The sequence below is a fragment of the Stenotrophomonas sp. YJH_SMC_64 genome (genome assembly GCF_059371375.1).
Genome location: NZ_JCAFUN010000003.1, coordinates 110,492 through 166,357 on the forward strand (window position 1 = coordinate 110,492; position 55,866 = coordinate 166,357).

The window sequence follows — 55,866 nt, forward strand, 5'->3', positions numbered from 1 at the left end:
AGCATCCGCAGATCGAGATCAACCTGCAGTCGAGTGAGCGCCTGATTGATTTCGAGCGGCAGCGCCAGTTCGACGCCGCGCTGCGGCTGGGCAGCGGGCAATGGCCGGGCCTGGTGGTGGAACCGCTGTTCGACGAGTGGCTGGTGCCGATGGCGAGCCCCGCGCTGATCGAGCGCATGGGGGGCATCGACCGTGTACCGCTGACCCAGTGGCCGCTGCTCGGTGATCCCGACGGCGCGTGGGGCGCCTGGTTCGCGTTGAGCGGGCAGAGCCCGCCATCGCGCTTCGTGGCGGTGCTGGATGATTCGGAGGCGCACCATCGCGCCGCACTGGATGGCGTAGGCGTGGCCCTTGGCCGGGTGACCCGGGCACGCCTGCTGCTGGAATCCGGCCAGCTGGTCGCGCTGTCCAGCCAGCGCCTGAAGACGGCGTGGCCGCATTGGCTGGTGTACCCGCAGCGCTCGGCCAGCCATCGCGGCTTCCTCGCGTTCCGCGACTGGCTGCATGCGCAGGCCGCCGAGCATGTGCAGCACATGGCGGACGCGCATCTGTAACGCCGCGCGGTGCTCGATCTCGACTCTACAGTCACTGCACCAGGGTGACCGCCTGCCCGGCACGCGCGAACGCTTCCTCCAGCAACGGGCCCGCCTTGATCGCTTCCACTTCCTCAAACAGCGCCCGCAGCGCATTGGCCGGGCGTGAGGCCGGTGCCGCCACTGCCTGCTGGATCGCGGTGAAGCGATCGGCCAGCACCCGATGGCCGGGATGTGCCTTCGCCCAGGCCGCCAGCGGCTGGCGTACACCGGCGGCGGCATCCAGGCGGTGCTGGTCGAACAGGGCGATGGCCGCTGCCGAGGTGTCCGCCCGCTCGATCGTGGCATGGCGCAGTTCCCGGCTCAGGAACAGGTCATAGGCCGCGCCACGCCCCACCGCGATGCGCAGTCCGTCGCGGTCGAGGTCGGCCACTTGCTGCGCCGGGCTGTCTTCGCGCACCAGGTAAGTGCCTTCGATCTCCACATACGGAGCGCTGAAGGCGATGCGGTCGGCACGCGCCGGATCGATCGCCAGGAAGGCCAGATCCCAGCCGTCTTCGCCCGCTGCGGCGACCACCGAGGCTGCGGCATCGTGGCAGGTGAAGCGTGCCTGCACCCCCATCCGTTGCGCCAACGCGGTAGCCAGTTCCAGCGAGGGGCCGCGCGGTGAGCGCGCATCGCCCTGTGCCAGCACCGGGTTGCCCAGGTTGATCGCCACGCGCAGGAAACCGTGCGGTGCCAGCGTACGTCGGTGGTCGGCCAGGGACATGCAGGACTCCACGGGGCAGGGGAGACCCAGCATGCCAACAACGGTGTCCGCGTGGCGTGGACTCAGCCGCGCGCGGCGAAGGTGCCGTGGAAGCCCAGTGGCACCGCATACGGCAGCCACGCCTGGGCCAGCGGACCGTCATCCACATGGCGCGCATCCAGCACGGCCAGGCCGCTGCGCTGGTTCACCGGATCGAGCAGGGTGCCGATCAGCCAGCCGTCATCGGCGTTGCGGCTGCCCGGGCGCGGTACGAACACATGCTCTTCGGCCATGATGTCCGCCCCGTAGTTCCAGAGCTGGCGGCGCCCGTGCTCGATCTCGAACGCGGCCGCCGCGTTGAAGTACGGCGCAGTGGCCGTGCCGTCGATGGTCGGCGCATACAGCCGTGCGCCACGTGTGTTCGCCGAGCGCGGGTCGAACAACGGGAACTCCACCGCGCTGATGCCCAACGTCTGCCAGCGGGCCTGTCCACGACGCAGGTCCAGATGCAGCTCGACCAGGCTGGCGCCACTGTTGGCCGCGTGTGCGCCATCACCGGCCATCGCTTCCTTCATCGGCGAGCGCGCCTCGTTGATGTCGTCGTGGCGCACTGCGCGCAGCACGATGCCGCCATCGCGGGTGAACGCGTCGCCGAAGTGGTAGATCGCCGCGAACGGGGCCTCGAACCATTGCGCCTTGTCCGGCGCATCCTTGGCGACCACCGCGATGCGCACCGGACGCTGCGGTGCGAACTGCATGCGCTCGAAGAAGCTGCCACCTGCGCCGGTGAAATCGAACGGCATCATCACGAACACCAGGTGCTGGTCGGTCATCGCGAAGGCATGCAGGTAGCCATGCTCGGGTGTTTCGATCACATTTGCGCTGCGCAGCTGGCCGTCCGCACCGATGTGCCAGACCAGCAGGCCATGGCCCCCCATCAGGCTGATCGAGCCGAAGTTCCAGAGGCTCCCGTCGTGGTCGGTCAGCGGGTGCGCCGAGAACGGCAGCGCCGCCAGGTCCGGACGCCAGGTGACAGGGCCAAGCGTCTGCAGCGAATCCGGGTCCACTTCGAACGCCGAACCGGATTCGCACAGGGCGAACAGGCGGCCATTGATCATCGTCACCGAGGTGTTGGCCACGTTGGCATCATCGTTGTTGCGTACCGCCAGCGCACCGGGAATGCTGGTGCCGGCGGCCGGATACTGGAAGCGGCCGGCCTTCTGTTCACGGGTGAATTTCGGCGTGGCAACCATGCGCCCGTGATGGGTCAGGCTGCCATCACCATTGAAGCGCCAGCCATGCACCATGCCGTCGCCGTCGAACCAGTGGTCGTAGCGGAAGCCATCGCGCTCGGTCCACGCCGGACCGTTGCGGTACAGCGTGCCAGCCAGGCCTGACGGCAGCTTTCCCTGCAACTGCACGGTGGCCGGGCCGAGGCTTTCGCTGCCGACGCTGCGCCAGCCGAGCAGCCAAGGGTGTTCCTGCATGCCCTGCGCGAACCGCGCCGGGTCGCCGGCGAAGGCGGGAGCGCTGCGCAGCGCGGTGGTGCCCAGGGCCAGACAGGCACTGCTGCTGAGCAGGGTACGAAGGAAGCGGCGACGGTCCATGGTGGCCTCGGGTCTGGATGCAGGAATCAGCGCAGGGTGATGTCGATGGCGGTGCCGGCGGCCGGTACGTCGACGCGCGCCTCGTCGAAGGTCGGCTTGCGCATCACCTGCGGGTTGTTGCTGAAGCCGTAGCCCTCCACCGGCATCCCGACCAGGTTGGTGTCGAGCTTGCCGTTGTCGTTCTCGTCGTGGGTGAGCAGCACGGCATAGTTGCCGGCCGGAACGCCCTTGAACGTGAAGTGGGCGCTGTCGCCGCTGGGCGCCGCCTGCTGGGCCTGCACGGGCCTGGCCTTGCCGTCCCAGGCAGCGGCGCTGTCGACCAGCGCAACGCGCAGGGTGCCGGTCTGCACACGGACGTCGTGCACGGTCACGGCCAGGTCGGCGGCGTGGGCACTGCCGGCGAGGGCCAGGGCAGTCAGGGCGGTGCTGAGCAGGGCGGTGCGGATCATGGCAGTGGCTCCGGAAGTGTGTGTGGCGGTGTGGCGCCAGTCTGCGTGCGGCGCTGCACCGGGTTCAGGGCCAGTGGTCATCGATTCGACGTGCCAGAAGTCACTTTCTGCGCCGGACCCATTGCCGCCGGCGTGTGCGGCGGTCAGCATCTGGCCATGCCCAGCCTGTTCCGCCATCTGTTGCGTCCCCTCAGCCTCGCCGGCCTGGCCACCGTGCTGGTGGTGGGCCTGTCATTCGCGGTGCAGCGCAACGGTGCCGGGCTGAGCCTGCTGCTGCTTGCCGTGTTCCTGCTGCTGTTCGTGGTGCACGGCTGGGCGTCGGTGCCATCCCGCGTGCGCGCTGTCGCGGCGGTGTTGCAGGCGTTGCTGGCGGTCGTGCTGGTTGCGCTGCAGCCGCGTACCGGCACCGCACCGGTACTGCTGGTGGTGCTGGTGGCGCAGCTGGCCGAGCATTGGCCACCGCGCTTCGTGCTGGCTGTTGCACTGCTGGCCAACCTCGCCATGTATCTCGTGCTGCGCCACAGCGGCTTCAGCCAGCCGCTGCTGGTGGTGCTGCTCTATGGCGGCTTCCAGGCCTTTGCCGCACTGACCGCACACTATGCCCGCAGCACGGCGCTGGCCCGCGATGACCTGGCCCGCGTCAATGCCGACCTGCTGGCGACACGCGCGCTGCTGGCCGACAGTGCACGCGACGCCGAGCGCCTGCGCCTGGCCCGCGAACTGCACGATGTGGCCGGGCACAAGCTCACCGCGATGCGCTTGAACCTGCGTGCCCTTGCGGCCGACCCTGTGCTGGCCGGGCGCGAAGGATTGGTGCTGGCCGAGCAGCTGTCCGGCGAGTTGCTGGCCGACATCCGCCAGGTGGTGCAATCGATGCGCGATGATCGCGGCCTCGATCTGGCCACCGCATTGCACGCGCTGGCCGCGCCGTTCCCGCGCCCGAAGCTGCAGCTGCAGATCGGCGAGTGCGTGCGCGTGGTTGACCCGCTGATGGCCGAGACCGTGCTGCGCCTGGTACAGGAAGCGCTGACCAATGCCGCCCGGCATGGCAACGCAGACACCGTATGGCTGACGATCAACGAGGAGGATTCCCGGTTGCGTATCGACATCCGTGACGACGGCCAGCGCGCCGAACGTATCCGCGAGGGCAACGGCATCGCCGGCATGCGTGAGCGCCTGGCCGCAGTGCGTGGCCAGTTGGAACTGGCCCGCACCGCACAGGGCGGCATGCACCTGACCGCCTGGGTGCCGGCATGAACGGCAGCGCGATCCGTGTTGCCCTGGCTGACGACCAGGCGCTGGTCCGCGCCGGGCTGCGTGCGTTGTTGCAGGGGTTGGGCGTGGACGTGGCGCTGGAGGCCGAGGAGGGCCAGGCGTTGCTGGACGCGCTGTCCACCCAGCGCGTGGATGTTGTGCTCAGTGACATCCGCATGCCCGGGATGGACGGCATCGAGGCAGTGCGCCAGCTGCGCGCGCGCGGCGATGCCACGCCGTGGCTGCTGCTGACGACCTTTGATGAAAGTGACCTGCTGCTGCGTGCCAGCGAGGCCGGCGCACAGGGCTTCCTGCTCAAGGACGCCGCACCCGCAGACCTGCGCGAGGCGATCGAGCGCGTCGCCGCAGGTGAAACCCTGCTGCTGCCGGTCAGCACCGAGCCGGTACGCGCCCGCTACCGCTTCCACGATGAAGCACCGCCCACCGATACCTTCGGGGAACGCGAGGTGGCGATCCTGCGCTTGCTGGCCGGTGGCTACAGCAACAAGGAGATCGCGCGCAGCCTGTTCCTGGCCGAGGGCACGGTGAAGAACTACGTGTCCGCCATACTCGACAAGCTGGGCACCCGCGATCGCACCCGTGCGGTGCTGAAGGCGATTACCCTGCGCATCATCTGAGTGGACCGAGCAAGGAGTGCCAGTGAACCCGATCCTGCATGTGGAAATCCCGGCCAGTGACCTGGACCGTGCCATCACGTTCTACCAGCGGTGGCTGCAGGTCGCGGTGGACGAACCTGTCGTGCTGCACGACTGCCGGATGGCCTACCTGCCGTTCTCCGATGAGGCCGCCGGTGCCAGCATTGCGCTGGTGCTCGGCGCGGACTACCGGCCTTCCGAACAGGGGGCGCGCGTCTACATCGGCGTCGATGACCTGGATGCGAGCCTGGAGCGAGCACTGCAAGCGGGCGCCGAGCTGTGCTTCGGACCCGCCGATGCGGGCGACTGGCGCGTGGCCGAGATCCGCGACAGCGAAGGCAATCGCATTGCGCTGCAGGCGCGCGCTGCTCTGTAGAGCCGAGACCACGCTCGGCTGCTGTTGGCCCAGCCGCTCCAGCTCAGCCGAGCATGGGCTCGGCCCTACAAGGTCGCGGCGCGCGAGCGCTGCAGCCAGTCATTGATGGCCGGGTCCAGTCGCGGGTCGTCCGGTAGCTGCATGCCGAAGCGCTGTTGCAGCACGGCACGCACATCACCCACATCATGCAGCGGGCGCTTGTCCGGTGCCTGCCCGGGGCGATACTCGGTGTAGTTGCCGCTGCCGATGGTGCGGCGCCAGTCCGGCCCGGTCAGCGACGCGCGCAGCTGCCCGGGGAAACTGGAATCGGGATGGGTGCACACGTACCAGTTGCCCACCACGTTGTCGATCGGTGCCGGCGCCTGCAGGTCGAACCGATACATCGCCCGCCAACCATCGTTGGACTCGGCCGACAGCACGAAATCACCCTCGTCGGGCAGGCGCTGCAGCAGATAGCGTTCGTGCGGCGTGGCCTGCGGCTGCGGATCATGCAGGCGCAGCGGCACGGTCGGGGTCAGGCTGCCGAAACCGGCATCCACCAGCCAGTCGCCGCTGTCTACGTTCACGCGCAGCAGCAGGTGGGTACGCGCGGTCAGTTCGCCGTCCTGGGCGGCCAGCAGTACCCGCGCGCTCAATGGCTGCGCATCGAAGCCCAATGCCTGCAGCAGCGCCAGCAACCCGCCATTGAGTTCGAAGCAGTAACCACCGCGGCGCTCGTCGAGCAGCTTGCGCTGCACGCTGTCCAGGTCGATCGGCACCGCATCGCGCAGCAGGCAGCTGAGGGTCTCGAAGGGCAGCAGTGCGTTGTGGCGCTGCTGCAGCAGGGTCAGGCCGGCCAGGGTCCGCGGTGGCGGTGCATCCAGCTGCAGGCGCTGCAGGTAGCGGGGGACATCGAGCGTCGTCATGGAGACACCGGGCGGGGGAGGGATGTCCACTGTGCTCCCCCAACCGGGGTTGAGGTCAAGCGCGGCGGCCGTGTCATGCCTCCGTCGCCTGCACCCGGTACAAAGGCCGCGTCCACCAGCGATGGGGGGACGCAGACGAAGAAAGCGCTAAAGTTGTCCTGAGTCAGGCCGATACAGGTGCGTCTTTCCGCCTGGAGTCTGTCATGTCGGCCGTTGTCCCCCACCTCCGGTCCCTGCGCACGCGCCTTGCTGCGTTGCACTCGGCGTCCCCCGGGCTGCTGCGCTGGCTGCAGCCACATCGGCTCAGCGTGGCCAACAAGCTCAAGGCCACACTGTGGATCTGCGGCCTGGGCCTGGTGGCGATCGCTGCTGTCTACGCCTGGACTGGCCATGCCAACGCACTGGCTGCGCGCAGCCAGGCCAGCTACCAGCGCGGCAGCGATCTGGCTGCCAGCCTGTCCACGCGGGTGGCCGAAGCGCGTCGCCTGCAGACCCAGTATGCACGCAGTTTCGATGATGCCGACCGCGCGCAGCTGTTGGCCACGCAGAAGGCGTTGCAGACCGATCTGCAGGCGCTGCGCGCGATGCCGATGGATGCGGGCCGGCGCAAGGCCCTGCAGGCGCTGACCGAAGCCGCCGACGCGTTCTCGCAGGGTGTGGCCGCCCTGTTCGAACGGGTCGACGAGATGGGCCGTGGTGATGCCGGCCTCGCTGCGCAGCTGCAGCAGGCCGCCGACACCCTGCAGGCGCAGGTGGATGTGCAGCAGCGGCCCGCGCTGGCGCTGTCCCTGCAGAAGATGCGAAGGCAGGAGGCACTGCTGCTGCTCGACGGTGATTCCACCCACGCCGACCGCGCCAGCGAGGAGAAGCTGCCGTTCGACCTCGCGCTGGCGGGCCTGCCTGCGGATGTGCAGGACACCCTGCGCACCGGGATGGAGGCGTATCAGGCCGCACTGCTGGGGTATACCGCTGCCCGCGTCGGCCTGGATGTGGAAGCGCAGTCGCTGCTGGATACCGCCACGGGCGTAGCGCCGGCGTTGGCCGCATTCCAGCAGGCACAGGTGGCGGCGCTGGGCAGGGCGCAGGCACGCCAGCAGGCCGGCGCGCGCACCATGAGCGTGGTGTTCGCACTGACCCTGCTGCTGGTGGCCGGCGTGCTGATCACCAGCCTGGTGCTGGTGCTGCGTGCGGTGCGCCAGCCGATCCAGGACACCCTGCGTTTCGCCAGCGACATCGCCGACGACCGTCTCGAAACCACCCTGCGCGTCTACAACGCCAACGATGAAATCGGCCAGCTGGCCCAGCGCCTGGTCGACATGCAGCAGCGCCTGCGCGCGCGCATCGAGACCGAGCGTGCGGTGGCCCGCGTCAACACCCGCGTGCGCCAGGCATTGGACAGCGCACAGGCCGGCTTGATGGTGATCGATGCCGAAGGCCTGGTGGCGTACGCCAATCCGGCGCTGCTGCAGCAGCTTGCACTCCGGCTTGAAGATCTGGTGGGGAGCGATGCGGTACGCCTGCATCCGGCACTGGCCAGTCTGGCTTGCGTGCGCCAGCGCGAGGAGCGCGAGATCGGTCATGCCGGCGTCCGCTACCAGTTGATCGCCAATGCCATCACCGACGAAGGGCATTTCCTCGGCGTGGCAGTGGAGTGGCGCAGCCGCGCGCTGGAAACGCTGCTGGAAACCGAAGTGGCAGCACTGGTCGACGCCGCCGCACATGGCGACCTGCACGGCCGCATCGCGCTGGAGGGAAAACAGGGCTTCGTGCGCACGTTGTCGACCAGCATCAACCGCCTGCTGGCGACCTTCGAGACCAACCTCGGCGATCTGCAGGCGCTTCTGGCGGCGCTGGCCCGTGGTGACCTCAGCGTGCGCATGGAAGGTGAGCTGCAGGGCGTGTTCGCACGCATGCGCGACGATGCCAACGCCACGGTCGCGCAACTGGGCCGCATCGTCACCCGCATCCAGCAGGCGACGTCCAGCCTCGACACCGGTGTGGGTGAGATCGTTGCCGGTCACCATGATCTGTCGCAGCGTACCGAACAGCAGGCGGCCAACCTTGAAGAGACGACAGCGTCGATGCACGAGTTGACCGACACCGTTGGCCGCAACGCCGATGCCGCGGGCCGCGCCGATGCCCTGGTGCAGGGGGCGGCCGCGGTGGCCCAGCGCGGTGGCGAGGCCGTCGGCCAGGTGGTCGCGACCATGCATGGCATCAGCGAGGCCTCGCGGCGGATCGGCGACATCACCCAGCTGATCGATGGCATCGCTTTCCAGACCAACATCCTCGCGCTGAATGCCGCGGTGGAAGCAGCGCGCGCAGGTGAGCAGGGCCGCAGCTTCGCCGTGGTGGCTGCGGAAGTGCGCCTGCTGGCCCAGCGCAGTGCCGAAGCGGCCAAGCAGATCAAAGGACTGATCGAGGATTCGGTGGCGCGTGTTGGCCAGGGCAACCAGCAGGTCGAGCAGGCGGGCATCACGATGGGCGAGATCGTTGGCAGCGTGCAGCAGCTGGCCGAGCTGCTGGCCGGTATCCGCAGTGCATCGCAGGACCAGCATGCCGGCATCGCGCAGGTGAAGCAGACCATCGTGCAGATGGAAGCCAGCACCCAGCGCAACGCCAGCCTGGTGGAAGAGGCTGGTGCCTCCACCGCGCAGATGCAGGCGCAGGTACACGCGCTGGCCGAAGCGGTGGGCGCGTTCCAGTTGCAGTCGATGCCACAGGCGCGCGCTGCGGCCTGATCGTGCTCCGGTAGTGCCGGCCGCTGGCCGGCACTACCCTTGTGGCTCAATACACGTCGCGACGGTAGCGCCCGGTCTCCAGCAGCGTTTCCACTTCTTCATCACCCAGTGCTTCGCGCAGCACCTGGTCCACGCCTTCGGCCATGCCCAGCAGCGAACCGCAGACGTGGATGACCGCACCACGCTGCATCCAGTCGCGCAGGGCATCGGCTGCTGCACGCAGGCGATCCTGCACATAGCCGCCCTCACCATCGCGCGAGAACGCCAGGTCCACCCGCGCGAGATGGCCATCGGCCTGCCACGCTTCGATCTCATCGGCGAACAGGAAGTCGTGCGCGCGCTGGCGTTCGCCGAACAGCAGCCAGTGCCCGTGTTCACCTGCATGCGCGGCTTCGCGCAGCAGGCTGCGCAGGCCCGCGATGCCGGTGCCATTGCCGATCAGCACCATCGGCGCACCGCCAACGCGATGGAAACCGGGGTTGCGGTGCACGCGGGCCACGATGCTGGCACCGACCGGCGCATGCAGCGACAGCCAGCCCGAACCCAGGCCGGTGCGTCCGGTTTCGTCATGGACCAGCCGCACCACCAGTTCGACCGCACTGTTATCCGTACAGGATGCGATGGAGTACTCGCGCCCCGGCAGCAGTGGCAGCCCTGCCAGCCAGAGGCACGCATCCTGCACCGCCAGCGCAGCATCGGCATCGGGCAGCTCGCGCTCGCTGGCCAGCGCCAACAGCGTGCGCGGCTGGCCGTCAATCAGCAGCGGCTGCTGGGGATCCAGCCCATGTGCCTTCAGCACCGCAGCGGCGTGCCGCGCGTTGTGGCGGGGCGCGATGTGCAGGATGTCGCCCGCCTGCCACTGCACATCGGCCGGTGGCGCAAGACGGATGCGCCAGATGGCGCCGCCCATGCTGCCTGGATTGAGGCGGTCACGGCCGAGCAGGCGCCACTCGTGCATCTGCGTCGCGGCCGGCAACACGCTGTCATCGGTGGCGATGCCGGTCAGCGCGCCGAGATGTTGCTGCCACTGGCGCAGCGCCGGTATCGCGGCGGCATCGACATCGATGCGCTCGAACAGCGCACGTGCGCCGTTGCCCAGCAGCCAGCCATCGAATTGGCGGCCAAAGCCGCAGTAATGCGGGTACTGGCGGTCACCCAGGGCGAGCAGGCCGAACTGCAGGCCCGACAGATCGGGCGCTTGTGCCAGCAGCCGCCGCGCAGCGCCCCGTGCCGCATCCGGCGGTTCGCCATCGCCGAAGGTGCTCAGCACGAACAATGCCTGCGCAGTGCGCGCGAGCTGCGTGGCATCGACCCGGGCCAATGGCAGTACCTGCACGCCATGGCCAGCGGCCTGCAGCTGCGCGGCGGCACGCCAGGCCAGCTGCTCGCCCAGCCCGCTCTGGCTGGCATGCACGACCAGCCAAGGTGCGCGGCCATCATCGGTGGCAACCGGCAGCGACCGGCGCAGCCCGCGCGCGGCACGCTGGCTGCGGCGGCGGTCCAGGTACAGCATCCAGCCGGTGATGAAGAACAGGCTCATGGCCAGACTGCTGAGCATCACCACGACACGCCCGGGCATGCCGAAGTAGCTGCCCGAGTGCAATGCGAACACGCTGGTGGCCAGCTGCGCGCCGGCGCCCTGGCGCGCGTAGGGGCGCGAATCGAGGATTGCCCCGCTGGCCGGATCCAGCTGCAGCAGATCATGTGCACGGTCATGGTGGCCACCGCGCTGTGACGGATCGCCAGCCATCACCCGCACGTTGACCGCCTGGCCAGGCTTTTCCGGCAGGCGCAGGTCGATGTAGCCGGTGTGCACGCCGGGCAGGGCATACAGCGTGGCTTCGATGCGCTCCAGGTTCAGGGCGGCGCCGGTGGCGACCTTGTGCTTGGCGGCCGGTGCGACGCCCAGCAGCGTATTGGCGGCACTGCGATACCAGTCGAAGGACCACCACAGGCCGGTCAGCGCACTCATCAGGTAGATCAGCAGCACCCAGGTGCCGACCACCGAGTGCAGGCTCCACAGGAAGCCACGGCCGCTGCGTTTCCATTCCACCGCCAGCCAGCTGCGCCAGTGCCACCAGCGGCGCGGCCAGCGCAGGTAAAGACCGGACAGGGTGAAGAACAGCAGCGCGATCGCACAGCTGCCGGTGATCCACTTGCCGCGCTCGCCGGCGGCGAGGTGGCGGTGCAGGTCCTCGACGAAATCGAAGAACGCCTGCCCACGCAAGGCACTGAAGCGCTCGCCGCTGTACGGGTCGAAGTAGACCCAGTGTTCCTTGCCACCAGCGAAGCGTGCCACCGAAGGCCGCTGCCCGGTGGCGTCCACGCGCAGGCGCTGCAGGGGGCGATCACCGCCGGTCTGCAGCAGCGGCACCAGTTCGCTGAGTTGAAGCGGAAGCTGGCCGTCGGCATGGTGCTCGGCGATTTCGGCGAAGCCGGGGTTGGCCGCGCGCAGCAGTTCGTCCTCGAAGGACAGCACGGCGCCGCTGAGGCCCATCACGGCCAATACGGCACCGGCGGTGATGCCCAGCAGCCAGTGCAGTTGGAACAGGACGTTCTTGAACATGGAAGGAGGAGGGCCTGGAAGGCTGCCGCCCGCATCCTGCGCAACAGCAAATGAGAATTAGTCGCGGAATTCTCCGTGGCGGACGGGCTACGGTCAAGGAGGGTTTTGTTGCAGGGCTTTGCAGCCCTGCACCCGCTGCAAGCCGGAGCAACGTCAACGTCAAAAGCTGGCTTTCCGTGGGTTGGCGGGGTGGGTCCGGTTGAGGGGGACGCTGCAAGTCCCCCTCCGGGGCCCGGCCCAGCCGCTGGCGGCTGTGCGTTCGGGCGCTTGCGAAGCAGTGCTTCGCAAGCAAAGCGCCCTCACCCATGTAAGCTCGGTCGCCGCATCCATGCGGCTCACGCCCCCTCAACCGGACCCACCCCGCCTTCGACAGTTTCCTGCGATCTGTCGGAACGGCGTTCTGCTTTGGTAGGTGCCGACCGTTGGTCGGCACGGGGTCTGATTCCGTTCTGAATATCGATATCTGACAGATGTGTCGACCAAGGTCGACACCTACCAACAGCCGCGAAGATCTGTCAGAGGCGGGGCGGTGTCGGAGTGCGGGGTGTCAGCCGCATGGATGCGGCTGCCAAGCTTACAGGGACGTACTTGCAGCGTCCCCGCACTCCGACACTGCCCCGCCATCCCACGGAATGCCCGCTTTGGCTTTGGCTGTTGCCGTTGCATCGAGCAGGGTGCAGGGCTGCAAGCCCTGCAAAAAACACCCTCACTTCACCCAGCTGTCGATCTCGCCGTGGGCGAACGGTCCCAGCTTTGCCTTCACCAGCCGCCCCTGCGCATCGAACAGCACGCTGTAGGGCAGCAGGCCCTGTGTATTGCCCAGCTGCACGCTGGCATCGCGCGGCCCCGGGGTCTCGATCACGATCGGATAATCCACCGGTACCCGCTGCAGGAAACCGCGCACGTCCTCCGGCGTATCCAGCGCCAGTCCCAGCACCTGCACACCGTGCTCGCCCTGGATATGTGCGAAACGCGCCAGTTCGGGCATTTCTTCCACGCAGGGCGCGCACCAGCTGGCCCAGACATTGATCAACAGCGGGCGACCGCCAGCGTGCTGGCGCAGGTCCAGCGGCCGGCCTTCAAGATCGGGCAGCGACAGCGCGGGCAGGCTGTCGCCGACCTGCAGGGCCGGTGCCGCAGCCGCCACAGCAGGCGCCGCTGGCATGGCCTCAGGCCCAACCGGCGCAGGAGCCAATCGATGCCCGGCCCACAGGCCAAGGCCGGCGGCCAGCACCGCTGTCCACAGCAGCGCTGGCCGTTGCCACTTCATCGTGCGGTGCGCAGCAGCGCTTCCTCCACCACCGCCTGGGTCAGCAGGGTCGGCAGCACGGTCGGCGGTGCGCCGGGGCCGTACACCACGTACAGCGGCACGCCGACGGCTTTGTGCTCTTCCAGGAACGTGGTGATCTGCGGATCGACGTTGGTGTAGTCACCGCGCATGTACACCGCGTTGGTGCGCTTGAGCAGGTCCTTGAACTCCGGCCGCGACAGCACGGCACGCTCGTTGGCCTTGCAGCTCACGCACCAGTCGGCGGTCATGTTGACGAACACCACGCGGTTGTCGGCGCGCAGGCGGTCCAGCAACTGCGGCGAATACTCCACCACGTTGTCGCTGGCGGCCTGTGCGGCGCGTGCCGGCGCTGCCAGCTGGGTCACGCCCCAGGCCGGTACCAATGCGCCGATCGCCAGCAGTACGCCGAGCAGCGTCACTGCACGCGAGCCGGTCCAGCGGTTGCGCTCGAACAGCCACAGGCCGAAGGCGAACAGCAACAGGCCACCCAGCACCAGCGCCATGCCGTCCACGCCGCGCTGCTTGCCCAGCACCCACAGCAGCCACAGCGCGGTGGCGTACATCGGGAAGGCCAGCACGTGCTTGAGCGTTTCCATCCACGGGCCGGGCTTGGGCAGGCGGCGCGCCAGCGCCGGCACGAAGCCGATCAGCAGGAACGGCAGCGCCAGGCCCAGGCCGAGGAACAGGAACACGGTCATCGCCTTCAGCGGCGGGGCAATGAACGCGTAGGCAATCGCGCCACCCATGAACGGGCCGACGCAGGCACTGCCGACCACGCAGGCCAGCGCACCGGTGAAGAAGTCACCGGCCGGGCCGCTGCGGCTGGCCAGCGACTGGCCCAGGTTGCCGATGCCGCCGCCCAGGGTGAACACGCCGGACAGGCTCAGGCCTACCGCGAACATGATGTAGGCCAGCGCCGCCACCACGCCCGGGTGCTGCAGCTGGAAGCCGATGCCGACGGCGTTGCCGATTGCGCGCAGGCCCACCATCAACGCACCGATCACCGCGAATGCGACCAGCACGCCCAAGGTGTACCAGAGCGCGTGGCTGCGTGCGCGCTGCGGGCTTTCGCCACTCTGCGCCAGGCTCAGGACCTTCAGCGACAGGATCGGCAGCACGCAGGGCATCAGGTTCAACACCAGGCCGCCGGCCAGCGCCAGCAGCAGCACCCAGACGAACGAACGGTCCGGGTTCGGTGTGGTCGCCGGCGGGCGCGTACGCAGCGCGTTGTCACCGCGCGCATCGGCGGCGAATTCATTGCCGTCCACGGTGCCTGCGACGGCCGGGGGGGCGGCATCCGTATTGGGCACCGTCGGCAGCAGGCGCAGGGGGGCGCCGTTGGCGCCTTCGCGTGGCGCCACAGCCAACGGGCTGATTACCTCGTTGCGCGGCGGTGCCTGGTCGGCGCTGGCGCTGACCTTGCCGGCCGGGATCGACAGCTTCACCCGGCGGGTCATTGGCGGGTAGCAGATGCCATCGGTCTGGCAGCCCTGGAAGGTCACCACGAGGGTGCCGTCAACCGCGTCGGCAACCGTGCGCCGCAACGGCAGCGGCACTTCCACCTGGTTGAAGTACACCGAGACATCGCCGAAGTGCTCGTCGCGATGCGACTGCGCGGCTGGCCAGCGCGGCGTGCCGGCCTGCACGCCGGTGCTGCCTTCCAGCTTCAGCGAGGTGCGGTCGCGATACAGGTAGTAGCCCGGTGCCGGGCTGAAGCGCAGCAGCAGGGTGTTGCCGTCGCTGGCGATGGCATCGAAGCCGAACGCCTGCTCCGACGGCAGCGGCAGCGCCTGGCTGTTGCTGGCCGCACCTGGCAGGCGCAGGCCGCCGCTGTTGCCGGCACCGGCCAGCGGGTTGTTGAACGGACTGGCCGCACCGGCGCGCGCGGCAGGGGCCGCGGCCTGTGCACCGCTGCCGGGCAGGGTGACCTGCACCACGCGCTTCTGCGGCGGGTAACAGACACCGGCATCTGCGCAGCCCTGGTAACGCACTTCCAGGCTGATGGTGCTGGCGGCCTCGGTCGGCGTGCCGGGCAGGGTGGCCTGCAGGCGCTCGCGATAGGTTTCGACCTCGCCGAAGAAATCGTCGTGGTGCTTGTCGCCCTTGGGCATCTGCAGCGCGCCGGCATTGAAGGCCGGGTCGGCCTTGACGCTGGTGCGGTGGCGATACAGGTAATAGCCGGGCGCGATCTTGAACTGCAGTTGCACCTGGCCACGTTCGGGGGCGGTGGCGGTCAGCGCGAATGCCTGGTCCACCGGCAGCAGGTCTTTCTCATCCAGGGCGAACGCCGGCAGCGAGAGCCACATCAGGGCGCACAGGGCGGCGCCACGCGCAAACAGAGTCTTCAATCAGTGTCCTCCCGGGTCTGTGCCCGGATCCAGTCCAGATACGCCGGCAGGCCGGCCCGGGTTTCGACCGCGATGCACTCCGGGAGTTCATACGGATGCAGTTCGACGATCCGGGCGATTGCGTCATTGACGCGACTCGCGGTGGTCTTCACCAGCAGCTGCAGCTCGGCGTCGGTGGTCACCTCGCCCTGCCAGCGGTAGGTCGACTGCGCGCCATCGAGGCGGGTCACGCACGCGGCCAGGCGCTCGCCAACCAGCGCGTGCGCGATGCGCTCGGCACTGGCCCGGTCCGGGCAGGTGGTCAACAGCAGCAGGACGGGATCGACGGTCGACATGACCGTCGAGTATAGGGCCGCCGCCGGGTCAGGACCCGGCGGCGGCCGTGGACCGCTGCGTTGCGCGGTCAGTTGGCCAGCTGGCAGGTGGTCGGCTTGGCCGAGGTGAACAGGCCAGGGGTCGCCCACTCGGGGTGGTCGATGAACGGGTTGCGGTTGCCCTGGAAGCTGTAGATCACGTCATTGCGCGCACGCTCGGCATCATCCGGCGGGTCGGACAGGTGCCAGTCGATCAGCGTCGACAGCAGGCCCATGTAGGCCGGCGAGCTGCTGGTCTTGACGATCCTGCTGCGGTCGTCGGTCAGCTCCAGGTCCGGCTCGGACTGGCCAGTGGCTGCATCCTTGCCGCCCTCGTAGCGGATCGCCATGTACATCACCGCACGCGCCATGTCGCCCTTGCGCTTGCCCCACACCTCGAACGTGCCGGTGTTGCCGTCCGGCGTGCGCACCCAGTTGGAGTTGCCCGGATAGCCACCACTGCCGCCACCCTGGCCGTTGTTGGCCTCGGTGGCGCGCTCGCCGCAGCTGGCGTCGCACTTGCCGAACGGCTTGTTGCCACGGTCGGCGTTCCACTGTGCATCGGTCAGGTACAGCATGTGGGTGTCGGTATACGGCGCGTACGGCAGGCCCTTGTCACCCGTGGTGGTGGCAAAACCCAGCGAGTTCGGCCAGGTGTGCTCGCGGTTGTACTTCAGGCCACTGCCGCTGCCGGCGCGATCGGTCACCTTGGCGTAGCTGCGGTTGCGATACGCGTCGAGGATGCGGTTCGGGTTGTTCGGGTCCTCGTCTGCGATCTCCAGGATGGTCCAGGTACTGGTGCCCGAGCCGCTGTACGGGTAGGCGGTGTGGCCCTTGATTGTCGCGTGCAGCGAGCAGCGCAGCTGGCTCGGGCTGCTGGTGTTGACCTTGGAGTAGTAGCCGGCCGGCACGCCAGGGTTGCCCGGGTCCGGATTGCCGCCGGTGCTGGCCACGGTGAAGGCGATGCGGCTGTCGGCCGCCGGGTGTGCGCCCTGCAGGTCGGTGATGCGCGCGGCGCGGATGTCGAAGCGGCAGGCTTCACCGGCCACCAGCGCGGTGTTGGTGGACAGCTTCACGCTGCGCCCGCTGGCCGGGAAGGTCAGCGGCACGCTGCCGGAGGTACCGCAGCTCAGCGCGAACGCGCCGCTGGCCAGGTTCACCGTCTCGCTGAACACCACTTCCAGATCGGCGGCGGCCGGGAAGGTGCTGCTGCCCTGCGCCGGGGTGGTGGTGGACACCGACGGCGGCGTGTTCGGGCCCGGGGTGCCGCCGCCACTGAAGGTCTGGCCGTTGTTGCAGCTGCCGAAGGTCTGCCTGGCCGACTCGGCCCAGGTGAAGTGGGCGTACTGGCTGCCGCTGCCGGTCAGCTGCAACGAGGTGCCGGGGGCCGTGCTGTTGGTCTCGGCCACCGGAATGTTCTGGCTGGTCATGCCGGCGGCAGGGCCACCGGAGGCGGTGATGGCGCCCTCGTAGCTGAGGAACTGGACCACCTTGCCGCTGGCGTCGACCAGGGCGATGCCGTCGTTCGGGCCGTTCTGGATGCCGTTGGTCGGGTAGTTGACCACGGCGATGCTGGCGCTGCCGCAACCGGCGGCGGTGCCGGCCGGGACCGGGTTGTTGGCGTAGACCGTGGCGGCCGAAGGATTGCTGCCGTTGTAGAGGTAGAGGCGGTAGCCGGACAGGTCTTCACCTGCGGTAGCGACCACTTCGATGGCTTCGCCGACGTCACCGGCGGCGGTGCTGTCGTCGTAGTGCAGTTCGTTGATGAAGACCTCGGCCTGGGCCGGCGCCGCGGCCAGTGCCAGCAGGCAGGCGGCGGCAAGCGGGGACAGCAATCGCATCGACTACTCCTTGTGATTGGGAATGCCTGACCGAGCCTAAGGCCGATCCAGTGACACTTTGTCGTAAATGAACGTCAGATATCTGACAGTGCGACGCTTGTCACCGAAATTGTCCAGGACCGACCCCTTGGCCGAGGCGCGCGGGTGGAAAAATTTTTTTCATTCCGCCCTTGAAAGGGGGCGGCGGGGCTCCATCTCTGCCCTGCTCCCGACGTTGTCGGGTTTCTTCACGTGCGGTTCTGGCACTCGCCTGGGGTGAGTGCTAACATCGCCGGACTTTTTTAGACCAATCAATCACTTAAGAGGTCTCCTATGAGCATCAAGCCGCTGCACGACCGCGTTGTGGTCAAGCCGATCGAAGCCGACGAAATCTCCGCCGGTGGCATCGTCATCCCCGACTCGGCCAAGGAAAAGTCCACCAAGGGTGAGGTCGTGGCCGTCGGCCCGGGCAAGCCGCTGGACAACGGCAACGTGCGCGCGCCGTCGCTGAAGGTCGGCGACAAGGTCATCTATGGCCAGTACGCCGGCAGCTCGTACAAGAGCGAAGGCGTCGAATACAAGGTCCTGCGCGAAGACGACGTGCTCGCCGTCATCGGCTGAGCCTCGGCGCGACCTGTTTCAACCTGATCCCAAACTCCCAGCCGCCGGGCATCGTCCGGCGCTACCAATGAGGTAAATGCAATGGCTGCCAAGGATATTCGTTTCGGTGAAGACGCCCGTTCGCGCATGGTGCGCGGCGTCAACGTTCTCGCCAATGCCGTCAAGGCCACCCTGGGCCCGAAGGGCCGCAACGTCGTGCTGGAAAAGAGCTTCGGCGCCCCGACCATCACCAAGGACGGCGTCTCCGTCGCCAAGGAAATCGAACTGGCTGACAAGTTCGAGAACATGGGCGCGCAGATGGTGAAGGAAGTTGCTTCGCGCACCAACGACGATGCCGGCGACGGCACCACCACCGCCACCGTGCTGGCCCAGGCCCTGATCCGCGAAGGCGCCAAGGCCGTTGCCGCCGGCATGAACCCGATGGACCTCAAGCGCGGTATCGACAAGGCCGTTTCGGCCGCCGTCGCCGAGCTGAAGAACATCTCCAAGCCGACCGCCGACGACAAGGCGATCGCCCAGGTCGGTACCATCTCGGCCAACTCGGACGAGTCGATCGGCCAGATCATCGCTGACGCGATGAAGGAAGTCGGCAAGGAAGGCGTCATCACCGTTGAAGAAGGCTCGGGCCTGGACAACGAGCTGGACGTGGTCAAGGGCATGCAGTTCGACCGCGGCTACCTGTCGCCGTACTTCATCAACAACCAGCAGTCGCAGACCGCTGACCTGGATGACCCGTTCATCCTGCTGCACGACAAGAAGATCTCCAACGTCCGTGACCTGCTGCCGGTGCTGGAAGGCGTCGCCAAGGCCGGCAAGCCGCTGCTGATCGTGGCCGAGGAAGTTGAAGGCGAAGCGCTGGCCACCCTGGTCGTCAACACCATCCGTGGCATCGTCAAGGTCGTGGCCGTCAAGGCTCCGGGCTTCGGCGACCGTCGCAAGGCGATGCTGGAAGACATGGCCGTGCTGACCGGCGGCACCGTGATCTCCGAAGAAGTCGGCCTGTCGCTGGAGAAGGCCACCATCAAGGACCTGGGCCGCGCCAAGAAGGTGCAGGTCTCCAAGGAGAACACCACCATCATCGACGGCGTCGGCGACAAGGCCAACGTTGATGCACGCGTGGCGCAGATCAAGACCCAGATCCAGGACACCTCCTCGGATTACGACCGCGAGAAGCTGCAGGAACGCGTGGCCAAGCTGGCCGGCGGTGTTGCCGTGATCAAGGTCGGCGCCTCGACCGAAATCGAAATGAAGGAAAAGAAGGATCGCGTCGACGACGCCCTGCACGCCACCCGTGCGGCCGTTGAAGAAGGCGTGGTTCCGGGCGGCGGCGTTGCCCTGGTCCGCGCGATCACCGCGCTGGCCGGCCTGAAGGGCGCCAACGAAGACCAGAACCACGGCATCCAGATCGCCCTGCGTGCGATGGAAGCCCCGCTGCGCGAGATCGTTGCCAACGCCGGTGACGAGCCGTCGGTCATCATCAACAAGGTCAAGGAAGGCACCGGCAGCTTCGGCTACAACGCCGCCACCGGCGAGTTCGGCGACATGCTGCAGTTCGGCATCCTGGACCCGACCAAGGTGACCCGTTCGGCGCTGCAGAACGCGGCCTCGATCGCTGGCCTGATGATCACCACCGAAGCCATGGTTGCCGAAGCTCCGAAGAAGGACGAGCCGGCCATGGGCGGCGCCGGTGGCATGGGCGGCATGGGTGGCATGGGCGGCATGGACTTCTAAGGTCCACGCCCGCGTCGGACGTTGCCGGCCCTGGTCGGCGCGTCTCCCCGATGCACGGAAAAACCCCGCCGCGAGGCGGGGTTTTTTTGTTGCCCGGTTGCCGCCATGGCGCCGCGTCGCTACGCTCGCAGACCATGCCTACCTCGTTCATCGTCGTCGACGACTTCCTCTCTCCAGCCGATGCACACGGCCTGCGCCAGGCCGGGCTGGGCCTGACCTACCCGGCGCAGGAGGGGGCATTCCCCGGGCGTAATTCGCTCGAACGGCTGGAGCTGGACGGCCTGTCCGAGGCCGCGTCGCGGTTGGTCAACGAGCCGCTGCGGCCGGTCAATCCGTTGCAGTCGCACGGCAAGTTCCGGCTGACCCTGGCCAGCGATGTGGGTCGCGCCAAGGTGCACACCGACCATTCGCACTGGTCCGGCATCCTCTACCTCAGCGCCCCGGAGCACTGCGAAGGGGGTACCGAGTTCTTCCGCCATCGCCGCACCAACACCGAGCGCATGGCGCTGAACGCCCACGAGCTGGCTGCGCTGGGCTACGCCAACGGCGGCGACATGCATCGGGACATCATCGAGCGCGACAGCGTCGACGACAGCCAGTGGGAAATGACCATGCGCATCCCGATGCGCTTCAACCGCCTGGTGCTGCTGCGCCCGTGGTTCTGGCATACCGCCGGCCCGGCCTTCGGCGACCGGCCGGAGAATGGGCGGCTGGTCTACCTGATGTTCTTCGAGCAGGCGCGTTGAAGGGAGGTCATCCACGCATGGCGTGGATCTACTTCACGAATGCCTTCGCTGCGCCGTACTCCCACTGCCACGGTACGCCGATGTCGCCGAGCACGAAGGCCACCAGCGCCGGGAAGGTCGCCTCGGCGCGCACATCGTTGCCCAGGATCACCACGCAGCGCTGCTGCTGCTCGACGCACACCAGCGTATTACCGACCGCATCATCGTGGCCGCCCTTGTAGAAGCCCGCGCCTTGCAGGCCACGGAACGTCACCACTCCCAGGCCGGCCGCCAGGTCCTTGCGCTGCAGCGCCTTCGGCAGCTCCGGCTGCAGGGTGGGGAACTGGCTGGCGGTGGTGATCGGCAGCTGCGGCCGCACCAGCTCCTTGCGCATCGTCGCTGACAGCCCATCGCCGCGCACGTAGCCGGCGGCGAAACGGGCTATGTCGGCGATGGTGGTATCCATCGAACCGGCCGCGCGCACGCGGCTGCGCTCATCGTGCGGCTCGGCGGTGCCCTCCATGGTCCAGCCGTCGGCCAGGTTGGTGGCGAAGTCCCCGCGCCACATCATGCTGGTGCGGGTCATGCCGAAGCGGTCGAATACCCGCTGCTGCATCAACGCACCCACATCCTCGCCCAGCCGTCCGCGTTCGATCACGAACTGCAGCAGGATCAGCCCTTCGCCGGAATAGCCGTAGCGGCTGCCTGGATCGAAGTGGAACTTCAGCCGGCCGTCCGGTTCAAGAAACCCGAAGTTGGCAAAGCCACTGGCGTGGTTGAGCAGCAGGCGAGGGGTGAGCTGGCGCCAGCGCGCATCATCGGCCAGCACGCTGTAGTCGGCGTACTTCTTCGTTTCGGGCGGATAGTCCGGCAACGGCTTGTCCAGCGCTGTGGCGATGCTGGCATCCAGATCGATCCTGCGGTCCTGCGCCAGCTGCGCGACCAGATGGCCGAATGCCATCTTGGTCAGCGAGGCGGCGTACATCACCGTATCGGTGCGCAGTGGTTCGCCTGCGGTATTGCGCTCGCCGTAGGCGGCGACGTGCACCACCTTGCCGCCGTCGATCACCGCCAGCGCCATGCCGCGCGCCTGTGCGGCCTGCATCAACCGCTGCGCTTCGGCATCGATGCGGGCCGGCGAGGGTACCGGGGGAGGTGCAGCCAGCACGGCCAGCGGGAACAGCGTCAGCAACATCAGGGCAGCACGGCACATGCGTGGAACTCCTGGTGGGGCGCACGGTGATGCTACGCCAGGCTGCCGCTGGCGTCATTGCCGGATGTCAGCTGGCCTGCGGCCGGCGCAGGCAGATCCGGGACGCGCCGGCACCGATGTCCACCTGGCCGCCGCGCATTGCATCTGTACCAAGGATCAGCGCCGGCCGGGCCTCCAGGCCGATCGCCTTGAACACTGGCAGTTCGCTGATGCGGACCTCCATCGAGGGGTGCTGCCAGCCGTTGCCGGCCATGCCGGGCAGGGTGTACAGCCAGGTTGCCTGCTTTCCGCCGCCCAGACCTTCGGTGCCCTTTTCACGCACCCGCACCCGTGCGTCGCTGCCGTCGGTGCGCAGCCCCAGTGCGCGGGCTGCTTCGGCGTTGAGGACGGTCTGCGCGGCACCGGTGTCGACCACGGCGATGGCGTCCACCGCGGGCGCGCCCAGTGCAAGCATGATGAAACCGAACTGGCGCAGGCCGTCAGTGCGTCCGGGCAGCGCATTGGGCTGGCAACCCGGTCCTTCCAGGTTCAATCCGCCGGGTGTCCACAGCGCCAGTTGATTGCGGCCGAAGTCCCAACGGGTGTCCCAGCGTCCGGTCAGATCGTTGCCGATCAAGCCGTCAATGGCCGGATCATCGTCCTTCGGCAACGACGACAGATCGACCTTCATGGCTTGGGCCTGCAGCTGCCAACTGCCCAGCTGCCAGGACGTTGTGCGTATGCGCTGCAGCCGCGCGGAGGCTGAACTTGCCCCTTGGGCCTGTGATACCTCTGCATCCGCATCCCCCAGACCGTAGCGCCGCACGACGCGGTCATCGACCAGGGTGGCGCCTGCCGCGCTGTCGACCACGAAGCGCAGCGGTTCGGCACGCCCGTCCAGCGACACGGCCACGGCCGGATGACCGCCCTGCATCCACATCGGCAGGATGTGTTCGGGGGAATCGGACGCCAGCGCAGCCAGCGGGGCAGCAAGCAGGACGAATGGGATGAGGCGCAAGGCAAGTCTCCGCAGTGATCATGGGTGACCATTGGCGCGCAGCGCCGTATCGCGGGAATATCGGCGTTGATACCGTCCTGATACAGACCTGCCTGATACTGCCTGCATGACAACTCCCGCCCGTGTCATCGTTGTCGATGACGACGCCAGCATCCGTGATGCCATCGCCGATTGCCTGTTGCTGCATGGCTACCAGGTACGGGTGGCAGCGGACGCGACGGCGCTGGACGTGCTGCTGCAGGTCGATCGCCCGGACGTGATCATCCTCGACTGGATGATGCCCGGTGAGGATGGCCTGTCGGTCTGCCGCCGGCTGCAGGCACGGGCCATTCCGATCCTGATGCTGTCGGCGATGGGCAGCGCACCGGACAGGGTGATCGGCCTGGAGATGGGCGCGGACGACTACCTGGCCAAGCCGTTCGACCCGCGCGAGCTGCTGGCGCGGGTACGCGCGCTGCTGCGCCGGCAGGACAAGCTGCGCGCGCAGGTAGCCAGTGAACTGCGCTTTTCTGGTTGGCGGTTGCTGCCGGAACAACGTCGCCTGCTGGCGCCGGATGGGAACGAGCTGGTGCTCAGCCGTGGTGAATTCAGCCTGTTGCTGGCGCTGGCCGAACGCCCCGGGCGGGTGCTGGGGCGCGAGCAGCTGCTGCAGCTGAGCCGTGGCGAACCGAGTGACAGCGTCGACCGCGCGGTCGACCTGGCGATCAGCCGCCTGCGCCGCAAGCTCGGGCAGGCCTCACCCGGTGCGGAAGCCCTGGTGCAGACATCGCGTGGCGAAGGCTATCGCTTCCACGCCGAGGTACAGGTGCTGTGAACAGCCGGTGGCCGACCGCGCGTTGGATCACGATGCTGGCCCTGGCCAGCCTGCTGCTGGCGACACTGGTCAGCGTGGCCGTGGTTGGCTGGATGCCTCGGCCCGCGCCGCCACCGATGCGGTTGGACCAGGCCGTGCAGGTGCTGCGGGGGGAACAGGCCGCGGCACCACTGGGCCTGCATCTGGCGACGCAGGATGCGCCACCAAAGGGCAGTGCCAGTGACTGGCTCACCCAGTTGGCGGCGCTGCAGATGGGTTTGCCGGCGAAGGAGGTGCGCCTGGTCTGGAGCGGACAGGGCAAGGCGCCTGATGTGCAGGTCATCGAAGGCGGCGAGGTGCTCGACGGCACGGCGCGGGTCGGTGTACTGAAGGCGCAGGCCGCGCTGCTGACCGCGATGCAATGGCCGCCGTTTGAACTGGGCGTGCGCCAGGCCGATGGCCGCTGGCGGGTGGTCGGCAGCGATCACAGTGATCTGGCAGCTTGGCGGCGACAGGTGATACTGGCGCTGCTGGGCGGTGCCGTGTTGCTGGCGCCGCTGGCGGCGTGGGCATCGATCCGGCTGGGGCGTCCACTACGACGCTTGGCCGATGCCAGTGCACGTGTGGACCTGCAAGCCGACACGCCCCTGCCGGATGATGGCCCGCGCGAGGTACAGATGCTGGCCGCCGCGATCGGCACCGGTCGAGAGCGCCTGCGTGCGCAGGCCCAGGACATGACCCATATGCTGGCTGCAGTGGCGCACGACCTGCGCACACCATTGACCGGCCTGCGACTGCGCGCCGAGTTCGCGCCCACACCACAGGCGGCCCGGATGGTGGCGGACATCGAGCGCATGGACACGATGATCGAGCAGGTGCTCGATTACGCACGCGGTGAACTGCAGCCGTTGCAGATGCGCCCGCTGGATCTGGCCGCGCTGCTGGAGGAGTGCGTGCAGGCAGCGTTGCTGCGCGGTGTCGAGATCTCCATCCAGGGGCCGGACAGTCTGCCCTGGCACGGCGACGCGTTGCTGCTTCGGCGCGCGTTCGACAACCTTATCGACAATGCCGATCGCTATGCCGGGGCGATGGAACTGCGGCTTGCCGTGGTTGAGCGAGGGGTCCAGCTGGAGGTGATGGATCGGGGCCCAGGTATCGCCGAGGGCGACCGAGTACGCCTGCTGCAACCGTTCCAGCGCAGCGAGCGTTCTCGTAGTCGCACCACCGGTGGAGCGGGACTTGGGCTGGCAGTGGCCGCCAATGTGGCGAGGCGGCACGCGGGCGAACTGCAGCTGCTGCACCGGGAGGGCGGCGGGCTGATTGCGTGCCTGCTGCTGGGAAAGTTCACCTGATATCGGCTGTGGTTTACAGGCAGCGGCTGTTCGGCTGTATGATTAGGCGCCTAACAATATCGCGTGCGTGAGATGATCGAAGCCAAGCACCATGCCCTGATCGAGGAAGCGCAGCGACGCGGTCACGCCAACATCGCGCCGCTGCGCCTGTGTTTCCAGCTGCTCTCGCTGTCCTCGTCGATCGATCGCGACTGCGCCGCGCGGCTGGCACCGCATGGGCTCAGCGAGGGTCGCTTCATCGTGCTGTTCCTGTTGCACGGGGCCGGTGGCGCACTGCCGCCGCATGTGCTGGCCGAACGCGCCGGCGTGACCCGCGCCACCATCAGCGGCCTGCTCGACGGCCTGCAGCGCGAAGGCCTGCTGCAGCGTCGCAACGATGACGGGGATGGCCGCCGCCTGCAGATCGTGCTGACCGCACCGGGAAAGCGTTTGGCCGAATCGCTGTTCGAGCAGCACACGCAATGGATCGGTGGGCTGTTCAACGGCCTGGATGCTGATGAACAGCAGCAGCTGTCACAGCTGCTGCACAAGGTCTGGCAGCACACGGACGCCGGGCGGGAATCCGCAGCATGAGCACGGCCATTCCTGCGGAACGCCGGCAAGCACTCAACACCGGCCGCGTCCCCGCCACCCATCTGGCAGAATGCCTGGCAGTGGATTTTGCCGCGCTGCTGCAGGTGGTGGCGCCTGCGCTTGCACCGGAGGCGCTGCAACGCATGCGGGACGCCTCAGGCAAGGGCATCACGCTGCGCATGGCCCTGGCTGCGCAACTGCTGCGTGAGGCGGGGCAGGGGGCGCCTGCGCTCTGGCAGCATCACAGCTCCGATACCGTGCGCGGCTGGGCCTGCTACCTGATCGGCAGCGATGCCCGCGCAACGCTGGCAGGGAAGCTGCAGCAGATGCGCACACTGGCCGATGACCCCCATTTCGGTGTGCGCGAATGGGCGTGGCTGGCACTACGCACGGACATCGTTGCCGCACCACTGCAGGCGCTGGAGCACCTGCAACCGTGGTCACAGGAAACATCGCCGTACCTGCGCCGCTTCGCCTGCGAAGCACTGCGTCCGCGCGGTGTCTGGGCCACGCATATCGCACTGTTCAAGCAGCACCCGGAACATGCATCCGCGCTGCTGGAAGCACTGGCCGACGATCCGGAACGCTATGTGCAGGATTCGGTCGGAAACTGGCTCAACGATGCCGGCAAGACCCAGCCGCAGTGGCTGCGCCAGCTGTGTACGCGTTGGCAGCATGAGCGCCACAGCGACGCCAACGCCTACATCCGCAAACGCGCGCTGCGCTCGCTCCGGTAGTGCCGGCCGCTGGCCGGCAACCCCCGAACCCTCAAGGAAGAACCACCATGTCGCACACCTTCATCGAGCTCTACACCGCCACCCCTGCCTGGACCACACTTCCGCCCGAGCAGCGGAATGCCTTCTTCGCCCGTATCGGCGCCGGCATGCAGCAGTTCGATCCGGTCCGCATCACGCCGCTGGCGATGGGCCGCGTTGCCTCGGGCGTACCGCACGGCAGCGATGAGCAGTTCTATGCGGTCTGGCGCTGCGCAAGCCGCGAGGAGGTCGATGCGTTGATGGCCGGCATTGCCGCTACCGGCTGGCATGAGTACTTCACCACCACCCAGGCGGTAGGCGCGATGGACAGCATGGCCCAGCACCTTGCCGACCTGGCCGCCTTGTAGCGGGGCGGCAGACGCCGGCAGATCCCGGTGCTGGGCATGGGTGGCACATGCGCCTGTCACCCAGACGAGGTAAACAGGACATTGCCCATGTCCATCCGCAGGAAGGTCGATCATGCAGAGCACGCTCCAGGTCACGCTGTTCGGCCCTCTTGGCGACAGCCCGGCGTTGCAGTTGCCGGGGCTGGAGGGGCCGTCGGTGGCCATCCCGGAATCGGCCCTGCGGCGCTTGGTTTCCGATCTCTACACCGCGCGTTCCCTGCTCAACCCCGAGCAGCTGGACGAGGCCCGGCAGGAACTGGATCGCGTGCTGGAACGCTGGGCCGACATCCATGAGGGCCTGCTGCTGGACGTGGAAGTGCATGGCAAATGAGCGACGTTGCGTGGTTGCCGCCGCGTGGGCAGGGCCGGCGCGCATCTCGCTGAACCGCGTCCCCAGTTGCGGATGAAACATTTTGCACTGCGCAAAAGCTGTGCTATCAATACAACCCATGAACGCAGCCGCCACCCGCTTTTACTGGTATTACTTTCCGAAGCCACTGGCGGAGGAAGGACTGCGCTCACCCTGAAGAAAGCTTCAGACGCATTCCCGAAAGCCGCCAGCGAACCTGGCGGCTTTTTTCATGCCGCCACGCTGGGGACCCCCAACGTTCCGGAGACCTCCCCCAATGCCCCCGCACACCGACGACCTGCGTATCCGCACCATCGAACCGCTGACACCGCCTGCCCAGCTGCTGGCGATGCTGCCGTGTGACGATGAAGCCTCCGACACCGTCAGCGCCTCACGCGCGGCCCTGCACCAGATCCTGCATGGCCGTGACGACCGCTTGGCGGTGGTGGTTGGCCCATGCTCGATCCACGACCCGAAGGCCGCCATCGAGTACGCCCAGCGCCTGAAGCCGCTGCGTGACGCGCTGGCCGGGGAACTTGAAATCGTGATGCGCGTGTACTTCGAGAAGCCGCGCACCACGGTGGGCTGGAAGGGCCTGATCAACGACCCGGACCTGGATGGCAGCTTCAGGATCGACAAGGGCCTGCGCATTGCCCGTGGCCTGCTGCGCGACATCAACAAGCTGGGCCTGCCGGCCGGTGTCGAGTTCCTCGACGTGATCTCGCCGCAGTACATCGCCGATCTGGTGGCCTGGGGCGCCATTGGTGCGCGCACCACCGAAAGCCAGGTGCACCGCGAACTGGCCTCGGGGCTGTCGTGCCCGGTCGGCTTCAAGAACGGCACCGATGGCAACGTGAAGATCGCCGCCGACGCGGTGGGTGCGGCGTCCAATCCGCATCACTTCCTGTCGGTCACCAAGCAGGGCGGCACCGCCATCGTGTCGACCACTGGCAACCCGGACTGCCATGTGATCCTGCGCGGCGGCAAGCAGCCGAACTACGATGCAGGCAGTGTCGCCGAGGCCTGCCAGGCGCTGGCCAAGGCCAAGCTGCCGACTCGTCTGATGATCGACGCCAGCCATGCCAACAGCCTGAAGAATCCGGACAACCAGCCGAAGGTGATCGAGGACATCGCTGTTCAGTTGGAAGACGGTGAACAGCGCATCGTCGGTGTGATGATCGAGAGCCATCTGGTCGGTGGTCGCCAGGAACTGGTGGAAGGCCAACCGCTGGTCTACGGGCAGAGCATCACCGATGGCTGCATCGACTGGGACACCACCGTGACGGTGCTGGAGCGACTGGCCGCGGCCGTGCGCGCCCGTCGCGACGTGAAGGTGTCCGAAGCCGCTTGAGTGCGGCACGTGTGTGGATGGCGGCCAGCGCCTGCGGGGGTGCGGCCGCGATCAGGGCCGGTCGGAGTTGGAGTCCGGCCCATCTGCACCGGCGATGCGCCTGGCGCTGCGCATGAGCGACAGCGCCAGGTACATCGCCGGGGTGGTGCGGATTCCGCCGCGCGAACCTCAATGCACTTCGTCGTGGTACACGAACTTCGGCATTTCCCAGCGGTAGTGGATCGCCAGCAGGCGCAGCGCGAAGCCGCCGCCGAGGCAGCACAGGATCGCGGTGGCGTCGGCCACGCCCCAGTGCAGCAGCAACAGGTAGGCCGCGCCGGTCAGCAGCGCGATGATCGCGTACAGCTCCTTCTGGAAGATCAGCGGCACCTCGTTGCAGAGGATGTCGCGCAGCACGCCGCCGAACGCGCCGGTCAGCATGCCGGCGATCAGCACGATCGGCATCGCATGGCCGGCTTCGCGCGCGATCGAGCAGCCGATCAGGGTGAAGGCGATCAGGCCCAGCCCGTCGAGGACCAGGAAGGTGCGGCGGAAGTGGTGCATCCAGCGTGCGACCCAGGTGGCGATCAGCGCCGCGCACACGGTGAAGCCCAGGTACTCGGGATGCTTCACCCAGCCCAGCGGATAGTGGCCGAGCAGGATGTCGCGCAGTGAACCACCACCGAGGGCGGTGACGCAGGCGATCATGACCACGCCGAACAGGTCCATGCGGCGGCGGCCGGCGGACAGTGCGCCGGTCATGGCTTCGGCGGAAATGGCGATCAGGTAGATGATGGACAGCAACATGGGGCAGGCTCCGAACGCGGTGGGGCCGGCCATGCGCGGACGCCGCCATTGCCTGCGCAATGACGGGATGACGATGACCGGTGCCGCTCCCGCTGTCCTTTTGCCTGAGAGTTCAGCGGCATGGGCCGCGTGCCCCTTCGGCGGATCGTCCCGGGCATGCCCGGTGACCTCTCTCCAGCTCGGCGAGTCGAATGCATGGTTGGTGGGATTCCAGCCCACCGGCCTGAGCGATCATGGGAGCCTGCGCCTTCGGCGGGCGCCAGCGCGGCGCCTCTCTCCTGCATTCGGGCGCCAGTATATCCGCTGCAGTGCAGCACGGCATAATCCGGGCATGGCCCCGTCCCTCCGCCCGTGGTTCCTGTACCTGCTCGAATGTCGCGATGGCAGCTATTACGCCGGCATCAGCACCGACGTGGACGCGCGTTTCGCCGCCCATCAGGCTGGCAAGGGCGCGCGCTACACCCGGGCCCGGCCGCCGCTGCGGGTGCTGGCCGTGCGCGAGTACCCGGACCGGGCCGCCGCGTCACGGGCCGAGTGGCAACTCAAGCAGCAGCCGCGCGAACGCAAGCTGGCCTGGCTGCAGGCGCCGGATCCCGCGCTTCTGTAGAGCCGAGCCCACGCTCGGCTGTTGTTGCTGCTGCCTGATGGTGAAGCCGAGCATGGACCCGGCTCTACAGTAGATCCACGCCATGCGTGGATGGGCGCTTCCAGTCATGCCATGATCGCCACACCCATCGACACATGGATCCGTCCGATGAAGAACTGCGGGATACTGCTGTTGACTGCCTGCGCGGCCCTTCTGGCCTGCACCCAAGCACCGTCGCCACCGCCACTGCAGCATGGGCAGATCGGCACCGCTGCTGAGCTGGCTGCGTATGGCCCGAGGACACCCGAACCGATCCACCTGCGTCGTGACCGGGTCCCTCCCGATCTGGTCGATCTGATCCCGTTCGCGGAAAAGTGGGGGATCGGCGATGACGTGCTTCGCAATGAAATGCGGGAGCGCGCCACTGACGCGGAAAAGCAGGCATTGACGGATGCGCTGGCGGGGCGCCATGCGCGCATCACCGCCTGGTTGGACAGCTTCCCGCAGGGGCAGCCCATGTCTGAAGAAGCCGCTGCGTTCATGTACATGCAGCTGGGCACCGACGAAATGGGCCTGATGCCGTAGATCCACGCCATGCGTGGATGCGGCTTGCATATGCCATGATCGCCCAGCCCTCAGCGCTGGAGACCCGGATGTCCACCGTCGCCCTGTTGTTCGCTCTCTCCGCGTCAACCAGTCCCGCTGCCGACCCGGCCACCCTCGCGGCCATCGAAGCCACCTGCCATGACTACGTCGACGGCCAGCTGGAGGCCGACCCGTTGTGGTACCCGAAACCGAAGGCGAAGTGAGCACGATGCGTGCCGCCGGTAAGGCATGGGTCTCCGTCGTCGTACTGGCCGCCGGCATCGCACTGCTGCCTGGCCTGCTGTACCTGCTCGGGCTTGCCCTGGTGGGCGGTTGGCCGAAGCCAGCAGACCGTGCGCCCAGTGGTGTGGCTGCGTGCAGCAGTGAACCACGAACAGGATTTCAGCCGATGAATCCCTGGAGTTTCGCTGCGCAGTTCTTCGACGACGACGCGATGAAGAAGAAGGTGCCAGAGGTGGAACGGGAGGCGTTCTGGATTGCCCGCCGCCATCTTTGGCGGCAGCCACGGCACGACATGCTGCGCTGGCATCTGAGCAGCACGGCACTGACGATCTGGATTACCCGCAACTGGAGTGCCGCGCAGATTGCCGACACCGCAAGGAAGGAGGACTTCTGCCGCGCATGGTCGAAACGGCGGGTGCCCGGCGGCCCGATGAAGCGGTAGATCCACGCCATGCATGGATGATGTTGACGGAGTCAGAGCCCTTTCCTGCGGAGAGGGGACGGACCGCGCGGCAGCCGGCCAGCGGCCGGCACTACCGCCGGGGTCGCCGGTCTTCCTGGTCATCACCGAAGATGATGCGCGCGCTGCGCTGGTAGCTCCAGTACGCCACGGCCCAGTTCAGCAGCACTACGATGCGGTTGCGGAAGCCGATCAGGAAGAACACGTGCGCGGCCAGCCAGAACCACCAGGCCAGCACGCCCGACAGCTGCAGCCGGCCCAAGTGCACGATCGCGGCCATGCGACCGATGGTGGCCAGGTTGCCGTAGTCGGCGTACTTGAACGGGCCGGGCTCGGGCTTGCCGTGCAGGCGTGCGCGGATCACCTCGGCCACGTATTTGCCCATCTGCTTGGCAGCGGGTGCCACGCCGGGTACCGGCTTGCCGTCGGCCTGGCTCAGTGCGGCCAGGTCACCGGCCACGAACAGCTCCGGGTGATCGGGCAGGGTCAGGTCCGGTTGCACCGGCACGCGGCCGGCGCGGTCCAGCGGCACGTCCAGCGTGCGCGCCAGCGGTGAAGCGGCCACGCCGGCGGCCCAGACCACGGTGCGGGCCGGTACGAACTGGTCACCGAGCGTGAAGCCCTGGCTGTCGATGTCGCTCACCGGGGTACCGGTCAGCACTTCCACGCCCAGCTTTTCCAGCTGCCGCCGTGCTTTCAGCGAAAGCACTTCCGGGAACGAGGACAGCACGCGCGGGCCGGCTTCGACCAGCCGCACCTTGGCGCTGGCCGGATCAATGTGGCGGAACTCATTGCGCAGCGTATGCCGCGCGATCTCGGCCAGGGTGCCGGCCAGTTCAACACCGGTGGGACCGCCACCGACCACCGCGAAGCTCAGCCATGCGGCCTTCTTCGCCGGGTCCGGTTCCGCCTCGGCGCGCTCGAACGCCAGCAGCAGCTTGCGGCGCAGCGCGATCGCATCGTCCAGCGTCTTCAGGCCGGGCGCATCATCGGCCCACTGGTCGTTGCCGAAGTAGGCGTGGGTGGCGCCGGTGGCCAGCAGCAGGCTGTCGTAGTCCAGCGTGCTGCCATCGGCCATGCGGATCTGCCGGGCCTGCTTGTCGATGGCGACCACTTCGCCGAGGCGGACTTCCACGTTGCGCTGGTGGCCGAGGATATGGCGCAGTGGTGCAGCGATATCCGGCGCGGACAGGCCGGCGGTGGCCACCTGGTACAGCAGCGGCTGGAACAGATGATGGTTGCGGCGGTCGACCAGGGTGATGCGCATGCGCTCGCGGGCCAGGGCACGGGTGGCCCAGAGACCGGCAAAACCGCCGCCGACAACAACCAGGTGGGGAACGCGCTCGCGACTCATCGACTCACTCCAGTGGGGGCATTGGGGGAAGCGCCTGGCATCTTCGCACGGCGGCCGCCTGTCACGTCAGCGCCCGCGTGGATCGGCGATACTCGGGTTCAGGCAACCGCCCGCGAGGAGTCCATGAGCGAACCGGAAAAGCGCATCGCCCTGTTGATCGACGCCGACAATGCGCCGGCCTCGAAGATCGACGAGGTGTTGGCCGAAGTGGCCCGCTATGGGGTGGCCAACGTGCGCCGCGCCTATGGCAACTGGAAGAGCCCGCGACTGAAGGGGTGGGAAGCGGTGCTGCATGAGTATGCGATCCGTCCCATCCAGCAGTTCGCCTACAGCAAGGGCAAGAATGCCTCGGACATGGCGATGGTGATCGATGCCATGGACCTGCTGTACGCGCGCAACCTGGATGGCTTTGCCATCGTCTCCAGCGATGCGGACTTCACCCCGATGGTGATGCGCCTGCTGACCGATGGCGTGAAGGTGTACGGTTTCGGCGAGAAGAAAACACCCGAGCCGTTCGTCAACGCGTGCTCGAAATTCACCTACCTGGAAGCACTGGGCCAGACCCACGCCAGCGTGCCGGATACCGAACAGGCATCCAGCGAACAGGCCTCGAACGAGCCGGTGGCCAACGACGATGCGCGTCCGCGCAAGAGCGGTGCGGAAATGCGCAGCGACACGCGGCTGGTGAAGATGCTGCGCCGCGCGGTGTCCGCGGCCGAGGGCGAGGATGGCTGGTCGCACCTCGGCCCGGTCGGCAGCCAGATCGGCAACCAGGCGTCGTTCGACCCGCGCAACTACGGCTACGGCAAGCTCAGCGATCTGCTGGCGGCGATCGGCCTGTTCGAACTGAAGAAGGATGGCAAGTCGTCCTACGTGCGCGCGCTGCCGAAAAAGAACCGGTAATGCCGGCCGCTGGCCAGCAAGGAACCGGTAGTGCCGGCCGCTGGCCGGCAATCCCCGGATGCCAGATCCCGCATCCGGCATGCACACACCCCGCCCGATCAGGGGTATCGTTGCCGCTCGCATTGCCAGCAAGGAATACCGCATGTTGAAGATCTGGGGCCGTCGCAATTCCAGCAACGTCCGCAAGGTGCTGTGGTGTGCCGAGGAAATCGGCCTGCCGTACGAGTCCATCGAGGTCGGTGGCAGCCACGGCGGCACGCAGACGCCGGAATACCAGGCGATGAATCCCAATGGCCTGGTACCGGTGATCGAAGACCACGGCCTGCCGCTGTGGGAATCGAACGCCATCGTGCGCTACCTGAGTGCGCGCTACGCGCTGGGCACGCTGTACGCCGAAGACCCGATGGAACGCGCCCAGGCCGAGAAGTGGATGGACTGGAGCACCTCGCGCATGGCGCCGCTGTACACCGACCTGATCTGGGGCATCATGCGCACCGCTCCGGCCGACCGCGACGAAGCGCGGATCAATGCCGCCATCGTGCGCGCCGGCGACTACCTGGCGATGGCCGATGCCACCCTGGCCAAGCAGCCGTGGCTGTCCGGCGAGACATTCGCGATGGGTGACATCCCGCTGGGCTCGCTGATCTATGCCTGGTTCGAACTGCCGATCCAGCGTCCGGAACTGCCGCACCTGGCCGACTGGTACGCCCGTCTTCGCGAGCGCCCCGCCTACCAGCGCGGCGTGATGTCGCCGCTGACGTAAGCGAAAGCGTCCGGGGTCAGAGCCCTTTTCTGCGAAAAGGGATCCGACCCCAGGGCATCGGGGTCGGATCCCACCCGACGGGTAGGCTCTGACCCCTCAATAAAGATCCGTCGGATCCACATCCAGCGACCAGCGGACCTTGCGTGCTTCCGGCAGCGCATACAGCTGCGGTACCAGTTGCGAAAGCACCCCGTGCAGCGGTGGCCGCTGCGCGGCAGACAGCAGCAGCTGGGCGCGCTGGTAACCGGCGCGCCGTGGCATCGGCGCCGGCATGGGTCCATAGGCTTCCACCACGTCCTGCTCGCCCAGCAGCTGTCGCGCTGCCAGCAGGAATGCATTGGCATGCTCCACCTGCTGCGCTTCGGCGCGCATCAGCGCCAGATGCGCGAACGGCGGGAATCCTGCGGCCTGGCGCTGGTTCAACTCGGCCTGCGCGAACGGGTGGTAGCCACCGCTGACCAGGGTCTCCAGCAGTGGGTGCCCCGGGTGATGCGTCTGCAGCCAGACTTCGCCCGGGTCGCGCGCGCGTCCGGCGCGACCGGCGACCTGGATCAGCTGCTGCGCCAGTTTCTCGCTGGCGCGGAAGTCGGCCGAGAACAGGCCCTCGTCGATGCCGACCACCACCACCAGGGTCAGCTTGGGCAGGTCGTGGCCCTTGGCCAGGATCTGCGTGCCGACCAGGATGCCGGGCTGGTCGCCCAGTTTCGCCAGCTGTTGTTCCAGTGCATCGCGTCGCGAGGTGGTGCTGCGGTCGATGCGCACCACCGGGAAGTCGGCGAAGGCGGCGGTGAGATGTTCTTCCAGGCGCTCGGTGCCGATGCCCTGCGGTTGCAGCGCCAGACTCCCGCACGCGGGGCATGCCAGCGGCGCCGGTTGCCGCGCACCGCAGTGATGGCACTGCAGGCGACGACCGCCGCCATGCACGGTCATCGGTGCATCGCAGCGGTTGCATGGCGCGGTCCAGCCGCAGTCGTGGCACAGCAGTACCGGCGCATAGCCACGGCGGTTCTTGAACACCAGCACCTGCTGGCCGCGCTGCAGGTGCTCGCCAATGCCGGCCAGCACGTCGGCCGAGAGGCCGTCATGCAATGGTCGCTTGCGCACATCAAGGATGCGCACGCGCGGTGGCCGCGCATCACCGGCACGCTGCTTCAGGCGCAGGTGGGTGTAGCGCCCGGCATAGGCGTTGTGCAGCGTCTCCAGTGAAGGCGTAGCGCTGCCCAGCAGAACCGGAACGCCCAGCGCCTTGCCCCGGACCAGAGCGAAATCGCGTGCGTGGTAGCGGATGCCGTCCTGCTGCTTGTAGCTGCCGTCATGCTCCTCGTCGACGATCAGCAGGCCGGCCTGCGGCAGCGGCGTGAACACCGCCGAGCGGGTGCCGACGATCACCCGTGCCTCGCCGCGCGAAGCCGCCGCCCAGACCCGGGCGCGCTCGTTGTCGTTCAACCCCGAATGCAGTGCATGCACGGCGATGCCGAGGCGGCCGCGGAAGCGTGCCAGGGTCTGCGGGGTGAGGCCGATTTCCGGCACCAGCACCAGCGCCTGCTTGCCTTGGGCCAAGCAGTGGATGATGGCCTGCAGGTAGACCTCGGTCTTGCCGCTGCCGGTTACGCCATCCAGCAGGAACGGTTGGAAGCCCTCGACTGCGTTGATCGCCGCCACGGCCTCTGCCTGCTCCGTGTTGAGGGTGGGGCCAGGCAGTGGCTGCGCGTGCTGCGGAGCGACGCGCAGCGCCACGCGTTCGGCCAGCTCGCGCTTGGCCAGGCTGCGCGCGGCGGTGCGCCAGTCGTCCATGCGTTCGCCCAGCACGTCCTCATCGACGATGGCGTCGGCCAGCAGCTCGGCCAGCTGCCGGGGGCGGCTGCCGGCGCGCAGTTTTTCGCGCTGGGCGCGGCCTTCGGCGGTCAGCTGCCAGCCCCAGTGATGGGTGTCGGGCAGGGCGTCGCCATGGCGCAGCGGGCCCGGCAGGGCGGTGCTCAGCACCTCGCCCAGTGGCGCATGGGTGTAGCGCGCCAGCCACTGCAGGCTGTGCCACAGCTCGCCCTGGAGCAGCGGTTGCGGGTCGCACCAGGCCAAGGCCTGGCGCAGTCCCTGGCCGTCATCGGTCTGGCCGTGCCCCACCACTACGCCGACCAGCTCGCGGTTGCCGAACGGCACCTTCAGGCGGCAGCCGACCGCGACCGTGGGGCCATCGCCCTCTGGTGACAGGTAGTCGAACAGGCGCGGCAGCGGGACGGGCAGGGCGACCTGCAGGGTCGGAATGGGTGAAAGCATCGGGCCAGTGTAACGGGCCATGCGCGCGCGGATGGCAGGGGCCAGAGACTGCCGGGGGCCCTCGTCGAATCATAAATGTCACCTAAATATCGGTGTCCATTGGAGATTCAGTCTTATCCACATGTTCTGTGGATAACGTTGTGCGTTACCGGTCGACGGGAACGCAGGAGGCCGATGGCGACGAGCTCACGCTTGGGTTGGTCAAAAAATCGCCACACTTCAAAGTCATTCAAAATCAACAACTTGAGTGTGAAACATTGCTGAAACAGAGTGAATTCAGCTGGATGCCGCAGTTTTCCCCGAGGCGGGCGTGGTGCTGTGCACAACCTGCAGCACGAAGTGCCTGCGCGCGCAAGTCCTACGGGTGCCGATGGGCTGCCGCTATCATGCCGGCAGACCTTTGGAGTGACCGATGACGGCTGTGCCCGCCCCTGTTTCCTCGACCGCGGCCGGCGCGCTGTCGGCGTTCCTGCGCGGCGTCGAGCGCCGTGCCCTGGTGGTGGCTGAGCTGCAGTGCGGCGATGCCGCGCGAGCCGAGCAGACCCTGGTGGCGGTGATGCGCGCCTTCGCCGCGGTCGCCAGCGACCTGCCGATGGCGCAGTGGCCGATCCGCTTCTGGACCCTGCTGGGCCAGCGCCAGGCGCTGCGCGAGCCGGTGGGCGGCCAGTGGCTGCCGCCGTTGGCCGCGCTGGGCGAAATGGGGCCGCTGCCGCGCTTGGCACTCCTGCTGCGGGTGGGCGGCAGTCTGGACGAGGGTATCGCCATGCGCGTGCTCGACCAGGACGAAGCGGGCTACCAGCACCTGCTGGCCGATGCCTGCCCCCGTGATGCGCACGGCCAGCCCGATGCGTCGGCATGGCGCCAGCTGGCCGAACAGGTGCAGCTGCGCATCCGCGACCTGCCGGCCAAGCGCCTGCAGCAGCTTCAGCAGCCGGCTGCGCCGGCCGCCAGCAATGAAGCTCCCGCGACCGGCTGGCGCGCACCGCAGCGCGATGATCGTGCGGCCGCCCAGGGCAAGCGGCGGCGTCCCAATGCCAGGCCGCGCTGGCGCGGCCCGGTGATCCTGCTGGTGACGGTCGCGGTGCTGTTGGCCGCGGCACTGGGCTGGCGCTACTGGCAAGGACATTCATCCGGTAGCGACGCTCCACTGCCGGAAGGGGTAGTGGGCGAAGCTGGCCCGGTCACGGTGGAAGCTCTTCCGCCGAGCAAGGTCAATGCCACGCCGGATGCGACCCCGGCCCAAGCCTCCGACGACGCCATGATGCTGGCCGACCGCGACTATCCGCTGGTGGCCGATGCCGATCTGTATGCCTGGACCGCCGCCGGCGGCCCGTTGCCGGTGGACGAATCGCAATCCAGGCCGAGCCGGCCCGAGCCCGCCAGCGCCACGCTGGAAACCGCTGCCGCCGATGAATAAGACCCTGCTCGCCAGCCTGCTGCTGGCCCTGCCGTTGTCGCTGTCCGCCGCGCCGCAGACCTTGAGCGTGCCGCTGCCGCCGCCAGTGCCGGGCAGTTCACCGGCGGCTCCCGCTCCGGCCACCACAAACACGACGCCCGCTGCGTTCACCCAGCTCGACGCCCAGCAGCAGCGTCAGCGCCGTGCCGACTACGCGGCCTGGCGCGCCCTGCCGGAGAGCGAGCGGGAGCGCATCCGGCAGGCTGCGGCGCGGTTCAATGCGCTGCCGGCGGACCAGCAGCAGCGCCTGCGCGAGCAGTTCCAGGCGCAGGACCAGGCCTTCCGCGAGGGCTGGCGGCTGGGCCCGCAGCTGGGACTGGAGTTCCCCAAGCTGCACGGCCTGTTCGGCTTCGTGCCACCGGAACAGCGCGAGGCCGCGCTGGCCGTGCTGCGCCAGCTCAGCCCGGCGCAGCTGGCCCAGCTGACCCTGGTCGCGCAGCGCACGCCACCGCAGGAGCGTGACACGGTGCGAGGCGCGTTCCTCGCCGTGCCCGCCGCCGAGCGCGACGCCTGGCTCAAGCGCCAGGCCGGCCAGTAAACAAAGGGGACGGAGGGGATTAAGTCGTGTTCGGCACAGTCGGGCTTGAAACGACTTAATCCCCTCCGTCCCCTTTTTCTGTTCGTAACGCGATCGCAACGCGTGATGCCGGGGCCTGCCGGAACCCAGCATTCACGCCATGTCATGGGAATGCGCGCGCTGCGCGCGTAAGATGACCGGCCGCAACCCGGTGCCTGTGCCCTTCGCGCGCAACCGTAGTTCGCGTCAAGCACCTTATGTCTACTGCAACCTCCACGCCGCGCTTCAGCAAGGAAGTCGGCGCCACCGGTCTGCTCGCCCTGCCGCTTGTGCTCGGGCATGTGTCCACCGGCCTGATCTCCTTCGTCGACAACGTGATTGCCGGCCACCATGCCACCGCGACCCTGGCCGCAGTGACCATCGGCACGGCGCTGCTGTGGCTGCCGATGCTGATCCCGATCGGCACCCTGATCTCGCTCACCGCCTCGGTATCGCAGCTGCACGGCGCCGGCCGCGAGCGCGAAATCGGCCCGCTGTTCCGCCAGGCACTGTGGCTGGCGCTGGGGCTGGGGCTGATCATGTTCACCTTCCTCACGGTGGTGCCGCCGCTGCTGCCATCGTTCGGGATCGCGCCGGACATCGTGCCGGGGGCGACCGCGTTCCTGCACGCGGTGCGCTGGGGCGGGCCCGCACTGACCCTGTACTTCTGCATGCGTTACCTGAGCGAAGGCATGCACTGGACGTTGCCGACCATGCTGCTCGGCTTCGGCGGCCTGCTGGTGCTGGCGCCGATGGGCTACGTGCTGGCCAACGGCAAGCTCGGTTTCCCGGAACTGGGTGCGGAAGGCCTGGGCATCGCTTCGGCGGTGATGATGTGGCTGCAGGCCACGGCGTTTGCCCTCTACCTGTGGCGCACCAAGCGCTTCGCCCACCTGCAGCTGTTCTCGCACTTCGAAGGACCGCGCTGGAAGGCGATCTGGGACCTGCTGCGCACCGGCCTGCCGATCGGCATTACCGTGCTGATGGAAGGCGGCCTGTTCATCGTCACCGCGCTGCTGATCGGCCGCCTGGGTGCGAATGAAGCGGCCGCGCACCAGATCGCGATCAACGTGGCGCAGCTGTGCTTCATGATCCCGATGGGCGTGGCCGAGGCCACCACCGTGCGCGTCGGCCATGCGGTTGGCCGTGGCGATGGCTTCGGCGTACGGCGTGCGGCCTGGGCCGGCTACGCGATCATCATGGGCACGCAGACGCTGTCGGCGGCGGTGCTGCTGTTCGGCCACGATGCCATCGTCGGTGTCTACACCAACGACCTGGCGGTGGCCGGCCTGGCCTCGACCCTGCTGCTGTACGCGGCCACCTTCCAGTTCCCGGATGGCATCCAGGTGCTGTCGGCCGGCGCGCTGCGCGGCCTGAAAGACACCCGCGTGCCGATGTTCATCGCCATGTTCGCTTACTGGGGCCTGGGCATGCCGCTCGGCGCCGGGCTCGGCCTGGGTCTGGGCATGGGCCCGCAGGGCATGTGGATCGGCCTGATCGTTGGCCTGACCGCCGCTGCCATCCTGATGGGCTGGCGCCTGCGCCGCAGCAGCCTGCGCATCGGCCAGTCGATGTTGTCCTGACCTTTGCGCCCGTCATGCCGACCCATGGCGGGCGATCCCCTGACTTGTGTCCGATGCCGCATCACACGGCACCGGCTATGCTGGTACCACGGCAAGAAGCCATCCGGAGCGTTCCATGAATCAACCCGTGCCCCCGCTGCCCCCGGCGCGTCGCAACCCCGTCGCCAGTTTCTTCATCGGGCTGTGGGACGTCATGAACTTCACCCGCCGGTTGATCCTCAACCTGCTGTTCTTCGGCCTGCTGTTCCTGCTGCTGGTGATGTTCGTCATCGCGGCGGGCATGGGCGCCGGTGCCAGCAAGTCGCTGCAGGACCGCACTACCCTGGTGATCGCCCCGGAAGGCCGCCTGGTCGAGCAGTTCAGCGCCGACCCGGTCAGCCGCGCACTGGCCAAGGCGGTGGGCGACAACGGCGCCGAAGAGATCCAGCTGCGCGACCTGCTGCGGGTGATCGAGTCGGCCAAGGAAGACAAGAAGATCGAGCGCGTGGTGCTGGAGCTGGACAAGCTGCAGCCGTCTGGCTTCGCTTCGCTGCGTGAAGTGGCCACCGCGCTGCAGGACCTGCGTGCCTCCGGCAAGCAGCTGGTGGCCTACAGCGAGAGCATGGGCCAGTCGCAGTACCTGCTGGCCGCACAGGCCGACGAGGTCTACCTGGACCCGATGGGGTCGGTGGTGCTCGAGGGCCTGGGCCGCTGCCGCCAGTACTTCCGAACCGGCCTGCAGGACAAGCTGGGCGTGGACGTGCACCTGTTCAAGGTGGGCGAATACAAGTCCGCGGCCGAGCCGTACGTGCTCGATGCGGCCTCGCCGGCCTCCAAGGAAGCCGACCTGTTCTGGATGAACGACGTGTGGCAGCGCTATCTGGCGGACATCGCCAAGGCGCGTCGCCTGGACCCGGCACAGCTGGCCGCCGGCATCGACACGCTGCCGGAAGGCATCGCCGCCGCCGGTGGCGACCTGGCCAAGTTCGCCCTGCAGCAGAAGCTGGTGACCGCGCTGAAGACCCGCGAGGAATTCGAGGATCTGATGATCGAGCGCGGCGTGGCCGACGACGATGCCGACGGTGGCTTCCGCAACGTCGACTTCGGCACCTACCTGGGCCAGCTCGATGCGCGCCGCAACCCGGTGGACAACCGTCCGCAGGTAGCGGTGGTTGTGGCCGCCGGCGAAATCAGCGGCGGCGATCTCCCGGCCGGCCGCATCGGTGGCGAATCGACCTCGGCGCTGCTGCGTGCCGCGCGTGACGACGAGAACGTGAAGGCGGTGGTGCTGCGCGTGGATTCGCCAGGCGGTGAAGTGTTCGCCTCCGAGCAGATCCGCCGCGAAGTGGTGGCCCTGCAGGCCGCCGGCAAGCCGGTGGTGGTGTCGATGGGCGACCTGGCCGCCTCCGGTGGCTACTGGATCAGCATGAATGCCGATCGCATCTATGCCGATCCGTCGACCATCACCGGTTCGATCGGCATCTTCGGCATGGTGCCGAACTTCAGCCGCGCGCTGGACAAGATCGGCGTGCACACCGATGGTGTCGGCACCACCCGTTTCGCGGGTGCGTTCGATGTCACCCGCCCGATGGATCCGGCCGTGGGCCAGGTCATCCAGTCGGTGATCAACAAGGGTTACGCCGACTTCACCGGTCGCGTCGCCGACGCCCGCAAGAAGCCGGTCGAGGCCGTCGACGAAGTGGCGCGTGGCCGCGTGTGGAGCGGTGCGCAGGCCAAGGAACGTGGCTTGGTCGATGCCTTCGGTGGCCTGAAGGATGCCGTGGCCGATGCCGCCAGCCGTGCCAAGCTGGGCAAGGCCGATGCCTACCGCGTGCGCTACATCGAGAAGGCGGCGACGCCGTTCGCGCAGTTCGTCAGCGGTTTCGCCGGCAGCCGCGCCGGCGCCTGGATGCTGTCCGACTCGGGCATGGCGCGGATGGTGCTGGCGCGCGCGATGCCGGAAGTGGATACGCAGCTGCGCTTTGTCGAGAACGCGGCGCGCGAGAAGGGCAACGGCACGCCGGTGAAGGCGCTGGCCTACTGCTTCTGCGGGTTCTGATCGGCAGCGGTGACGAATGAAAACGCCCGGCCCTGGCCGGGCGTTTTCGTTGGTGGGGTCGGATCCCTTTGCCCCGCAAAGGGCTCTGACCCCACAGGTCACTGCGTCGCGTCGGCCTCGGCCTTGCGTTCGCGTGCGGCGGCCTCTTCCACGGCCTTCCCTGCGTCCTTCGCACGGTCCAGCGGTTCCTGCATCGCACGCGACATCGCTTTGGGCACCGGTGGCTTCTCCGGGTTCGGCGTCGGCGGCCGCTGGCAGGCCACCAGCAGCACGCCGGCCAGCAGGGACGAGAACAGGGTCAGGATGCGCATGGCGGCTCTCCGCAGTGGGCGTACGTGCAGTGTCGCATCCTCGGCAGAGGGCCGCCGTGAGCGCGTATCCTTGCCGCATCGAAATGCAGCGGGCGCGGCCCCGGAGGAAACATGACCCAGCAACGGTGGCGCCTGGACGGGCAGACCGCCCTGATCACCGGTGCCAGCGCCGGTATCGGCCTGGCCATCGCGCACGAACTGGCCGGCTTCGGCGCGGACCTGATGATCGTCGGGCGCGATATCGACATGCTGGAGACCGCGCGCGACGAGCTGCTGGATGTGTATCCGCAGATGCAGGTGCACGCGCTGGCCGCCGATGTCTCCGACGACGAGGACCGCCGGCAGATCCTGGACTGGGTGGAAGACCACAGTGATGGCCTGCACATCCTGGTCAACAACGCTGGCGGCAACGTCACCAAGGCGGCCACGGAGTATTCAGAGGACGAATGGCGGAAGATCTTCGAGACCAACCTGTTCTCGGCGTTCGAGCTGTCGCGCTACGCGCATCCGCTGCTGGCTCGCCACGCATCGTCGTCGATCGTCAACGTCGGCAGCGTGTCCGGCCTGACCCATGTGCGCAGCGGCGTGGTCTACGGCATGAGCAAGGCCGCGATGCACCAGATGACCCGCAACCTGGCCGTCGAGTGGGCCGAGGATGGCATCCGGGTCAATGCAGTGGCGCCGTGGTACATCCGCACGCGGCGGACCTCCGGTCCGTTGTCGGACCCGGATTACTACGAGGAAGTGATCAACCGCACGCCGATGCGTCGTATCGGCGAGCCGGAGGAAGTGGCCGCCGCGGTGGGCTTCCTGTGCCTGCCGGCAGCCAGCTATGTCACCGGTGAGTGCATCGCGGTGGATGGCGGCTTCCTGCGCTACGGGTTCTGATCTTTCAGGGGGTAGTGCCGGCCGCTGGCCGGCAACTGCAATCATCTGAAGATCCTGTGGTTGCCGGCCAGCGGCCGGCACTACCGGGTGGCGGTCACCCCGGTACCGGGCAGTTGCTGGCCTCCAACACCGCCTGCAGCCGCTCGCGTTCACCGCGCGCGGTATCGCGGTTTTCCGGTGCGGCGAAGCGTTCACGGCCGCGGGCATCGCGGAAGCGCTGCTGCCAGCTGCCGCATCGCTGTGCTTCGGGAAGTTCCTCGCAGCGGTCGCGTACGACTTCGCAGCCGGCCGCGTTCATCGGCGTGACCCCGCCCAGGCCCTGCACCGTCATCGGTTCGCAGCGACCAGGTGATGCCTCGTACTCGTGCAGATAACCACCGCCCTGTCCGTCGGTGCACTGGAAGATCGGGGGAAGCGGCGGCTTCGGTGGACCGTTGCCTGCTTCGGCACGGGCATCGGCATCACGGCGCAGGGTCGCACTGTCGAGAATCTGGTTGGCACCTTCGCGTTCAACCATTCCCGCTTCCATGATGGTGCGTCCTTCGTCCGCGCGTCGTGGTTTCGCTGGGGCCGCAGGGGCAACGGCCGGTCCGGCCGGCACCGGCGCGGGTGTTTCGACGGGGGCGGGTGCAGGTTCCGCAGCCACAGGTGCAGCGGCAGCCGGCTGCGGGTTGGCCGGGCCGGGCACGCGCAGCACCTGCTGCTTGCTGCCGGTGGGGCACGGCGTGCGCTGCAGGGTAGGGACGTCACTACTGCTGGAGGTACAGCGGTAGATCACGCCCTCTTCGGCCAACGCGCTTCCGGGCAGCAGCGCCAGAAGCAACCAGATCAGTCTGTTCATGCTCACAGCGTACAGGCTGCGCTCAACGCTGGCAGTCGCGTGACAGGCGCGCGTCGATGCCACGCTGTTCGTTGTTGATGGCGGTGCGCTCGCTCTGCAATGCGCTGTTGTAGCGACGGTCCAGTTCCCAGCGGCGGTCGCGCAGGCGCGCACAGACCTCCTGTGGCGGCAGCGCGTGGCAGCTGTCGCGCACCAGCACGCTGCCGGCCGGGACCTGCACGCCTACGCCGACGGCGGGCGGCCGGTAACCGGGGCCCTCGCCGACGGGCGGACCGATCGGTGTGCCGATGGCCGGGCGCGGACCCGGGTACGATGGGCCCCGATGCCCGTGTGGCAGCCAGACGCTGGTCCACAACGGCACCCAACGCGGATTGCCCTCGTTGCTGTCGCTGGTATAGCGCTGGCCATCGTCGCGCACGCATTCGTAAAGCGGCTGGGGCGGCTGGATGTAGACGTGGCGGACCTCGCGGTCACGCATCACCGGAGATTCGTCCGGCGGTGCGGGCGGCGCATCGCTGCGCACCACCCGCGGCGCTGGATCGCGCGGGCGCTGCAGGTCGCGGACTTCCTGGCGGCCGCTGTTGCAGGGCCTGTCCTGCAGGGCCACGGCGCCGTTGCTGGCGACGCAGCGGTAGACCCGCACATCCTCGGCCGCCGGTGCCGTCGATGGCAGCAGCAGGCACAGGCCCAAAGCGGTGCGCAGCAGGTTCATGACGGCAGGGTGCGCGATTGTCCGGGGCAGCGCAATCGGCCGCTCAGGAGCGCAGCACGTTGCCGCTGAGCGCGTCGCGGATCGGGGTGGGCTGGGCCAGGCCGCCGGTTTCGCCATCCAGGATGCCATCAAGCAGGCGCAGCAGGCGTGGATCCAGTTCTTCGCGGCGGCGCGCCGGTGGTTCGCCGGCCAGGTTGGCGCTGGTGGAGACCAGCGGGCCTCCCCAGGCACGGCAGAGTTCGGCCACCAGCGGGTGGGCGCTGATGCGCACGGCGATGCCGCTGTGCTCCCCGGTGACCCACGGCTGGGCACGGGGTCCGGCCGGCAGGATCCAGGTGTTGGCGCCGGGCCAGCTGGCCAGCACCGCGCGCTGGCGTGCGTCCGGCAGGGCCTGCAGGCGCACCCAGCCTTCCAGCTGCGCCAGATCGGCCGCGACCAGAATCATGCCTTTTTCGATCGGGCGTTGTTTCAGTCGCAGCACCATGTGCACCGCCGCCTCGTGCGAAGGGTCACAGCCCAGGCCCCAGACCGCTTCGGTCGGGTAGGCGATCACGCCGCCCGCGCGGAGCGTGGCGACAGCAGAGTCCAGGGTGAGTTCTTTCATGGCGGCGACCGGCCCGGCGTGGGCCTTCATTATCCCCCTGCTGCGTGCAGAAGGGGTGGACCCTGGCACCCGGTAGTGCCGGCCGCTGGCCGGCATCTGATGCTTCTGGGGTTGCCGGCCAGCGGCCGGCACTACCCCTCATCCACGTATGGCGTGGAGTTACTTCGCGGCCTTCTTGACGGCGTTCTTCGCCGGGGCCTTCTTCGCGGCGGCCTTCTTTACTGCTTTCTTTGCAGCGGCCTTCTTGGCAGGCGCTTTCTTTGCAGCGGCCTTCTTCGGCGCGGCTTCCTTCTTCACTGCCGCCTTCTTGGCCGGGGCTTTCTTCGCGGCGGCCTTCTTGGCACCGAAGCCCTTGCGCACCGGCTTGCCGGTTTCTTCCATCAACTGCTGCACTTCAGCCAGGGTCAGCGACGCCGGTTCGCGATCCTTGGGGATCTTGCCGTTCATCCTGCCGTCGCTGATGTACGGGCCGAAGCGGCCGTTCAACACCTGGATGTCGCTGCCCTCGAACTCCTTGATGATCCGGTTGCGCGCGATCTCTTCCTTCTCTTCGATCAGGAACACGGCGCGGGCCAGGTCGATGGTGTACGGGTCGTCCTCCTTCTTCAGCGAGGCATAGGTGCTGCCGCGCTTGGCGAACGGGCCGAAGCGGCCGATGCCGACGCTGACCGGCTCGCCGTTGTCCTCGCCCAGTGCGCGCGGCATCAGGAACAGCTCCAGCGCGTCTTCCAGGGAAATGGTGTGCATCGACTGGCCGGGGCGCAGCGAAGCGAACTTCGGCTTCTCCTCGGCATCTTCGGCAGTGCTGCCGATGGCGGCATAGGGCCCGAAACGGCCCAACCGCACGCTGACCGGCTTGCCGGTCTTGGGGTCGGTGCCGAGCTCGCGCGCGCCACTGGCCTCCGCGCGGTCGACCGATTCCTTCTTGTCTTCGACCAGTTCCTTGAACGGTTCCCAGAAGCGCGACATCAGCGGGATCCAGTCTTCTTCGCCACGCGAGACGGCATCGAGCTCGTCTTCAAGCTTGGCGGTGAAGTCGTAATCCACGTACTGGGTGAAGTGGCTGGACAGGAACTTGGACACCGCGCGGCCCACATCGGACGGGCGGAAGCTGCGCCCTTCCATTTCCACGTACTTGCGGAACAACAGGGTCTGGATGATCGAGGCGTAGGTCGAGGGACGGCCGATGCCGTACTCTTCCAGCGCCTTCACCAGCGCCGCTTCGGTGTAGCGCGGTGGCGGCTGGGTGAAATGCTGTTCGGCCTGGATGCGTTCCAGCGGCACGCGGTCGCCGGGCTTCATCGCCGGCAGCTTGCGGCCTTCGTCCTCGTCCTCGGCACTCTTGTTGTCCTTGCCTTCCTCGTACACGGCCAGGAAGCCGGGCACGACCACGGTGGTGCCGCTGGCACGGAACACGTGCTCGCTGCCGGCCGAAAGGTCGACGCTGACCGTGTTGAGCGTGGCCGGAATCATCTGGCAGGCCACTGCACGCTTCCAGATCAGTTCGTACAGGCGGCGCTCGTCGTCGGTGAGGAAGCGGGCGACCTGGGCCGGGGTGCGCAGGGCCGAGGTCGGGCGCACCGCTTCGTGCGCCTCCTGGGCGTTCTTCGACTTGGTCTGGTAGGTGTTGGGCTGGTCGGGCAGCGAGGCGATGCCGTAATCACGGGCGATCACGTCGCGGATCTCGGCCAGCGCATCCTGCGACAGGTTCACCGAGTCGGTACGCATGTACGAGATCAGGCCGACGGTGCCTTCGTCACCAATCGCCACGCCTTCATACAGCTTCTGCGCCACCTGCATGGTCTTGCGGGTGGTGAAGCCGAGCTTGCGCGAGGCTTCCTGCTGCAGGGTGGAGGTGGTGAACGGCGGCGCCGGGCGGCGCTTGCGCTCCTTGCTGGCCACGTCGGTGACGTGCAGCGAGCCCTGCGCGGCCTGCTGGATGCGCATCCGCGCCGCTTCAGCGGTGTCGCCATCGGTGATGGTGAACTGCTCGAACTTCTGCCCGTCCAGCTTGATCAGCTTGGCGTTGAAGTGCTGCGACGGGTGCGCGCACTCGGCGGCGATCGACCAGTACTCGCGGGCGATGAAGGCTTCGATCTCTTCCTCGCGCTCGACGATCATGCGCAGCGCCGGGCTCTGCACGCGGCCGGCGGACAGGCCGCGCTGGACCTTGCGCCACAGCACCGGCGACAGGTTGAAACCGACCAGGTAATCCAGCGCGCGGCGCGCCTGCTGGGCATCGACCAGGTCGCTGGCGATCGCGCGCGGCTGGCTGATGGCTTCCTTGATGGCGCGCGGGGTGATCTCGGTGAACACCACGCGCTGCATCGGCTTGTCCTTGACCAGCCCGCGTTCCTTCAGGATCTCGGCGATATGCCAGCTGATCGCTTCACCCTCGCGATCCGGGTCGGTCGCCAGCAGGATGTCGTCGGCGCCCTTGGCGGCCTTGGCGATCGCGTCGACGTGCTTCTCGTTCTTGTCGATCACGTCATAGTGCATGGCGAACCCGTTGTCCGGGTCGACCGCGCCTTCCTTCGGAATCAGGTCACGCACATGCCCATACGAGGCCAGGACGGTGTAGTCCTTGCCGAGGTATTTGTTGATCGTCTTGGCCTTGGCCGGCGATTCGACGATGAGCAGGTGCTTGGGCATGGCAGCAGGGTCTGTGGGGCGAACCGTGGGGAAGGGGCCGCTAGGGTGGAGCAAATGGCCGCATTAGTGAAGCGGCCACGCGCAAATCCATAAACTGAACGCCCGGTAATGTGCCGGGCGTTCAGGTTTCACCTTATTAGAGGAATCACGCCCGGCCAGCCCGTGTCAAGCAGCCAGCCGTGAGGATGGCCGTTCAGGAGGCCATCTTGGCGATGAAGCCGACCGCGAACACCAGCAGCGCCAGGCCCACCAGCGACAGTACCGCCGTCAACACCAGTACCAGCACGGTGACGGTGCCCAGCTCGCGGCGCTGCAGGTGGGGCTGGTCGGTGTAGGCCCAGCGGTCGACCACCAGAGTGTCGCAGATCATGTCGTGCAGGCCCTGCTTGCGTTCGGTGAAGGCCGCCATCAGGAAGCCGATGCCGAGGGTGAAGCTGCTCAGCAGCATGGCCCAGTAACGACCGAACGCGCGGGCCTTGGTCAGGCGCTCGCCGTTGCCGCGGACGACCTTGATGCCGACCGCCATCTTGCCCAGCGTGGCGCCGCCCTTCGAGGCATGGAACCAGGTGTAGTACGCCATGCCGATGCAGAGGTTGATCAGGGCACTGGCCAGCTGGGCCACGATCTCGATGGCCGATTCGCCACTGCCCACCGCGCCCATGCTGGCGCCCAGGATCGCACCGAGGATGGCCCCGATGATGCTGCCGGGGATGACCAGCACGAAGTAGTCGATCATGTAGGCCGCCACGCGCTTCCAGAAGCCTGCGTAGACCACTTCACCGCCAACCACAGGCTGTGCGTGGCCACCGCTGCCGACGGCGGCTGGAGCGCTGTATGGCGAGCTGCTGAGCGCGCCGGTGCCGGGCAGCGGTGCGGTGCCGCTGTCGATGGCGGCATAGTCGCTGCGCAGGTCGAACCCGCCGCTGCTGGTGGCCGTACTGGCATCGGCCAGCGTCTGCAGGCCGAGCTCGTCGACCACCTGGCGCAGTGCAGCCCACTGGGCCATGCCCTCGCGCCAGACCAGGGTGTCCAGGTTCAACTGGCCGCGCTGGAAGCGCTGGCGGATCTCCTGGACCGGCAGCGGGCCCTGGCGTTGCTGTCCTTCGGCGTAGTACCACTCAGTCATTGCATGTTCCCTGTTGAATCATCCTTGGAGGTGCTGGCGTGCGCGTGGCTCAGCCGCGGCACGTCGGCGGCAGGTACTTGTCGTTGCTTTCGCCACTGCATTCCCAGCGGCCGCTGTCGCGATCGTATTCCAGCCACAGCAGGTCGCCGTCGATGCCCTTGCCTGGTACCGCCAGCGTTGCTTCGATGCCGCAGTGACCGTTGTTGAAGCGGCCGATGTTCACCGCCGACAGGCCCGCGTTGGCGAAGTCGCCCGGGGCCGGGAAGCCGGCGTCATTGGCACCCGGGCAGCGGCCTTCGTCATCGGCGAAATGCTGCACCTGGTCCTTCAGCGGCTGCAGCGCGGCCACGGCGCCGGCGACTTTGCTGCGCACGGTGTAGTCGTTGTAGGCCGGCAGCGCGATGGCGGCCAGGATGGCCACGATCGGGACCAGTACCAGCAACAGGGCACCACCGATGATGGCGGTCAGCGCACAGCCGGACAGCTTCTTTTTCGGTGCCGGCAGGACGGTGGCCGATGCACTGGCGGCGTAGGGCGTGGACGCCGGCAGTACCGGCGGCTGCGGCGGAGGCGGTGCGACGGGTTCCGGTTCCGGTTCCGGTTCGGGTTCGACCGGCGGTACGGCGGCGTCCAGCGCCGGCACGATCAGGCCGAGTTCGTCCACGACGGTGCGCAACGGCTGCCATTGCGGCAGTCCGTCGCGCCACACCAGGGTGTCCAGGGTGATCTGGTTGTTGCGGAACAGCTCGACCAATTGTTCCGCCGGCAGCGGACCTTGCTGCCGGTTGCCTTCTGCATGGAACCACTCGCTCACGGGGACGCTCCTGAATGCGCTATGCCCCCAAGTGTACGGTCAGTGCAGGGGTTCTGGCTCGTCCATGAACATCTGCGTCTCCATCCAGGCATAGGCCGCTTCGGAGCCAGGCTGGTTGAACAGCACCATCAGTACGACCCATTTCAGGTCGTCCAGGTCCAGTTCGTCCTGGTCCAGGGCCATCGCCCGGTCCAGCACCAGTTCGCGCTGGTCGGCGTCGAGGATGCCGTGCTGTTCCAGGTACAGCAGGAAGCCGCGGCATTCCACGTCCAGCTTGTCCAGCTCGGGGCCGTGGTAGACGCGCACGGGGCCGTCGACCCGTGCCTGGGCCACGCTCGGCCGCTGCGCGGCCAGGGCGTCGAGCCAGTCGAACGCCTTGTTGATCTCGGTTGGGCTGAAACCGGCCTGGATCAGGCCGTTCTGGAGCGAATCGCGGTCACGGATCAGGTCCGCGTCTTCGCTGAAATAGTGTTCAAACAGGTACAGCAGTACGTCCAGGATGCTCTCTTTCATTGCCCCTCGGCCTGCGTCGCGCGACGCTGTGGAGGTGAAGAAACTAGGGAGTTCGACAGTAGCGGCCGTGTACGCACACCACGATTCCCGCCAGTTCCATGGCCAGCAGCATGGAGGACACCTGGGGCGCCGTCAATCCACAGCGTGTGATCAGTGAATCCATACTGCTTGGGTCGTGGTCCAGGGCCCGCCACAAGCACTGGTAGTCAGGGTCGTCGGCCCAGCGCGCCGGCAGGAGCGCCGGCGGTGCCTGTTCAGTGGGGGTGCCCAGCCGTGATTGCAAGCCCGGCAGCTGCTGGCGAAGGGCGGGGGCCAGCAGTTCCAGCACTTCCTCGGGGCGCTCGACCAGTGCGGCTCCTTCACGGATCAGCCGGTGGCAGCCCGCTGCGCGTGGGTTGAGTACCGAGCCGGGCAGGGCACAGACTTCACGGCCCGCCTCGGCAGCCAGCCGTGCGGTGATCAGGGCGCCGGAGCGTTGCGCGGCCTCGACCACCACCGTCGCCAGCGCCAGCCCGGCCACCAGGCGGTTGCGCGCGGGGAAGTGGCCCGGGCGTGCCGTTGTGCCGGGCAGGTACTCGCTGAGCACCGCGCCCTCGGCGGCGATCCGCCCCTGCAACCGTTGGTGGCTGTTCGGATAGGCCCGATCAGGGCCGGTTCCGATCACCGCCACGGTGCAGCCGCCTGCCTCCAGTGTGGCCAGATGGGCGGCCGCGTCGATGCCGGCCGCCAGGCCACTGGTTACGGCCAGTCCGGCCTCGACGAAGCAGCCGGCAAAGCGCGCGGCCAGCGCGCGTCCTCCCGGGGTGGGCGAGCGGCTGCCGACCAGCGCCACCGAGGGGCGCCAGGCCAGGCTCGGATCGCCCGCCACGAACAGCGCCAGTGGCGGGTTCGGGACGTCCAGCAGGGGCGGCGGAAAGGCCGCATCGGCGAAGGACAGCAGATGGTGGTCGTCGTCTTCCAGCCAGTGCCGTGCCACGGTCCAGGCGCGGGCGTCGGGGTGTTCCAGTGCAGCGCACTGCTCTGGCGTGCAACCGTGCGCGCGCCAGTTCGCGGCGCCCTGCGCGATCGCAGTCTGCGCGCTACCCGCGGCCTGCAGCAGGGACCGCCGTGGCGCCAGCGCGCCGCCTGCCATCACCAGGCGCAGCAGCGCCTCATCAGCTTGCTTGGTCATTCCCCACTATCGAGCGCATGCAACAAAGGCGCCCTAGGGCGCCTTCGCATGTGGCTGTCAGGTTTTGCCGGAGACCGCCCCTGTAGAGTCGACTGTCAGTCGACTACCGCGCGCAGCGCGGGCGCTTTCGGGGGGGCGGTGAAGAGCAGTCGACCAACAGTCGACTCTACCGCGCATCCGGGTGCAGCGCGTTGTACCCCACGCGCACCGGCTTCACGCCCTGCATCACCAGCGCGTAGCTGACATTGTCGAAGGTGCGGAACACCATGGCATGCGCCGCGTACTCGTCCGGCAGCGAGACCCGGCCGGCGCCGGTGCTGAGCGAATCGTCCGTGCGCGACGAGTTCGGGTACTTCATGCGGTGCGCCACATGGCGGCCCGGGCGCCACAGCGAGAACACGGTTCCATTGTCCACGCCCTGCGTGCGACCAGCCGAGATCGCGATCACGTCGCGGGGGCCGCCGGCGGTGAACATGTCGGTGACGGCCAGCACGCGTACGTCGACGCCCTCGACGCCTGCGGCGGGGACATGGGGCACGAACTGCAGGTCGTACGGCCTGGCCTCGATCGGCACCAGGCGGTCGCCGGCACGCACCTCACGGCCGCCTTCGTTCTTGTCCAGCACCAGGGTGGACGCCTCGACCTTGCCTCCGGCGACATGGGTGATGGTGCCGGTGGCGACCTGGGCCAGCTCATAGCCGAGCACGCCGCGGCGGTGGTTGGGTGCGCTGTAGGCGCGCCACAGGTTGCCGCTGCCCGGGGTGACGTCGCCGTTGGCGGTCAGGTCCTCGGTCGGCTTGGGCTGGGCGTAGCGCACGGTCGGGCGGACAACCGCCCAGCGCTGGCCTACCTGGGCGTCAGCCAGGCGCACATAGACGGCGTGGCCGCTGGTGGCACGCAGGCGTTCCTCTTCCAGGCCGGCCACGTAGGGCAGCTGCTCGATGCTGTCGACCACGCTCAGCTGCTTCAGGAACGGCTCGACCTGGGCCAGCGGAATGGCGTCGATCGGGGCCTCCTGGCGTGGGCCGGGCCGGGCCGCCACGGTTACCCGGTCCAGGTAGGCCAGGCTCAGGACGTCACCGGGATAGATCAGGTGCGGATTGGCGATCTGCGGATTGGCCTGCCAGATCTCCGGCCACAGCCACGGCTTCTGCAGGAAACGTGCGGCGATATCCCACAACGTATCCCCTTTTCGGACCACATAGGTGTCCGGGTGCCCGCCATTCACTTCCACGGCGGTAGCATAGGCAGCCACGGTCAGCATCGCCGCGGCGACGACCGTACGAAAACGAAGCAACATAGGTGTGAAGCCCTGATTCCCCAACAGGTCCGCGCACTATAGTCCAGAAACCGGGGCGCAAGGCAAGCGTTGGAGCTAGAATCTGCGACGTATGCCGGCGTGCCGGCCCCCTATCCGGAAACAGCCATGGCCCTTCTCCCCATTCTCGAGTTCCCCGATCCGCGCCTGCGTACCAAGGCCGCGTTGATCGAAGCTGCCGAAGTCACCACGCCGGCCTTCCAGGAACTGATCGACAACATGTTCCTGACCATGTACGACGCCCCGGGCATCGGCCTGGCCGCCACCCAGGTGGACGTGCACAAGCGCTTCATGGTCATCGACGTCAGCGAAGAAAAGAATGAACCGCATGTGTTCATCAATCCGGAAATCGTCGCCAAGGACGGGGGCCGGGTGTACCAGGAGGGCTGCCTGTCGGTTCCGGGCATCTTCGCCGACGTGACCCGTGCCGACACCATCACCGTGAAGTACCTGGACCGCAACGGCCAGGAACAGCAGATGGAGGCTGGTGACGTGCTGGCCACCTGCATCCAGCACGAGATGGATCACCTGGACGGCAAGCTGTTCATCGACTATCTGTCGCCGCTCAAGCGCGAGATGGTGCGCAAGAAGCTGGCCAAGCAGCGCAAGCACGTGGCGTGATCGCCAATCCGGGCCACCCTTCGGGTGGCCCGTGCCTGCGCGGCTCGCGCGGGCTCTACGGCGCCGGCCGACGGCGCCGTTTTCTTTCCTGCACGAATCCATCCTGCAAGTGGGGTAGCCATGAGGATTGTCTTTGCCGGTACGCCGGAATTCGCGGTGTCGTCGCTGCGCGCGGCTGCGCGCCACCATGAGGTCGTGGCCGTCTATACCCAGCCTGATCGCCCGGCCGGCCGAGGCCGTGGCCTGGCGCCTTCGCCGGTCAAGCTCGAAGCCGTGGCCCGTGGCATTCCGGTCTACCAGCCGGAGTCGCTGAAGGACGCGGCCGCCCAGCAGCAGTTGCGCGACCTGCAGCCGGACCTGATGGTGGTGGTGGCCTATGGCCTGATCCTGCCCAAGGCAGTACTGGCCATCCCGACCCATGGTTGCTGGAACGTGCATGCCTCGCTGCTGCCGCGCTGGCGCGGCGCTGCGCCGATCCAGCGTGCGATCCAGGCTGGTGACGCGAAGACCGGGGTGTGCCTGATGCAGATGGAGGCTGGCCTGGATACCGGCCCGGTGCTGCTGCACCAGGAGCTGCCGATCGCCGCCACCGATACCGGCGGCCAGCTGCACGACAAGCTGGCCGAGCTTGGTGCCCAGGTGTTGTCTGATGGCCTGGGCCTGCTGCGCGCGGGCATCAAGCCGATCGCGCGACCGCAGCCGGAACAGGGCGTGACGTACGCGCACAAGCTGGACAAGGCCGAAGCCAGGCTGGACTGGGCGCAGGACGCCGACGCGCTGGCGCGTACCGTGCGCGCGTTCAATCCGTGGCCGATCGCCGAGGCAACGCTGGCTGGCGAACGCGTGCGCATCCATGGTGCGGTGGCACTGGAGGCAGACCACGGCCAGGCGCCGGGCACCGTGCTGGCCGCCGGCCGCGACGGCATCGACATTGCCTGTGGCCAGGGCGCGCTGCGCCTGCGCGTGCTGCAGCGTGAAGGCGGCAAGGCGATCACCGCTGCCGATTACCTCAACGCTCGCCGCGACCTGCGCGTGGGGGCATAAGCGGTGTCCAAGCAGAACGATTTCTCCGTCGCCAAGGCGGCACCGGGCGCGGCCACGCGCATGCTGGCCGCACGCGTGCTGGCACAGGTGTTCACCCGTGGCCGTTCGCTGAAGGCCGAACTGGCCTGGGCGCTGCCGAAGCTGGCCGACAGCCGCGACCGCGCGCTGCTGGAAGCCCTGTGTTTCGCTGTGCTGCGCCGTCGCAGCACCTATGACGCGGCCTTGCAGGCCTGGATGCAGAAGCCGCTGTCGGCGCGCGATGCCGACCTGCGCACGCTGCTGATGGTCGGTTTCGCCCAGCTGGACGTGCTCGAACTGCCTGCGCACGCAGCGCTTTCGGCTACGGTCGATGCGGCGCGCGCGCTGGGCCGTGAGCGCCAGGCAGGCCTGGTCAACGCGATCCTGCGCCGCGCCCAGCGCGAGGGGTTCCCCGAGCAGCCTGCGCGCGACGCCTTCCCGGAATGGTTGGCTGATGCGATCGAACGCGACTGGCCGGCGCAGGCCGAAGCGATCTTCAGCGCCAGCCTGCAACCCGCGCCCTTGTGGCTGCGTGCCAACCGCCAGCACGGCGGTCGCGACAAGGCCCTGGCGACGCTGGCCGAGGCCGGCATTGCCGCTGAAGCCACTGCACTGTGCGCCGATGCGTTGCGCCTGGCGACCCCCGTTGCCGTGAACCAGCTGCCGGGCTTCGGCGATGGTGCACTGTCGGTGCAGGACCTGTCGGCGCAATGCGCGGCCGATGCGCTGGCACCCGCGACCGGTGCCCGCGTGCTGGATGCCTGCGCGGCACCCGGCGGCAAATCGGCGCATCTGCTGGAGCGTGACCCGAGCCTGCGCCTGCTGGCGCTGGATATCGACGCGCGCCGTCTGGCCCGGGCACGTGACACTTACACCCGCACCGGTGTGGGCGAGCATGCGCAGACCCTGGTCGCCGATGCCAGCGATCCCGGTTCGTGGTGGGACGGCGTGCCGTTCGACGCGATCCTGCTGGATGCGCCATGTTCGGCCACGGGCGTGATCCGCCGCCAGCCGGATGTGATGTTCCACCGTCGCGCCGAGGACGTCGATGCACTGGTGGGCGTGCAGGCGCGCCTGCTGGAAGCCTGCTGGTCGATGCTGCGCCCGGGCGGCGTGCTGCTGTACGCCACCT

At 67.9% G+C, this 55,866-nt stretch carries 52 protein-coding genes, 1 pseudogene and 2 riboswitches (2 of these 55 only partly in view); of the genes and pseudogenes, 29 read left to right on the plus strand and 24 right to left on the minus strand.

The window, feature by feature from the left end:
• Nucleotides 1-554: the 3' portion of a LysR substrate-binding domain-containing protein gene (locus AC5P9L_RS03770; protein ID WP_005411241.1), read on the plus strand. The gene continues 346 nt to the left of window position 1, outside the view; only the last 554 of its 900 coding nucleotides appear in the window; its start codon lies beyond the left edge, outside the window; the stop codon is at nt 552-554.
• Nucleotides 555-585: 31 nt separating this feature from the next.
• Here AC5P9L_RS03770 and AC5P9L_RS03775 read toward each other — a convergent pair whose 3' ends face one another.
• The 3 genes from AC5P9L_RS03775 to AC5P9L_RS03785 form a co-directional block, all read right to left on the minus strand.
• On the minus strand, nt 586-1,302 hold the full coding sequence (locus tag AC5P9L_RS03775; protein WP_043034550.1) for an ABC transporter substrate-binding protein: 717 nt from the start codon (nt 1,300-1,302) through the stop codon (nt 586-588).
• 62 nt (nt 1,303-1,364) lie between these two features.
• Nucleotides 1,365-2,888: a carotenoid oxygenase family protein gene (locus tag AC5P9L_RS03780; RefSeq protein WP_065183224.1), complete on the minus strand. Its 1,524-nt coding sequence runs from the start codon at nt 2,886-2,888 to the stop codon at nt 1,365-1,367.
• Between the two features lie 26 nt (nt 2,889-2,914).
• Nucleotides 2,915-3,337 carry a DUF2141 domain-containing protein gene (locus AC5P9L_RS03785; RefSeq protein WP_043034552.1) on the minus strand — a complete coding sequence of 141 codons (423 nt, stop codon included), beginning with the start codon at nt 3,335-3,337 and terminating at the stop codon, nt 2,915-2,917.
• A 156-nt stretch (nt 3,338-3,493) separates the two neighbouring features.
• Between AC5P9L_RS03785 and AC5P9L_RS03790 the strand changes: the two genes are divergently transcribed.
• From AC5P9L_RS03790 to AC5P9L_RS03800, 3 genes are read left to right on the plus strand one after another with little or no spacing between them, the layout of a single operon-like run.
• Entirely contained in the window at nt 3,494-4,594 is a 1,101-nt protein-coding gene (locus tag AC5P9L_RS03790) for a sensor histidine kinase (RefSeq protein WP_043034553.1), read from the plus strand.
• On the plus strand, nt 4,591-5,229 hold the full coding sequence (locus AC5P9L_RS03795) for a response regulator transcription factor (protein ID WP_005411236.1): 639 nt from the start codon (nt 4,591-4,593) through the stop codon (nt 5,227-5,229). Before AC5P9L_RS03790 ends, AC5P9L_RS03795 begins: the two co-directional genes overlap by 4 nt.
• A gap of 22 nt (nt 5,230-5,251) precedes the next feature.
• Complete coding sequence (locus AC5P9L_RS03800) at nt 5,252-5,623, plus strand: VOC family protein (RefSeq protein WP_005411235.1); 372 nt, start codon at nt 5,252-5,254, stop codon at nt 5,621-5,623.
• 65 nt (nt 5,624-5,688) lie between these two features.
• On the opposite strand, the gene AC5P9L_RS03805 is transcribed toward AC5P9L_RS03800, so the two are convergent.
• Nucleotides 5,689-6,528, minus strand: a complete 840-nt coding sequence (locus AC5P9L_RS03805) for an arylamine N-acetyltransferase family protein (RefSeq protein WP_043034554.1) — start codon at nt 6,526-6,528, stop codon at nt 5,689-5,691.
• A 203-nt stretch (nt 6,529-6,731) separates the two neighbouring features.
• Between AC5P9L_RS03805 and AC5P9L_RS03810 the strand changes: the two genes are divergently transcribed.
• On the plus strand, nt 6,732-9,269 hold the full coding sequence (locus tag AC5P9L_RS03810) for a methyl-accepting chemotaxis protein (RefSeq protein ID WP_138970059.1): 2,538 nt from the start codon (nt 6,732-6,734) through the stop codon (nt 9,267-9,269).
• Between the two features lie 46 nt (nt 9,270-9,315).
• On the opposite strand, the gene AC5P9L_RS03815 is transcribed toward AC5P9L_RS03810, so the two are convergent.
• The 5 genes from AC5P9L_RS03815 to AC5P9L_RS03835 all read right to left on the minus strand — a co-directional run bounded on the left by AC5P9L_RS03815 (nt 9,316) and on the right by AC5P9L_RS03835 (nt 17,668).
• Nucleotides 9,316-11,835 (minus strand): PepSY domain-containing protein, encoded by a 2,520-nt coding sequence (locus AC5P9L_RS03815; RefSeq protein WP_227415282.1) that lies wholly within the window; start codon nt 11,833-11,835, stop codon nt 9,316-9,318.
• A 706-nt stretch (nt 11,836-12,541) separates the two neighbouring features.
• Nucleotides 12,542-13,105, minus strand: a complete 564-nt coding sequence (locus AC5P9L_RS03820) for a TlpA family protein disulfide reductase (RefSeq protein ID WP_197614372.1) — start codon at nt 13,103-13,105, stop codon at nt 12,542-12,544.
• The gene (locus AC5P9L_RS03825) at nt 13,102-15,474 is read right to left on the minus strand and encodes a protein-disulfide reductase DsbD family protein (protein WP_114618276.1); all 2,373 of its coding nucleotides are present in this window, start codon (nt 15,472-15,474) and stop codon (nt 13,102-13,104) included. Before AC5P9L_RS03825 ends, AC5P9L_RS03820 begins: the two co-directional genes overlap by 4 nt.
• Nucleotides 15,471-15,809 (minus strand): divalent-cation tolerance protein CutA, encoded by a 339-nt coding sequence (gene cutA / locus AC5P9L_RS03830; protein ID WP_049396392.1) that lies wholly within the window; start codon nt 15,807-15,809, stop codon nt 15,471-15,473. The genes AC5P9L_RS03825 and cutA overlap by 4 nt, the downstream gene beginning before the upstream one ends.
• A gap of 68 nt (nt 15,810-15,877) precedes the next feature.
• Entirely contained in the window at nt 15,878-17,668 is a 1,791-nt protein-coding gene (locus tag AC5P9L_RS03835; protein WP_227415281.1) for an endonuclease, read from the minus strand.
• Between the two features lie 312 nt (nt 17,669-17,980).
• Here AC5P9L_RS03835 and AC5P9L_RS03840 point away from each other — a divergent pair, with 312 nt between their 5' ends.
• From AC5P9L_RS03840 to AC5P9L_RS03850, 3 genes are all read left to right on the plus strand, one after another.
• Nucleotides 17,981-18,268, plus strand: a complete 288-nt coding sequence (locus AC5P9L_RS03840; RefSeq protein WP_005411227.1) for a co-chaperone GroES — start codon at nt 17,981-17,983, stop codon at nt 18,266-18,268.
• A gap of 81 nt (nt 18,269-18,349) precedes the next feature.
• A complete protein-coding gene (gene groL / locus AC5P9L_RS03845) occupies nt 18,350-19,999 on the plus strand; it encodes a chaperonin GroEL (protein WP_005411226.1) in 1,650 nt (549 codons plus the stop codon).
• Between the two features lie 134 nt (nt 20,000-20,133).
• A complete protein-coding gene (locus AC5P9L_RS03850; RefSeq protein WP_005411225.1) occupies nt 20,134-20,745 on the plus strand; it encodes a DUF6445 family protein in 612 nt (203 codons plus the stop codon).
• A 28-nt stretch (nt 20,746-20,773) separates the two neighbouring features.
• Here the strand turns inward: AC5P9L_RS03850 and AC5P9L_RS03855 are convergent, their stop codons facing one another.
• Nucleotides 20,774-21,937 carry a serine hydrolase domain-containing protein gene (locus AC5P9L_RS03855; protein WP_227415280.1) on the minus strand — a complete coding sequence of 388 codons (1,164 nt, stop codon included), beginning with the start codon at nt 21,935-21,937 and terminating at the stop codon, nt 20,774-20,776.
• Between the two features lie 67 nt (nt 21,938-22,004).
• Nucleotides 22,005-22,934, minus strand: coding sequence for an aspartyl protease family protein (locus tag AC5P9L_RS03860; protein WP_062605545.1), 930 nt, complete (start codon nt 22,932-22,934; stop codon nt 22,005-22,007).
• Nucleotides 22,935-23,040: 106 nt separating this feature from the next.
• Between AC5P9L_RS03860 and AC5P9L_RS03865 the strand changes: the two genes are divergently transcribed.
• From AC5P9L_RS03865 to AC5P9L_RS03895, 7 genes are all read left to right on the plus strand, one after another.
• On the plus strand, nt 23,041-23,748 hold the full coding sequence (locus AC5P9L_RS03865; protein ID WP_005411222.1) for a response regulator: 708 nt from the start codon (nt 23,041-23,043) through the stop codon (nt 23,746-23,748).
• A gap of 32 nt (nt 23,749-23,780) precedes the next feature.
• A complete protein-coding gene (locus AC5P9L_RS03870; protein WP_049460247.1) occupies nt 23,781-25,079 on the plus strand; it encodes a sensor histidine kinase in 1,299 nt (432 codons plus the stop codon).
• Between the two features lie 72 nt (nt 25,080-25,151).
• Nucleotides 25,152-25,652, plus strand: coding sequence for a MarR family winged helix-turn-helix transcriptional regulator (locus tag AC5P9L_RS03875; RefSeq protein ID WP_005414623.1), 501 nt, complete (start codon nt 25,152-25,154; stop codon nt 25,650-25,652).
• Nucleotides 25,649-26,389, plus strand: a complete 741-nt coding sequence (locus AC5P9L_RS03880) for a DNA alkylation repair protein (protein WP_005411219.1) — start codon at nt 25,649-25,651, stop codon at nt 26,387-26,389. The genes AC5P9L_RS03875 and AC5P9L_RS03880 overlap by 4 nt, the downstream gene beginning before the upstream one ends.
• A gap of 47 nt (nt 26,390-26,436) precedes the next feature.
• Nucleotides 26,437-26,775 (plus strand): DUF6616 family protein, encoded by a 339-nt coding sequence (locus AC5P9L_RS03885; protein ID WP_043034564.1) that lies wholly within the window; start codon nt 26,437-26,439, stop codon nt 26,773-26,775.
• 112 nt (nt 26,776-26,887) lie between these two features.
• Nucleotides 26,888-27,145, plus strand: a complete 258-nt coding sequence (locus tag AC5P9L_RS03890; protein WP_005414620.1) for a hypothetical protein — start codon at nt 26,888-26,890, stop codon at nt 27,143-27,145.
• A gap of 295 nt (nt 27,146-27,440) precedes the next feature.
• Nucleotides 27,441-28,514, plus strand: coding sequence for a 3-deoxy-7-phosphoheptulonate synthase (locus AC5P9L_RS03895; RefSeq protein ID WP_005411216.1), 1,074 nt, complete (start codon nt 27,441-27,443; stop codon nt 28,512-28,514).
• 168 nt (nt 28,515-28,682) lie between these two features.
• Here AC5P9L_RS03895 and AC5P9L_RS03900 read toward each other — a convergent pair whose 3' ends face one another.
• On the minus strand, nt 28,683-29,300 hold the full coding sequence (locus tag AC5P9L_RS03900; protein WP_005411215.1) for a trimeric intracellular cation channel family protein: 618 nt from the start codon (nt 29,298-29,300) through the stop codon (nt 28,683-28,685).
• An 82-nt stretch (nt 29,301-29,382) separates the two neighbouring features.
• Nucleotides 29,383-29,488: riboswitch (glycine riboswitch) on the minus strand.
• A 13-nt stretch (nt 29,489-29,501) separates the two neighbouring features.
• A riboswitch (glycine riboswitch) is annotated at nt 29,502-29,591 on the minus strand.
• A 40-nt stretch (nt 29,592-29,631) separates the two neighbouring features.
• Here AC5P9L_RS03900 and AC5P9L_RS03905 point away from each other — a divergent pair.
• The 4 genes and pseudogenes from AC5P9L_RS03905 (at nt 29,632) to AC5P9L_RS03920 (ending at nt 31,156) form a co-directional block, all read left to right on the plus strand.
• Nucleotides 29,632-29,907: a GIY-YIG nuclease family protein gene (locus tag AC5P9L_RS03905; RefSeq protein ID WP_012481382.1), complete on the plus strand. Its 276-nt coding sequence runs from the start codon at nt 29,632-29,634 to the stop codon at nt 29,905-29,907.
• Between the two features lie 21 nt (nt 29,908-29,928).
• Nucleotides 29,929-30,471: a hypothetical protein gene (locus AC5P9L_RS03910; RefSeq protein ID WP_227843416.1), complete on the plus strand. Its 543-nt coding sequence runs from the start codon at nt 29,929-29,931 to the stop codon at nt 30,469-30,471.
• A gap of 68 nt (nt 30,472-30,539) precedes the next feature.
• A pseudogene (locus AC5P9L_RS03915) lies at nt 30,540-30,665 on the plus strand (nuclear transport factor 2 family protein); the annotation flags it as partial.
• Nucleotides 30,666-30,700: 35 nt separating this feature from the next.
• Nucleotides 30,701-31,156: a hypothetical protein gene (locus AC5P9L_RS03920; protein WP_049450292.1), complete on the plus strand. Its 456-nt coding sequence runs from the start codon at nt 30,701-30,703 to the stop codon at nt 31,154-31,156.
• Nucleotides 31,157-31,247: 91 nt separating this feature from the next.
• Here AC5P9L_RS03920 and AC5P9L_RS03925 read toward each other — a convergent pair whose 3' ends face one another.
• A complete protein-coding gene (locus AC5P9L_RS03925) occupies nt 31,248-32,528 on the minus strand; it encodes an NAD(P)/FAD-dependent oxidoreductase (RefSeq protein WP_227415278.1) in 1,281 nt (426 codons plus the stop codon).
• 123 nt (nt 32,529-32,651) lie between these two features.
• On the opposite strand from AC5P9L_RS03925, the gene AC5P9L_RS03930 reads away from it, so the two are divergent.
• Together AC5P9L_RS03930 and AC5P9L_RS03935 are read left to right on the plus strand one after the other, a co-directional pair.
• A complete protein-coding gene (locus tag AC5P9L_RS03930) occupies nt 32,652-33,431 on the plus strand; it encodes an NYN domain-containing protein (protein WP_005411210.1) in 780 nt (259 codons plus the stop codon).
• A 142-nt stretch (nt 33,432-33,573) separates the two neighbouring features.
• Entirely contained in the window at nt 33,574-34,194 is a 621-nt protein-coding gene (locus AC5P9L_RS03935) for a glutathione S-transferase family protein (protein ID WP_005414615.1), read from the plus strand.
• 96 nt (nt 34,195-34,290) lie between these two features.
• Here AC5P9L_RS03935 and AC5P9L_RS03940 read toward each other — a convergent pair whose 3' ends face one another.
• Nucleotides 34,291-36,468, minus strand: coding sequence for a primosomal protein N' (locus AC5P9L_RS03940; RefSeq protein ID WP_088611291.1), 2,178 nt, complete (start codon nt 36,466-36,468; stop codon nt 34,291-34,293).
• 412 nt (nt 36,469-36,880) lie between these two features.
• On the opposite strand from AC5P9L_RS03940, the gene AC5P9L_RS03945 reads away from it, so the two are divergent.
• From AC5P9L_RS03945 to sppA, 4 genes are all read left to right on the plus strand, one after another.
• On the plus strand, nt 36,881-37,885 hold the full coding sequence (locus AC5P9L_RS03945; RefSeq protein ID WP_049460254.1) for a hypothetical protein: 1,005 nt from the start codon (nt 36,881-36,883) through the stop codon (nt 37,883-37,885).
• Entirely contained in the window at nt 37,878-38,462 is a 585-nt protein-coding gene (locus AC5P9L_RS03950) for a DUF3106 domain-containing protein (RefSeq protein WP_043034569.1), read from the plus strand. Before AC5P9L_RS03945 ends, AC5P9L_RS03950 begins: the two co-directional genes overlap by 8 nt.
• Before the next feature lie 236 nt (nt 38,463-38,698).
• The gene (locus AC5P9L_RS03955) at nt 38,699-40,063 is read left to right on the plus strand and encodes an MATE family efflux transporter (RefSeq protein WP_005414611.1); all 1,365 of its coding nucleotides are present in this window, start codon (nt 38,699-38,701) and stop codon (nt 40,061-40,063) included.
• Between the two features lie 115 nt (nt 40,064-40,178).
• On the plus strand, nt 40,179-42,101 hold the full coding sequence (sppA, locus tag AC5P9L_RS03960; protein WP_495230540.1) for a signal peptide peptidase SppA: 1,923 nt from the start codon (nt 40,179-40,181) through the stop codon (nt 42,099-42,101).
• 98 nt (nt 42,102-42,199) lie between these two features.
• On the opposite strand, the gene AC5P9L_RS03965 is transcribed toward sppA, so the two are convergent.
• The gene (locus AC5P9L_RS03965; protein ID WP_005411203.1) at nt 42,200-42,412 is read right to left on the minus strand and encodes a hypothetical protein; all 213 of its coding nucleotides are present in this window, start codon (nt 42,410-42,412) and stop codon (nt 42,200-42,202) included.
• A 111-nt stretch (nt 42,413-42,523) separates the two neighbouring features.
• Between AC5P9L_RS03965 and AC5P9L_RS03970 the strand changes: the two genes are divergently transcribed.
• Nucleotides 42,524-43,300, plus strand: a complete 777-nt coding sequence (locus AC5P9L_RS03970; protein ID WP_005411202.1) for an SDR family oxidoreductase — start codon at nt 42,524-42,526, stop codon at nt 43,298-43,300.
• 94 nt (nt 43,301-43,394) lie between these two features.
• Here AC5P9L_RS03970 and AC5P9L_RS03975 read toward each other — a convergent pair whose 3' ends face one another.
• The 9 genes from AC5P9L_RS03975 to AC5P9L_RS04015 all read right to left on the minus strand — a co-directional run bounded on the left by AC5P9L_RS03975 (nt 43,395) and on the right by AC5P9L_RS04015 (nt 53,033).
• Nucleotides 43,395-44,141, minus strand: coding sequence for a hypothetical protein (locus AC5P9L_RS03975; RefSeq protein ID WP_005411201.1), 747 nt, complete (start codon nt 44,139-44,141; stop codon nt 43,395-43,397).
• A gap of 22 nt (nt 44,142-44,163) precedes the next feature.
• Complete coding sequence (locus AC5P9L_RS03980) at nt 44,164-44,853, minus strand: DUF4124 domain-containing protein (RefSeq protein ID WP_043034572.1); 690 nt, start codon at nt 44,851-44,853, stop codon at nt 44,164-44,166.
• A gap of 43 nt (nt 44,854-44,896) precedes the next feature.
• Nucleotides 44,897-45,487 carry an L-threonylcarbamoyladenylate synthase type 1 TsaC gene (tsaC, locus tag AC5P9L_RS03985; protein ID WP_005411199.1) on the minus strand — a complete coding sequence of 197 codons (591 nt, stop codon included), beginning with the start codon at nt 45,485-45,487 and terminating at the stop codon, nt 44,897-44,899.
• A gap of 129 nt (nt 45,488-45,616) precedes the next feature.
• Complete coding sequence (locus AC5P9L_RS03990; RefSeq protein ID WP_133050271.1) at nt 45,617-48,109, minus strand: DNA topoisomerase I; 2,493 nt, start codon at nt 48,107-48,109, stop codon at nt 45,617-45,619.
• A gap of 193 nt (nt 48,110-48,302) precedes the next feature.
• Entirely contained in the window at nt 48,303-49,235 is a 933-nt protein-coding gene (locus AC5P9L_RS03995) for an RDD family protein (RefSeq protein WP_005411197.1), read from the minus strand.
• Nucleotides 49,236-49,284: 49 nt separating this feature from the next.
• A complete protein-coding gene (locus AC5P9L_RS04000) occupies nt 49,285-50,049 on the minus strand; it encodes a pilin (RefSeq protein ID WP_111150225.1) in 765 nt (254 codons plus the stop codon).
• A 39-nt stretch (nt 50,050-50,088) separates the two neighbouring features.
• On the minus strand, nt 50,089-50,562 hold the full coding sequence (locus AC5P9L_RS04005; RefSeq protein ID WP_005411195.1) for a DUF494 family protein: 474 nt from the start codon (nt 50,560-50,562) through the stop codon (nt 50,089-50,091).
• Nucleotides 50,563-50,605: 43 nt separating this feature from the next.
• Nucleotides 50,606-51,733 carry a DNA-processing protein DprA gene (dprA, locus tag AC5P9L_RS04010; RefSeq protein ID WP_133050272.1) on the minus strand — a complete coding sequence of 376 codons (1,128 nt, stop codon included), beginning with the start codon at nt 51,731-51,733 and terminating at the stop codon, nt 50,606-50,608.
• A 166-nt stretch (nt 51,734-51,899) separates the two neighbouring features.
• Nucleotides 51,900-53,033, minus strand: coding sequence for a LysM peptidoglycan-binding domain-containing protein (locus AC5P9L_RS04015; protein ID WP_005414604.1), 1,134 nt, complete (start codon nt 53,031-53,033; stop codon nt 51,900-51,902).
• A 126-nt stretch (nt 53,034-53,159) separates the two neighbouring features.
• On the opposite strand from AC5P9L_RS04015, the gene def reads away from it, so the two are divergent.
• From def to rsmB, 3 genes are all read left to right on the plus strand, one after another.
• Complete coding sequence (def, locus tag AC5P9L_RS04020; RefSeq protein WP_005411192.1) at nt 53,160-53,672, plus strand: peptide deformylase; 513 nt, start codon at nt 53,160-53,162, stop codon at nt 53,670-53,672.
• A 120-nt stretch (nt 53,673-53,792) separates the two neighbouring features.
• On the plus strand, nt 53,793-54,716 hold the full coding sequence (fmt, locus tag AC5P9L_RS04025; RefSeq protein ID WP_024957899.1) for a methionyl-tRNA formyltransferase: 924 nt from the start codon (nt 53,793-53,795) through the stop codon (nt 54,714-54,716).
• 3 nt (nt 54,717-54,719) lie between these two features.
• A protein-coding gene (gene rsmB, locus AC5P9L_RS04030) for a 16S rRNA (cytosine(967)-C(5))-methyltransferase RsmB (RefSeq protein WP_133050273.1) crosses the window boundary here: on the plus strand, nt 54,720-55,866 show its 5' portion. 185 nt of this gene lie beyond the right edge of the window; only the first 1,147 of its 1,332 coding nucleotides appear in the window; the start codon lies at nt 54,720-54,722; its stop codon lies beyond the right edge, outside the window.

Coding starts and splice junctions, on each gene's coding strand:
- AC5P9L_RS03775 (WP_043034550.1), bottom strand. CDS start 1,302: ATGTCCCTGGCCGACCACCGACGTACGCTGGCACCGCACGGTTTCCTG.
- AC5P9L_RS03780 (WP_065183224.1), bottom strand. CDS start 2,888: ATGGACCGTCGCCGCTTCCTTCGTACCCTGCTCAGCAGCAGTGCCTGT.
- AC5P9L_RS03785 (WP_043034552.1), bottom strand. CDS start 3,337: ATGATCCGCACCGCCCTGCTCAGCACCGCCCTGACTGCCCTGGCCCTC.
- AC5P9L_RS03790 (WP_043034553.1), top strand. CDS start 3,494: ATGCCCAGCCTGTTCCGCCATCTGTTGCGTCCCCTCAGCCTCGCCGGC.
- AC5P9L_RS03795 (WP_005411236.1), top strand. CDS start 4,591: ATGAACGGCAGCGCGATCCGTGTTGCCCTGGCTGACGACCAGGCGCTG.
- AC5P9L_RS03805 (WP_043034554.1), bottom strand. CDS start 6,528: ATGACGACGCTCGATGTCCCCCGCTACCTGCAGCGCCTGCAGCTGGAT.
- AC5P9L_RS03810 (WP_138970059.1), top strand. CDS start 6,732: ATGTCGGCCGTTGTCCCCCACCTCCGGTCCCTGCGCACGCGCCTTGCT.
- AC5P9L_RS03815 (WP_227415282.1), bottom strand. CDS start 11,835: ATGTTCAAGAACGTCCTGTTCCAACTGCACTGGCTGCTGGGCATCACC.
- AC5P9L_RS03820 (WP_197614372.1), bottom strand. CDS start 13,105: ATGAAGTGGCAACGGCCAGCGCTGCTGTGGACAGCGGTGCTGGCCGCC.
- cutA (WP_049396392.1), bottom strand. CDS start 15,809: ATGTCGACCGTCGATCCCGTCCTGCTGCTGTTGACCACCTGCCCGGAC.
- AC5P9L_RS03835 (WP_227415281.1), bottom strand. CDS start 17,668: ATGCGATTGCTGTCCCCGCTTGCCGCCGCCTGCCTGCTGGCACTGGCC.
- AC5P9L_RS03840 (WP_005411227.1), top strand. CDS start 17,981: ATGAGCATCAAGCCGCTGCACGACCGCGTTGTGGTCAAGCCGATCGAA.
- groL (WP_005411226.1), top strand. CDS start 18,350: ATGGCTGCCAAGGATATTCGTTTCGGTGAAGACGCCCGTTCGCGCATG.
- AC5P9L_RS03850 (WP_005411225.1), top strand. CDS start 20,134: ATGCCTACCTCGTTCATCGTCGTCGACGACTTCCTCTCTCCAGCCGAT.
- AC5P9L_RS03855 (WP_227415280.1), bottom strand. CDS start 21,937: ATGTGCCGTGCTGCCCTGATGTTGCTGACGCTGTTCCCGCTGGCCGTG.
- AC5P9L_RS03865 (WP_005411222.1), top strand. CDS start 23,041: ATGACAACTCCCGCCCGTGTCATCGTTGTCGATGACGACGCCAGCATC.
- AC5P9L_RS03870 (WP_049460247.1), top strand. CDS start 23,781: ATGCTGGCCCTGGCCAGCCTGCTGCTGGCGACACTGGTCAGCGTGGCC.
- AC5P9L_RS03875 (WP_005414623.1), top strand. CDS start 25,152: ATGATCGAAGCCAAGCACCATGCCCTGATCGAGGAAGCGCAGCGACGC.
- AC5P9L_RS03880 (WP_005411219.1), top strand. CDS start 25,649: ATGAGCACGGCCATTCCTGCGGAACGCCGGCAAGCACTCAACACCGGC.
- AC5P9L_RS03885 (WP_043034564.1), top strand. CDS start 26,437: ATGTCGCACACCTTCATCGAGCTCTACACCGCCACCCCTGCCTGGACC.
- AC5P9L_RS03890 (WP_005414620.1), top strand. CDS start 26,888: ATGCAGAGCACGCTCCAGGTCACGCTGTTCGGCCCTCTTGGCGACAGC.
- AC5P9L_RS03895 (WP_005411216.1), top strand. CDS start 27,441: ATGCCCCCGCACACCGACGACCTGCGTATCCGCACCATCGAACCGCTG.
- AC5P9L_RS03900 (WP_005411215.1), bottom strand. CDS start 29,300: ATGTTGCTGTCCATCATCTACCTGATCGCCATTTCCGCCGAAGCCATG.
- AC5P9L_RS03905 (WP_012481382.1), top strand. CDS start 29,632: ATGGCCCCGTCCCTCCGCCCGTGGTTCCTGTACCTGCTCGAATGTCGC.
- AC5P9L_RS03920 (WP_049450292.1), top strand. CDS start 30,701: ATGCGTGCCGCCGGTAAGGCATGGGTCTCCGTCGTCGTACTGGCCGCC.
- AC5P9L_RS03925 (WP_227415278.1), bottom strand. CDS start 32,528: ATGAGTCGCGAGCGCGTTCCCCACCTGGTTGTTGTCGGCGGCGGTTTT.
- AC5P9L_RS03930 (WP_005411210.1), top strand. CDS start 32,652: ATGAGCGAACCGGAAAAGCGCATCGCCCTGTTGATCGACGCCGACAAT.
- AC5P9L_RS03935 (WP_005414615.1), top strand. CDS start 33,574: ATGTTGAAGATCTGGGGCCGTCGCAATTCCAGCAACGTCCGCAAGGTG.
- AC5P9L_RS03940 (WP_088611291.1), bottom strand. CDS start 36,468: ATGCTTTCACCCATTCCGACCCTGCAGGTCGCCCTGCCCGTCCCGCTG.
- AC5P9L_RS03945 (WP_049460254.1), top strand. CDS start 36,881: ATGACGGCTGTGCCCGCCCCTGTTTCCTCGACCGCGGCCGGCGCGCTG.
- AC5P9L_RS03950 (WP_043034569.1), top strand. CDS start 37,878: ATGAATAAGACCCTGCTCGCCAGCCTGCTGCTGGCCCTGCCGTTGTCG.
- AC5P9L_RS03955 (WP_005414611.1), top strand. CDS start 38,699: ATGTCTACTGCAACCTCCACGCCGCGCTTCAGCAAGGAAGTCGGCGCC.
- sppA (WP_495230540.1), top strand. CDS start 40,179: ATGAATCAACCCGTGCCCCCGCTGCCCCCGGCGCGTCGCAACCCCGTC.
- AC5P9L_RS03965 (WP_005411203.1), bottom strand. CDS start 42,412: ATGCGCATCCTGACCCTGTTCTCGTCCCTGCTGGCCGGCGTGCTGCTG.
- AC5P9L_RS03970 (WP_005411202.1), top strand. CDS start 42,524: ATGACCCAGCAACGGTGGCGCCTGGACGGGCAGACCGCCCTGATCACC.
- AC5P9L_RS03975 (WP_005411201.1), bottom strand. CDS start 44,141: ATGAACAGACTGATCTGGTTGCTTCTGGCGCTGCTGCCCGGAAGCGCG.
- AC5P9L_RS03980 (WP_043034572.1), bottom strand. CDS start 44,853: ATGAACCTGCTGCGCACCGCTTTGGGCCTGTGCCTGCTGCTGCCATCG.
- tsaC (WP_005411199.1), bottom strand. CDS start 45,487: ATGAAGGCCCACGCCGGGCCGGTCGCCGCCATGAAAGAACTCACCCTG.
- AC5P9L_RS03990 (WP_133050271.1), bottom strand. CDS start 48,109: ATGCCCAAGCACCTGCTCATCGTCGAATCGCCGGCCAAGGCCAAGACG.
- AC5P9L_RS03995 (WP_005411197.1), bottom strand. CDS start 49,235: ATGACTGAGTGGTACTACGCCGAAGGACAGCAACGCCAGGGCCCGCTG.
- AC5P9L_RS04005 (WP_005411195.1), bottom strand. CDS start 50,562: ATGAAAGAGAGCATCCTGGACGTACTGCTGTACCTGTTTGAACACTAT.
- dprA (WP_133050272.1), bottom strand. CDS start 51,733: ATGACCAAGCAAGCTGATGAGGCGCTGCTGCGCCTGGTGATGGCAGGC.
- AC5P9L_RS04015 (WP_005414604.1), bottom strand. CDS start 53,033: ATGTTGCTTCGTTTTCGTACGGTCGTCGCCGCGGCGATGCTGACCGTG.
- def (WP_005411192.1), top strand. CDS start 53,160: ATGGCCCTTCTCCCCATTCTCGAGTTCCCCGATCCGCGCCTGCGTACC.
- fmt (WP_024957899.1), top strand. CDS start 53,793: ATGAGGATTGTCTTTGCCGGTACGCCGGAATTCGCGGTGTCGTCGCTG.